Genomic DNA, 55,187 nt, shown 5'->3' with positions numbered 1-55,187 from the left:
AGCACCACCTTGGGATCCTTGGTCTTGAGGCCGACCAGTTGCTTGCGGCCCTTGGCGACCAGGTCAGGCCGCGTCAGGCCGCGAATGCCGACGAAATCGGCCTTCTTCTTGCCGACGGCCCAGTCGAGACCGGCATCATTGGGCGTCACCGTGCCGTCGGTGTCCTGGCCGACGATGATGTAGCCCTTCTCGGCGCGCAGCACGTGCATTGCCTCGGTGCCGTAGGCGGTTGCGCCATGCTTCTGGCCCTCGGCCCACAGCGCTTCCCACACGGCCTGGCCGTAATCGGCCGGCACATTTACCTCGAAGCCGCGCTCGCCGGTGAACGACATGCGGAACAGCCTTGTCGGCACGCCGCATATCTTGCCCTCGCGCACCGACATGTGCGGGAGGGCCTCATCCGACATGTCGATGCCTTCGACCAGCGGCGCGATGATGTCGCGAGACTTCGGCCCCTGTACGGCGATAACAGCCCATTGCTCGGTGATCGAGGTCAGCCAGACATTGAGATGCGGGAACTCGGTCTGGAGATAGTCCTCCATATGGTTCATGACGCGCGGCGCGCCGCCGGTCGTCGTCGTCACATGGAAGCGGTCGGGCGCCAGCCTGCCGACGACGCCGTCATCATAGATGAAGCCGTCCTCGCGCAGCATGATGCCGTAGCGGCAGCGGCCGGGCTCCAGCTTTTCCCACGGATTGGTGTAGAGCAGCTCCATGAACTTGGCCGCATCGGGACCGACCACCTCGATCTTGCCGAGCGTCGAGGCGTCGAATAGGCCAGCCGTGTTTCGAACCGCGACGCACTCGCGGTCGACCGCCGCATGCATGTCCTCGCCACCCCTGGGGAAATACCAGGCGCGCTTCCACTGCCCGACATCCTCGAACACGGCGCCTTGGGCTTCAGCCCAGGGATGGATCGCCGTCTTGCGCGTCGGATCGAACAGCGGACCGCGCGCATGGCTGACGATGGCGCCGAAGGTCACCGGCGTATAAGGGGCGCGGAACGTAGTGAGGCCCACCTCGGGGATTGGCTTGCCAAGCGTCTCGGCGGCAATCGCCAGGCCGTGCATGTTCGAGGTCTTGCCCTGGTCGGTCGCCATGCCGTTGGTGGTGAAGCGCTTGACGTGCTCGATCGAGCGCATGCCCTCATGCACCGCCTGGCGGATGTCCTTGGCGGTGACGTCGTTCTGGAAATCGACGAAGGCCTTCACCATCGTATCCGGACCGGCGCCGGGGGCGGCGCCCAGCATGCCACGCGACCAGCTTTCCGAGGCGTCGACTTTTGGCTTTGTACCCTTGGCAGTCTTTGCGCCGGCGTCCTTTGCCGCCTTGGCCCCTGCCGCATAGGCCTCGTCGAGGGTCGCCGACAGGCCGTCCGTGCCGTTGCAGGCGCCGACAGAGATGCAGTCCTGTGCATAGGTGCCGGGCACGAAGCGCTTGGTTTCGTCGTTGAAGGCGACCTTGCCGCGCGACTGCGAGAACAGGTGCACCGACGGCGTCCAGCCGGCCGACATCAGGATCGCATCGACCGCAATGGTGCGCTCGCCGCCACCATTCTTCGGCTGCACCGTCATCGACGAGACGCGCAGCTTGCCGCCGGCGCGGATCACCGCGCGACCGAAATTGATCTCGATGCCGAGCGTCCTTGCTTCATCGATCACCGGCCCGGTCGGATTGTCGCGCAGATCGACGATAGCCGCGATGTTGACGCCGGCCTTCTTCAGGTCGATCGCCGCCGCGTAAGCGGAATCATTGGCGGTGTAGACGCCGACGTTTTTTCCGACCGCGACGCCATGGTGATTGAGATAGGTGCGCGCGGCCGAGGCCAGCATGATGCCCGGCCGGTCGTTGTTGGCGAACACCATGTGGCGCTCGATGGCCCCGGACGCCAGCACCACGCGCCTGGCGCGCACCTGCCACAGCCGCTCGCGCGGCAGGTCGTGGCCGGGATTTTGCAAATGATCGCTGACCCGCTCGACCAGGCCGACGAAGTTCTGTGCGTAGTAGCCGAAGGCAGTCGTGCGCGACAGCACGCGGACATTGTCCATGCCTTTCAGCCTGGCGATCGCCGCCTGCGCCCAGGCAAAGCCGCCCTGGCCGTCGATTTTCGCGCCGCTCTCGAAGCGCAGGCTGCCGCCGAATTCGGCCTGCTCATCGGCCAGAATGACCCGCACGCCGGTTTCAGCCGCTGCCAATGCAGCCGCGATGCCGGCCGCACCGCCGCCCAGCACCAGCACGTCGCAATGAGCGTAACGCGACGAATAATGGTCGGGGTCCGGCCTGTCGGGGGACACGCCAAGCCCGGCGGCTTCCCGGATCTTGGGTTCGTAGAGGCTCTTCCAGGCCGCCTTCGGCCACATGAAGGTCTTGTAGTAGAAGCCGGCCGAAAACAGCGGCGACGCCAGATCGTTGACCGCGCTGACGTCGAAGGACAGCGACGGCCAGCGGTTCTGCGAGTTGGCGGCGAGTCCGTCATAGAGTTCCTGCACGGTCGCGCGAACATTCGGCGTTTTGCGCGCGTCGTCGCGCACGATCTGCACCAGCGCGTTGGGCTCCTCCGCCCCGGCCGACAGCACGCCCCGCGGCCGGTGATATTTGAACGAGCGGCCGACCAGGTGCACGCCGTTGGCCAGCAGCGCCGAAGCCAGCGTATCGCCTTCGATGCCGATGAAGGACTGACCGTCGAAGCTGAAGCGGGCGGTCTTGGCCTGGCTCAGGCGGCCGGCGCTCGGTATGCGGAACGCGCCGCTCATTTGGCAACCACTTCGCTGGAGTTCTTGGGCAGCTTGGAAGGCTTCGGCTCGCCGGCCTTGTAGGTCATGACGAACTTGTCGGTGACGGTGTCGCGCACGGCGTTGAAGAAGCGCGCACAGCCATGCATGTGTCGCCAGCGCTCATAGATGATGCCTTTGGGATTCGAGCGGATGAAGAAGAATTTTTCGAAATCCTCGTCGCTCTCGCCTGACAGGTTGGCCGAGCGCGCGATATGCGCCTCGCCGGCGTTGCGGAACTCAAGTTCCGGACGCTCTTCCTCGCAATAGGGGCAGCGGATGAGAAGCATGTTTTCGTTCCTACAGCTCAGTCATCGTCAATGCGCCACCGCCGCCGCCGCCGCCTCGTCGATCAACCGGCCGGTGCGGAACCGCTCGATGGTGAAGGGCGCGTTGATCGGATGCGGATCGTCCCTGGCGATGGTGTGGGCAAAGACATGGCCGGAGCCGGGTGTCGCCTTGAAGCCGCCCGTGCCCCAGCCGCAATTGACGTAGAGGCCGGGCACCGGCGTCTTGGCCAGCATCGGCGAGCGGTCGGGCGTGACGTCGACGATGCCGCCCCAGGAGCGCAGCATCTTCATGCGCGTGAAGATCGGGAACATCTCGCAGATTGCGTCCAGCGTATGCTGTAATATGTGCAGGCCGCCGGTCTGCGAGTAGGAGACGTACTGGTCGGTGCCGGCGCCGATCACCAGTTCGCCCTTGTCGGACTGCGAGATATAGGCATGCACCGTGTTCGACATCACCACGCAGGGGACGACAGGCTTGACCGGCTCCGACACCAGCGCCTGCAGCGGATAGCTTTCCAGCGGCATTCGCACGCCGGCCATGTTCATAATGACCGAGGAATGGCCGGCCGCGACCACGCCGACCTTCTTGGCGCCGATGAAGCCGCGCGTCGTCTCGACACCGGTGACCGCGCCATTGGCCGCCCGCTTGACGCCGGTGACCTCGCAATTCTGGATGATGTGCACGCCCCGCGCCGAGGCGCCGCGCGCATACCCCCAGGCGACCGCGTCATGGCGCGCCGTGCCGCCGCGCCGCTGCAAGGCGGCACCGACGACCGGGTAGCGCGCATCCCTGGAAATATTGAGCGGCGGGCAGAATTCCTTCGCCTGCTCGGGTGTGAGCCATTCATTGTCGATGCCGTTCAGCCGGTTGGCGTGGACATGGCGCTTCAGCACCTGGATGTCGTGCACATTGTGCGCCAGCATCATGACGCCGCGCGCCGAATACATGACGTTGTAATTGAGCTCCTGGCTGAGCCCGTCCCACAATTTCAGCGCATGGTCGTAGATGCCGGCGCTCTCGTCATAGAGGTAGTTGGAGCGGATGATGGTGGTGTTGCGGCCGGTATTGCCGCCACCGAGCCAGCCCTTCTCCAGCACCGCGACATTGGTGATGCCGTGCACGGTGGCGAGATAATAGGCGGTAGCCAGGCCATGGCCGCCGGCGCCCACGATGACGACGTCGTATTCCTTCTTCGGCTCCGGCGAGGACCATTGCTCCTCCCAGCCCTTGTGGCCGCGCATGGCCTCACGCGCGATGGCGAATACAGAGTATTTCTTCACGTTCCAGCCTCGCGCCAAAGTCTCGCGGATTTGCGGCCGGGCTAGCAATTTCTCCCGGCGCGCGAGGTGTATCACTAGCGAAACAGCGCTGCCACCCTTGCGCTGTTTGCGACGGCTCTTGCCGTTTTGCGCCGCAACCGGCCGCGGCGTGCGAGGCCAGGGAAAATCGGCGGGTTCGCAGCTTTCGGGTGGCTGCGGCCATGCTCATTTGCGACGACGCATCCGACCGCCGGCAAGCCGGCTTAGCGGAAGGATGACAGAAACATGCTCGCACTCGCCAACAAGATCGCCATCGTCACTGGCGCCAGTTCCGGCATCGGCCGCGCCACTGCAAAGCTCTTTGCCGAGGAAGGAGCCAAGGTCGTCGCCGCCGCGCGCCGCCAGGCCGAGCTCGATAGGCTTGTCGAGGAGATCGTGGAAACCGGCGGCACTGCGATCGCTCTTGCCGGCGACGTCAGGGACGAAGCCTATGCGAAGGCGCTGGTCGATCTCGCGACCGGTAGCTTCGGTGGTCTCGACATTGCATTCAACAATGCCGGCGCTGTCGGCATGATGGCGCCGCTGCCGGACCTGCCGCCGGCGTCGTGGCATGACACGATGGATACCAATCTGACCAGCGCCTATCTGGCCGCCAGGCATCAGATACCGGCGATGCTGGAGCGTGGCGGCGGATCGCTGGTCTTCACCTCCAGCTTCGTCGGCTATACCGCCGGCATGCCAGGCATGGCGGCCTACGCCGCGGCCAAGGCCGGCCTGATCGGCCTGACGCAAGTGCTGGCCGCCGAGTACGGGCCGAAGGGGTTGCGCGTCAACGCACTGCTGCCAGGCGGCACAGACACGCCCGGCGCGACCACAACCACGCCCGAGGCCCGCACGTTCGTCGAAGGCATCCATGCCTTGAAGCGGATGGCCCGGCCGGAAGAGATCGCCCGCTCGGCGCTTTATCTTGCCTCCGAGGCGTCGAGCTTCACCACCGGAACCGCACTGTTCGCCGACGGCGGCGTGTCGATCAACCGGACGTGAGCGGTTTCGGCGCCGGCATGCGGATCAACGCGGGCCGCGATGTCGCAATCCGGGCTTGCATTTGGGCTCGAATTGACGATTCCGTTCTCTCCTTGGAAACGGGCCGGAACCATGCTGCTGATCAAAACCTATGTCGCCCAAAGCGCAATCGAGGGCGTCGGCGTGTTCGCCGCCGAGCCGATCAGGAAAGGCGCCTCGATCTGGCGGCTCGACCCGGATTTCGACCGGCTGATCCCGCTGGAAAAATACCAGGCGGCACCCTCGCATCTCAGGGAACTGCTCGACCGCTACGCCTATCCCAGCCCCGACCGGCCCGGCTTCATGGTCTATGAGGTCGACAATGGCCGCTTCATGAACCATTCGGCGACGCCGAACACGGACTTTTCGCAATATGGCGGGGCAACCGCGACCCGCGACATAGCGGCCGGCGAAGAGATAACCTGCGACTATGGCGAATTCTTCGAGGATTTTGAGCGGTTGCATCTGGCCACCGCGTAGTTGGCTGCCTACCTTGCGAGCGCCCGCTGGGCGATTTGGCCGCCTCCCTTCATTTCGGCTGTGGACAGCGCGGCGTGATTCTGCTATCAGCCGCCACAATTCGTGGTGTAAATCGCCGCGGAGGCTAGTGGCTATGGCCGCTTGCCTGTTGATATCAAACCCGAAAGACAGGATTGCCCGTGCAGGTACTCGTCCGCGACAACAATGTTGATCAGGCGCTTCGCGCTCTCAAGAAGAAGATGCAGCGCGAAGGCATCTTCCGCGAAATGAAGATGCGCGGTCACTACGAGAAGCCTTCCGAGAAGCGCGCCCGTGAAAAGGCCGAAGCCGTGCGCCGAGCCCGCAAGCTGGCCCGCAAGCGTGCACAGCGCGAAGGTCTGCTGCCGATGACGCCGCGTCCGGTGGCTGCTGGCGGTGCCGCCGGCGCAGCGCGTCCGCCGCGCTGATTAACGCCAATATTTCGTCCTTTTCGAAGGATACCAGGGGTGGCGCGATGCGGAATCGCCGCCACCTTTTTATTTTGATGTGACCCGGCCCGGAGGGGGGATCCGGACCTGAATGACGCGGCAAGTGAGGACAGGGCAGACATGAACGCAATCAGCGTGGAGAGCAAAACCACATTTCGTGGCTTTGCCCTGGCGACAGCCCTGCTTTCCGGATTGATGCTTGCCGGCTGCCAGACCTCAGGCCCGACCGGCGAGTTCAACAACATCGACAAGGCGCAAGGGTCGAGCGAGAATATCTCCTCGCTGTCGGCGGTGATTCAGCGCAATCCGCAGGATCCTGAAGGCTACAATGTGCGCGGCTCGGCCTATGGCCGGGGCGGCCAATACCAGGCGGCGCTCAAGGATTTCAACCAGGCCATCCAGCTTAACCCGAATTTCTACCAGGCCTATTCGAACCGTGCGCTCATCCAGCGCTTCCTCGGCAATCAGGAAGCAGCGCTGGCGGACTACAACCGCTCGATCCAGATCAATGGCAACTACGATGCCGCCTATATCGGCCGTGGCAATCTCTACCGCAAGGCCGGCCGCACCCAGGAAGCCTTCAACGACTTCCAGAAGGCGATCCAGCTCGACACGACCGATGCCCGCGCCTATCACAATCGGGGCCTGATCTATCAGAGCCAGGGCCAGCACAAATTCGCCATCGAGGATTTCTCGACCGCCATCTCGCTGGCCCCGGACGCCGCCGAGCCGTATAATGGCCGCGGCCTTTCCTATCTCGCCACCAATGACGAGGACAATGCCTTCTCCGATTTCAACATGGCCATCAAGCTCGACGGCAAAAACGCCGAAGCCTGGTCCAACCAGGCGCTGATCTACGAGCGGCGCGGCGACAAGGCCAAGGCGGCCAAGTCCTACCGGGAAGCCGTTCGGCTCGATCCCACCTACCAGCCTGCCAAGGATGGCCTCGCCCGCGTCAGCTGACATCAGGCAAGGCCGGCCAAGCCCACGCGTCGGATGCGTGTCCGAAAGGACACGTATCGCCGTAGATCGCCATCAATCCGGCAACCGCGCGCTGACCCCGCTGCAAGCCGTGATCGCCTGCCTTGTTCGCGCCAAGGTTTCAGCGGAACGGTCTGGTCACCCAGCCGTTACTTTGAAGCGTTTTGCGAAAGGACCTCCCATGATCAAGAAACTCGTCTGCGCCGCTGCGCTCGCCACGACCATGTTCGCTGTTGCACCGGCAAGCGCCGGCAGATTGCAGCTCGGCACGCTCGACTGCACCATCGACGGCGGCACCGGCTACATCGTGACATCCAACAAGGGCGTGTCCTGTGTCTTCCGCCCCTATCATCACGGTCCGGCCGAGATTTACACCGGCGTCATCTCCAAGCTCGGCGTCGATGTTGGCAAGACGCACCAGGGCCAACTCGCCTGGGCCGTGTTTGCCGCGACCCGTGACCGCGACGCGGGCGACCTTGCCGGCAGCTATTACGGCGTCAATGCCGAGGCGAGCGTCGTGACCGGCGGCGGCGCCAATCTGCTGGTCGGCGGCTTCGACAGCGCCTTCATGCTGGAGCCGCTCAGCGTCCAGGCGCAGACCGGCGTCAACCTGACCGTTGCCGTGACCTCGCTTGAGCTGATCCACTCGCTCAAATGAAGTCATGGAGCCACTGAAGTCATGGAGCCATGCGCTCCATGACCCCCTCACGCCACGGCGCGGAACCGGATAGAATGGCTCCGCGCCGTTTGTTTGGGGGGACCGCCATGCCGAGGACAGCCATCGCCGCTGCCGTGATCGCAATTATGCTTGTCGGCGCGGCACGGGCACAGGACCAGGGCATCGAGCTCGGCACGCTTGAATGCGCCATATCGGGCGGCACCGGCTTCATCTTCGGCTCGAGCAAGGATCTGAGCTGCACCTTCACCCCTGCCGACAAGACTTTCGCGCCGGAAGCCTATTTCGGCGCGGTCAACAAATACGGCCTCGACATCGGCACGACCAAGCAGGCGGTGATGCGATGGCTGGTGCTGACGCCGCTGAAGAACATCTACGCGCCGGGCGCATTGGCCGGCGACTATGTCGGCGCCAGCGCCGAGGTGACGGCAACCGTCGGCGCCGGGGCCAATCTGCTGGTTGGCGGCTCCTCGCAGTCCTTCACCTTGCAGCCGCTCAGCCTGCAGACCCAGACCGGCATCAATTTCGCCATCGGTGTCAGCCAGTTCCAGCTGCGCAGCACGGAGAACTGATTGGCCGGCGATGCCGGCCGGCCAGGGATGCGGGCATCCACGAACATGTCCAAAAAATCGCTTGAGCTCAAGCTTGGTTGAGGTTCTACAAACCCATCCGACCATGGTCCTGCCGGACCCCCGAGCCGGCTCCTGGCGCCATGCGTTTGCATCGGGATATGAAATTCGAGGGACCGAAGTGACCGACATCAGCACAAACAGGGTCGACTGGCGCGCATTGTGGGCGAGCGGCGACCTCGCGCGCTTCTGCTTCATCAGCCTCGGCATCCTGCTGCACGCCACCAACGAGACGATGGTGGCGACCGTCATGCCCGCCATGATCGGCGAACTGGCGGGCGTGCAGCTCGTCGGCTGGTCGCTGGCGATCTATGAACTGGGCGCCATCGTCGCCGGTGCCGCGGCCGGACGGCTGGTCAGCTATGTGGCGCTGCGCACCAACATGGTGGTCGCGGCGCTGCTTTACGCGGCCGGCGCGCTGATCTGCGCCACCGCGCCCTCGATGCAATTGTTCCTGGCCGGGCGCCTGATCGAGGGCCTGGGCGGCGGCGCGCTGGTGTCGCTGGCTTTCGTCTCGGTGGAGCGCCTGTTTCCGCGGGCCATCTGGCCGCAGCTTTTCGGTATCATGTCGGCGATCTGGGGCGTCGCCGCCTTCAGCGGGCCGATGCTTGGCGCGATCATGACAGAGCTTCTGTCATGGCGCTGGGCGTTCGGCATCTTCGTGTTCGGCGGTGCGGCGATGGCGCTGGCGAGCTTCGTCGTGCTCGACACGCCGGAAGCGACGAGGCCGAGTGCCGGCGCGGGCAAGGCACCACCCTTCCCGCTCATAGCGCTTGGCTGCCTTGCCGTCGCCGTCGTGCTGATCGCCTCGGCGGGGGTCGATATCGCCCTTCTGCGCTCGTCGCTGCTGATGGTGCTCGGCCTGGTCGGCCTTGTGCTGTTCTTCCGTATCGATGCGCTGAAGCCGAAATCGCGGCTTTTCCCCTCGCGGCTGTTCTCGTGGCGCACGCCGGTCGGCAGCGGCATGACCATGGTCGCCGCCTTCTCGGTGGCGACCTGTTCCTTTGCCATTTACGGCCCGCTGCTTCTGACCACGCTGCACCACGTTCCGCTCCTGACCACCGGCTACATCATCGCCGCCGAATCGATTGCCTGGTCGATCCTGTCGATCCTTGTCGCCAACGCGCCACAGGAGCGTGAGAGATCGATCATCGTCATCGGCGCCCTGATGATCGCCACCGGCCTAGCTGGTTTCGCCTACACCATCCCGGCAGGCTCGATCCCGCTGATCCTGGTATGCGCCCTTTTGCAGGGTGGCGGCTTCGGCGTTGCCTGGCCGTTCCTGACGCGCGTCATCGTGGCCTCCGCGCCGGGTGATGAGCAGACCATCGCCTCGGCCGCGGTGCCGACCATGCAACGCATCGGCTATGCGGTGGGTGCCGCCCTTGCCGGCATCGTCGCCAATGCCAGCGGCTTTTCGCAAGGCCTGAACCGGGACGCGGCGGCTGATGTGGCGACCTGGCTGTTCCTCGCCTTCGTGCCGCTCGGCATCATTGGCTGCCTCGCCGCCTTGCGCACATCGACGGCCGCGAACCGGCTGCCGGAAGCTGTCGGCTAGTCAGGCCAGGCAACGCTTATTCGACCTCGCGCAGGCGGTAGCCGACGCCGGTCTCGGTGGTGATGTAGCGCGGCTGGTCCGGCGTCTTCTCGATCTTCTGCCGCAACTGCCGGACATAGACCCGCAGATACTGCACGTCGGTCGAATCGTTCCACACCTGCTTCAGCAGGAACTGGTGCGTGAGAACCTTGCCCGCATACTGCACGAGAATGCGCAGAATGTCGTATTCCTTGGGCGACAGCTTTACCTCCTTGCCCCCGACCTTGACGATGCGCTTGACCAGGTCGACGGAAAGATCACCGGTTTGGAACACCGGCCTCTCGCCCTGCTGCTGGAACTTGTGCCGCAGTGCCACGCGGATGCGCGCCACCAGCTCGTTCATTCCGAACGGCTTGGTGATGTAGTCGTCGGCGCCGAGTTCGAGCGCGTCGACGATGCCGGCCTCGTCGGCGCGGCTGGAGAGAATGACCACCGGCATGTCGAGGCCGTCGTCGCGCCATTTGCGCAGCAGTTCATGGCCGCTCATGCCGGGCAGGCCAAGGTCGAGCAGCACGAGATCCGGTTTTTCCTGCACCATCAGCTCGATAGCCGCCTTGGCGTTCGGCGCCTCGCTGACCGCGTAGCCCTGGCTGGCGAGGCCGACCCGGAGCAACTTGCGGATCGGCGGCTCGTCATCGACGACCAGTATCCTGACGTTCGAATTGGTCATCGAGGCTGATCCGCGCTGGAGCCGATGCGATTGCCGGACAGTTCCGCCGGCACCGGCATCCTGATGGTGAAGGCAGCACCCGAACGGTCGGTCCGGTTGGCGGCCGAGATCGTGCCGCCCATCGCCTCGATGAAGCCGCGGCAGATCGACAGGCCGAGCCCGGTACCGGCGCGCACCTGGTCGCCCTTGCGGACCCGGTAGAAAGTATCGAACACGCGCTCAAGATCCTGCGGAGGGATGCCCAATCCCTCATCCATGATCTGAAGCACGACGGAGCCGATGTCGGTCCAGCCCTGCAGGCGGATCGTCGAGCCGGGCGGCGAATATTTCGATGCATTGTCGACCAGGTTGAACAGGACCTGCTCGAACAGCACCGGGTCGAGCTTCAGCATCGGCAGGTCGGGCGGAATGTCGACCTCGATCTTGTGCTCGCTGGTGATCTTGCGGGCGCGATCGAGCGCGGTGCCGACGACGTCGCCGACATAGTGCAGCGCATAGTTCGGCTCCATCGCACCGGATTCGATCTTGGTCATGTCGAGCAGATTGGCGATGAAGCGGTTCAGCCGTTCCGCTTCGTCGACCACCGTCGACAACAGCTCCGTCCGGTCCTGCTCGGGTAGATCAGGCGCGAACTCCCTGAGAGTGCCGGCCGCGCCCATGATGGCGGCGAGCGGCGTCTTCAGATCATGGGAGATGGAGGTCAGCAACGCCGAGCGCAGCCTGTCGGCTTCGGCCGCGAGCTTGGCACGATCGACGTCGGCGACGAGCTGGATGCGCTCGATGGCGACCGCTGCCTGGTCGGCCAGCGCGTCGAGCAGCCGCTGCTGCTCGGGCGTCAGCAGCGGACCCTGCTTGTCGTTGTCGAGGCCGACCACGCCGACCGCCGTGCGTCCGGTGCGTAGCGGCAGATACAGCCGCTTCGCACCGGGCAGCGTATCGGCGCCGCGGCCGGCGGCGCGGTCGTGCTCCCAGGCCCAGCGGGCCGCGGCGATATCGGCCTCGGCCAGCGTATCGTCGGGCGGATAGCCCGCCTTGACGGTGATGGCGCCGTTTTCGGGCAAAAGCAGCACGACCCGCAGTTTCAGCATGGAGGCGATCTGGAAGGCCGTGACCCACAGGACGTCGTCGAGCGTACCGGCGCCAGCCAGTTTCTTGGAAAACAGGTAGATGTCCTCCGTGGCCCGCGCGCGTGAGCGGGCGGCGACGGCCTGGCGCTGCACGCGCGCCGTCAGGTTGCTGGCGATGACGGCAACGACGAGGAAGACGGCAAACGCAACGATGCTCTCGGGATCCCTGATCGTCAGCGTGTAGCGCGGCTCGAGGAAGAAGTAGTTGAAGGCAAGGGCGCTCAGGAAACAGGCGTACAAGGCCGGCCACAGTCCGAACGTCACCGCCGATGTCAGCACCGCCAGCAGCAGCACGATCGCCAGATTGCGCACGTCGAGGAACTGATCGAGAACCGTGCCGACGGCCAGCGAGCCCGCGACATAGGCCGTGGCGAACAGATACGGCCATATCTGGAACGGCCGCTGCTCGGCCGCCGTCCTGAGCTTTCTCGATGCTGCGTCGGTATCGCGCTCGGTTCCCGAGATGACATGGACGCTGATGTCGCCGGCATTGCGGATCAGATCATAGGTGAGCGAGCCCTCGATCAATTCCCGCCAGCGCGACCGGGTCGGCCTGCCGACCACGATATGGGTGAAATTGTTCGCCGTCGCATGGCGCACGATGTCCTGCGCGACGTTCTGGCCCGGAATGGTCGTCACCTCGGCGCCGAGTTGCTCGGCGAGGCGCAGATGGTTCGCCAGCCTGTCCTTCTCTTCTTCCGACATGGCGGCCGAACGAGGCGTGTCGACATGAAGCGCCGTCCATGGCGCGCGGAGCCGGTCGGCCAGCCTGCGCGCATAGCGCACGCGCGCCGCCCCGCCCGGACGCGCGTCGAGGCAAACGAGCACCCTTTCCCCCGCCGCCCATGGGCCCTGGATGGCATGGGACTGCATGTGGTTGAGCAGTTGGTCGTCGACACGCTGGGCGGTGCGGCGCAGCGCCAGTTCGCGCAGCGCCGTCAGATTGCCCGGCGAGAAATAGTTCTCGATGGCGCGCTGGGCGGTGTTGGGGAAATAGACCTTGCCTTCCTCCAGCCGTTTGATCAGGTCGTCGGGCGTCAGATCGATGATTTCGACATCGTCGGCCTGGTCGATGATGGAATCGGGAACCGTTTCGCGCACCCTGACCCGCGTGATCTGGGCGACGACGTCGTTCAGGCTTTCGACATGCTGGATGTTGAGCGTCGTGTAGACGTCGATACCGCGCGCCAGGATTTCCTGCACGTCGAGATAGCGCTTGGGGTGACGGCTGCCGGGCGCGTTTGTATGGGCGAGTTCGTCGACCAGGACCAGTGCCGGGCGGCGTGCGAGGATGGCGTCTATGTCCATCTCGTCGAGGGTGCGTCCCTTGTATTCGACCGGGCGGCGCGGAATGACCTCGTAGCCCTCTACGAGGGCCAGGGTTTCCTTGCGGCCGTGCGTCTCGACCACGCCGATCACCACGTCGATGCCGTCGGCCAGCCTGGCGCGTCCCGACATCAGCATTTCATAGGTTTTGCCGACGCCCGGTGCCGCGCCCAGAAAGATGCGCAGACGCCCGCGGCCCTCGCGCTCGGCATGCTCGAGCAGCGCGTCGGGGGAAGGTCTGTTTTCGACGTTGCTTCTGTCGTCCGGCATCGGCATCCAGTTTGAACGGCGCCGGGGACGGTGTCGATCCCCGGCGCTGTTCTTCATTGCTTGGCTGTGTCGTCCAATGCGAGGTTGAGGGCCAGCACATTGACCACCGGCTCGCCCAGGACGCTGAGCTCCCGGTCCTCGACATGGCTGTCGACGAGCGCCTTGACCTTGGCTTCATCCATACCCCTGGCCTTGGCGACACGCGGAACCTGGAAAGAAGCGTCCTCGGGGCTGATGTCGGGATCGAGCCCGCTGCCCGATGTCGTGACGAGGCCCATCGGAACCGGCGCATTGGGGTTTTCGGCCTTCAACTTCGCCGCGTCGCCCTTGATGCGCTCGATCAGCTTGGGGTTGGTCGGACCCAGATTCGAGCCGCTGGAGGCGCCGCCGTCATAGCCATTGCCGGCCGCCGAGGGCCGGCCGTGGAAATAGCGGTCGCTGGCGAAGGCCTGGCCGATCAGTTCCGAACCCACCACCTTGCCGTCCTTCTCGATCAGGCTGCCATTGGCCTGTTTCGGGAACAGCGCCTGGGCGATGCCGGTCATGCCGATGGGATAGATGAGCCCGGTCAGCACGGTGAAGAAGACGATCATGACGATCGCGGGTCTGATTTGCTTGAGCATCGGAATGATCCCTTATGCAAGGCCGAGGGCCGTGACGGCCATGTCGATAATCTTGATGCCGGCGAACGGCACGATGATGCCGCCGAGGCCGTAGACGAGCAGGTTGCGGCTGAGCAGCGCCCCGGCGCCGATTGCCCGGTATTTGACGCCGCGCAGCGACAGCGGGATCAGCGCGATGATGATCAGCGCATTGAAGATGATGGCCGACAGGATGGCGCTCTGCGGCGTCGCCAGATGCATGATGTTGAGCGCCTGCAGCGGACCTGTGGTGTGGCCGGGTGCGACGTAGAACACGGCGAACATGGCCGGGATGATGGCGAAGTACTTGGCCACGTCATTGGCGATGGAAAAGGTGGTCAGCGAACCGCGCGTCATCAGCAGCGCCTTGCCGATCTCGACGATCTCGATCAGCTTGGTCGGATCGCTGTCGAGGTCGACCATGTTGCCGGCCTCGCGCGCCGCGACCGTGCCGGTGTTCATGGCGACGCCGACGTCGGCCTGGGCAAGGGCCGGCGCGTCGTTGGTGCCGTCGCCGCACATGGCGACCAGCTTGCCCTTGGCCTGCTCGTCGCGGATCAGCTTCAGCTTGTCCTCCGGCGTCGCCTGGGCAAGGAAGTCGTCGACGCCGGCTTCGGCCGCGATGGCCGCCGCCGTCATCGGATTGTCCCCTGTGATCATCACCGTGCGTATGCCCATGCTGCGCAGCTCGGCGAAGCGTTCGCGGATGCCGCCCTTGACGATGTCCTTGAGGTGCACGATGCCGAGCAGGCGTCCGTCGCGCTCGACCGCAAGCGGCGTGCCGCCCGATTTGGCGACCTCGTCGGCGATCGCCTGGAGATCCCTGATCGTATCGCTGTTCGGGCGCGTTGCGTGGCTGGCGACGGTCGACTGGTTGACATGGGCGAGCACGGAATCGATCGCGCCCTTGCGCACGGAGGAGCCGTCTATGTCGACGCCGCTCATCCGGGTCTGCGCGGTGAAGGGCACGAAGGTGGCGTGCAGTGTCGCCATGTCGCGGGCGCGGATGGCGTATTTCTCCTTGGCCAGCACGACGATCGAGCGGCCTTCCGGCGTTTCGTCGGCGAGCGAGGCAAGCTGTGCCGCATCGGCCAGTTCCTGCTCGGTGACGCCCTTCACCGGCCGGAATTCGGTCGCCTGGCGGTTGCCGAGCGTGATCGTGCCGGTCTTGTCGAGCAAAAGCGTGTCGACGTCGCCGGCCGCCTCCACGGCGCGGCCGGACATGGCGAGCACATTGAAGCGCACCAGACGGTCCATGCCGGCGATGCCGATGGCCGACAAGAGCGCGCCGATAGTGGTCGGGATCAAGGTCACGAACAAAGCGACGAGCACCGTGACCTGGATATAGCCGCCCGAATAGGAAGCGAAGCTCGGGATGGTAGCGGTGGCCAGCACGAAGATCAGCGTCATGCCGACCAGCAGGATGTTGAGCGCGATCTCGTTCGGCGTCTTCTGGCGCTCGGCGCCCTCGACCAGCGAGATCATGCGGTCGAGGAAGGTGTGGCCGGCGGCAGCTGTGATGCGCACGCGGATCCAGTCGGAGAGCACCTGCGTGCCGCCGGTGACAGCGGAGCGGTCGCCGCCGGATTCGCGAATGACGGGCGCCGATTCGCCCGTGATCGCCGCCTCGTTGACCGAAGCCACGCCTTCGATCACCTCGCCGTCGGAGGGGATGATGTCGCCGGCCTCGACCAGCACGGCGTCGCCCACCTTCAGGCTGGTGCCCGGCACCAGCCTGAATTTCGTCCGGTCCTCGCCGGTCAGCAGCTTGGCCTGGGTCTCGGTGCGCGCCTTGCGCAGCGAATCGGCCTGCGCCTTGCCGCGGCCTTCGGCGACGGCTTCGGCGAAGTTGGCGAACAGCACGGTGAACCACAGCCAGATGATGATCTGGATGGTGAAGCCGAGATTGCCGCCGCCGCTGGCGAGGTCCTTGACGAAAAGCACTGATGTCAGCGCCGAGACGACGGCAACGACGAACATTACCGGGTTCCTGGCCAATGTGCGTGGGTTTAGCTTTTTGAAGGCGCCGCCGATGGCGGGCCACAGGATGCCGGCATCCATGATGCTGGCTGATTTCGACTGGCTCATTTTGAAGCTCCAGCTTCGGTGTTGGTGGGCGGCACCGAGCGGTCGGATGCCGAAAGAAGATGCGGAAGCCCGTAGGCCAGCAACCACAGAACGATCATGACGGCGGCGATGCCGAGGAATGTCGACATGGTGGGGAAAGGAGGAGGCTGCTCCTCCTTTCCGTTCTCGGCGGGATGGCGATCGCTGCGATGCCTGTTGTTGAACCAGGACATCTCCGTTTCAGCCAGGACACTTCCGTCTCAGAATGTCTGCCCGTGGATGGCGGCCAGATGCTCGACGATCGGCCCGACGGCGAGCGCAGGGAAAAAGGTCAGGCCGCCGACGATGACGATGACACCGACCAGCAGTCCGGCGAACAGCGGGCCGTCGGTCGGGAAGGTGCCGGCCGAGGCGGGCACGGTCTTCTTCGCCGCCAGCGAGCCGGCGATGGCGAGCGCCGGGATGATGACCAGGAAGCGGCCCATGAGCATGCCGAGACCCAGCGTGATGTTGTACCAGGGCGTGTTGCCGGTGAGGCCGCCGAAGGCCGAGCCGTTGTTCGCCGCCGCCGACGTATAGGCGTAGAGGATCTCGGAGAAGCCGTGCGGACCGCCATTGGCGATCGACGCCACGGCGCTCGGCAGGACCACCGCGATGGCCGTGAAGGTCAGCATCGCCAGCGGCAGGCACAGGATCGCTAGCATCGCCATCTTGACCTCCTTGGCCTCGATCTTCTTGCCGAGATATTCGGGCGTGCGCCCGACCATCAGGCCGGCGACGAAGACGGCGATCAGGATGAACATCAGCATTCCGTAGAAGCCGGCGCCGAGGCCGCCGACGATGACTTCGCCGAGCTGCATGTTGATGAGCGGGATCATGCCGCCGAGCGCGGTGAAACTGTCATGCATGGCATTGACCGCGCCGCAGGAAGCCGCCGTGGTGATGACCGCGAACAGCGCCGAAAGCGCGATGCCGAAGCGGGTTTCCTTGCCTTCCATGTTGCCGCCGTCGATGCCCAGCGCATGGACCAGCGGATTGCCCGCGGCTTCCGCCCAATAGCAGACCGCGACCCCGGCGATGAACAGCGCGCCCATAGCGGCCAGGATCGCCCAGCCCTGGCGCTGGTTGCCGACCATGCGGCCGAAGACGTTGGTGAGCGCCGCGCCGATGGCGAAGATCGACAGCATCTGGATCAGGTTGGAGATGGCGTCCGGATTCTCGAAGGGATGCGCGGCATTGGCGTTGAAGAAGCCGCCGCCATTGGTGCCGAGCATCTTGATGGCGATCTGCGAGGCGACCGGCCCGACGGCGATGGTCTGCTGCGCGCCTTCGAGCGTGGTGGCGCCGACATAGGCTCCCAGCGTCTGCGGCATTCCGAGCCAGACATAGACCAGGGTGAGCACGACGCAGAGCGGCAAAAGCACGTAGAGCGTGGCACGGGTCATATCGACCCAGAAATTCCCGATCGACTTGCCGGAAGCGCGGGCAAAGCCGCGGATCAGCGCCATGGCGATGGCGATGCCGGTGGCCGCCGACAGGAAGTTCTGCACTGTGAGGCCGGCCATCTGCACGAGATAGGACATCGTGCTCTCGCCGCCGTAGTTCTGCCAGTTGGTGTTGGTCATGAAGCTGGCCGCGGTGTTGAAGGCGAGCCCCGGTTCGACCGCGCTCATGCCGGCCGGGTTGTAGGGCAGGCCGCCTTGCAGGCGCTGGAGGAAATAGAGCGCCAGGAAACCGGCAAGGTTGAACAACAGCATGGCGGCGGCATAGCCCGTCCAGTGCTGCTCCTGGTCGCCGGTTCCAGCCAGGCGATAAAGGCCCCGCTCGACGGGGCCGAGCACCGGCGACAGCAAGCTGCGGTCGCCGGTGAAGACGCGATGCATGTAGCCGCCCAGCGGCTTCACGAGCAAAACCAGGATCCCGCAATAGAGGAGGATCTGTATCCATCCGTTGATAGTCATGATTTGGCTTTCCGTGCGCCGGTCAGAAGCGTTCCGGGCGGATCAGTGCGTATGTCAGGTAGGCGAGCAGGAACAACGTCACGCCGCCACCGAGGATGTAATCGACAAGCATGTCCCGATCGCTCAAATTCTGTCGCAGGCTTTGACGTAGGCAAAGGAGAGGGCGAAAAACAAAACCCCGATCCCGAGAACAATGGTGTCCATTGTGCTTGTCCTTGCTTTGATTTTTCCACTTTGCGCCCGCTCGAAGCAGCTTGGCGACTACATGAAACGGCGCGCCAACCTGGATTGGTGACGGCGTCAGACGTTTTTCTCAAAGCGGAATATGGACCCGATCGCCATAAAGGTTCGAGACGGGGCAAAGCGGAAAGAAATAGGAATCTTATAAAGATTTTCGGCGGAATGAGTTTGAAGTGGTGAACGCGTCCTGGCGCTCCAGCGATATCGTCAGTCGTAAGGGGTAACAGGTTGGCCGACGAAACGGCTCGCCGCCGGTAAACGCATTCTACCCTTGCGGCTCGACCGCCTTGAGGGTCACGCCTTCTTTACGAACTCGGTTTTGAGCACCAGGCCCTTCACTTGCCTGGTACTGCATTCGATCTCACCGGGATTACCGTTAAGGCGAATGTTCTTCACCAACGTGCCGCGCTTGATCGTCTCCGAAGTGCCCTTGACCTTGAGGTCCTTGATCAGCGTGACGGAATCGCCGTCATTCAACTGAGCGCCGTTGCTGTCGCGCACCATTACATCGTCCGGCATGCCATCTCCTGTGATCGGGATTACCACTACCAGATCACCAGGAATTCCAAAACCGGGTCGTGTGCGGCGTTTTCATGGAACGACCAAGGATCACTCGGTGCTATGCCGCGATTTCGGTCCAAGACGCTCGAAACAGCCAGCTGCTTTTTTCAGTGCTGCAAGCCGGTCGGCAAGGTTGATGACCCTGCCCTCCTACGCTGAAGCTTCCGAGGGCATCCTGCTTCGCGCCGTCGATTGGGCAGTCCTGCGAAGCTCGAAGAGCGAAGCAGGATGGCGGAGAGAGCGGGATTCGAACCCGCGTTACGGTTTCCCGTAAACACACTTTCCAGGCGTGCGCCTTCAACCACTCGGCCACCTCTCCGTCCTTGCCTTTCGCGCCGGCCGGTTTCGCCGCGCGGGTTGGGGAGATGCTCTCCCTTTGGGCTGCGGAACTTCCGCACCGGGCGCCGCCAACCAGCGGACTCCCTGCCCGCACCTGAGCCGTCAAAGCAACAGGCGCGGGGCTCATCTAGTCGATCCGGCGCCGAATGCCAAGCCATAACGGCGGTCAATTCGCTTTGCCGGCCACACGGCGTTCATGGGGGCCGCCGGCACATCCGTTTGGAGTCCCGCCACTTCAATCGCTGCTTGATGATGTGCACGGGCAAGGCTGCGAGGCCAGCCGCGCTTGACTTCGTCCCGAGCGGCCTGTCGAGTGTCCGAAAGGCTTTGCGGGGGGCATCGTCGCAACATGGTGTCGAGCAGCGGAATTCCGGGCGGTACGCCGGACAACGGACAGCCACCGGCCGAGGGAAAGGTCCCGGCCCGACATCCGGACAGCGGACTTTCCTATGTCCCAGTGGGTTGGCTGGTTATCGTCATGGCCCTGTCGGTCTATTGGCTGGCGTCGGCCTTGTGGCTGGTGGGGAGTTCAGGCCTGCCGGACGCCGTTTTCTATTTCCTCTTCAGCGGGCTCGTCGCCGACGTCATCACCGTCCTGTGGGGACTTTACCTGCTCGGCCTCGCCTTCGGCCGTTCGGCGCGCTTCCCCAGCCATTTCACCATCTGGCAGGCCACCACCATCATCTGGCTGCTGGCAAGTCACGCTTACGCACTTGCCGTGCCGGGCTTCGTCTTCTCCGCCAGAAACCTGGCCATCACCGCCGCCGAGATCGCCATCGGCCTGCTTTGCATCTACCTGTTGCGCCGCGGCTCCGGCGCCGAGACCGTTTATGCCAGGCCCCGAGCCGAAGCGCCGTCGGTCTTCGTTTCCATTGTCGCCGCGCTGCTCGGCATCATCCTCGGCGCGGTCGTCGGCGCGGTGGGTGGCTTCCTGGCCGGTTCGCTCATCGCCGATATCACCGACGTGAGTTGCTTCGAGGGTGCGTGCGGCTACTTCGCCGCCTTCATCGGCCTGGCCGGGCTGGTGGTCGGCGCCATTGCCGGCGGCATTCTCGCCGTCTGGCTCGCCAACCGGCGCAAGCGCAGGCCGGCCGGGTAGACTGCGTCGGCCGCGATTCAATTCGCGTGCCGTGATTGCGAATAGGGTCTACGCGCTCTATTTCTCGTTCGGAACACCGCCGGAGACCTCGGGAGGATATTGAGGATCGGCCAGGGGAAAGGTCTTTGATGCTTCGATTTGTCTTTCGTCTCGCGGCCATGGTCGCGCTGTCGATTTCGGTCATCATGGCGGTGCTTGACACGACACGCACGGTGGCCGCCTCGGCACTGGTGCTGACCCCGCTCAATGCAAGCTGGCTGGCCGTGTCGCCCGACACGCGCGCCGCCTTTGAAAGCTTCGTTCGCGCCAAGGCCGGCCCGCTGCTATGGGACGGCGCCATCGCCTGGGTGCTCAACCAGCCGGGCTTTGCCGTGTTCGCGGTGCTTGCCTTGCTGCTCTACGCCATCGGCTACAGGCGGCAGCGGCGCACGAGGCAATTCGCCTGAAGGGCACGGGCATCGCACCCCGCCATGCTTTTCCAAAAGGTCAAAATTCCACGTGAATTTTGTTTCGGGCCGTGCCAGATTGCCGCTGAGCGGGAGGGGAATATACACTCCTGGCTGACGTCGCGCGCATGCCGGAGAACCGGGCAGGCGGGCGGGGCGTAACGGAAAAAAATAACCGACAGGGTGTGGATCAAATGAAACGTATCGTTCTCGGCCTTCTGGCCGCAACTGCAATGGTTCTTCCGGCTTTCGCCGCGGATGTGCAGCCGGCCATCCTTTATGATCTCGGCGGCAAGTTCGACAAATCCTTCAACGAGGCGGCCTACCATGGCGCCGAAAAGTTCAAGACAGAGACCGGCGTCCCCTATGTCGAGTTCGAGGTCTCCAACGCTTCGCAACGCGAGCAGGCGTTGCGCCGCTTCGCCGAGGACGGCCACAACCCGATCGTCATGGCCGGCTTCGCCTGGGAGGATGCGCTGAAGAAGGTCGCGACCGAATATCCCGATCTCAACTTCGCCATCATCGACGATGCCGTCGACCTGCCCAATGTCCGCTCGCTCGTATTCAAGGAGAATGAAGGCTCCTATCTCGTCGGCATCATGGCGGCGATGGCCTCCAAGACGAAGAAGGTGAGCTTCGTCGGCGGCATGGACATTCCGTTGATCCGCAAGTTCGAATGCGGCTATGTCGGCGGCGCCAAATCGGCAGGCGCGACCGACGTCATCCAGAACATGACCGGCGACACGCCGGCCGCCTGGAACGACCCGGCCAAGGGCGGCGAGATCGCCAAGACGCAGATCGACCAGGGTTCCGACGTGGTCTATGCGGCCGCCGGCGGCACCGGCGTCGGTGTGCTGCAGGCGGCGGCTGATGCCGGCAAGCTCGGCATCGGCGTCGATTCCAACCAGAACGGCCTCCAGCCCGGCAAGGTTCTGACCTCGATGCTGAAGCGCGTGGATGTTGCCGTCTACACCGCCTTCATGGACGGCAAGAACGGCACCTTCAAGGGCGGCGTCGAAAATCTCGGCCTCAAGGAAGGCGGCGTCGACTACGCCATGGACGACAACAACAAGGCGCTGGTGACCGACGAGATGAAGGCGGCGGTCGAGAAGGCCAAGGCCGACATCATCGCCGGCAAGGTCGAGGTGCACGACTACACCGCCGACAACGCCTGCCCGTATTGATCTGCCAAACCGACTGCAAACCGCCGGGCATCGTCCCGGCGGTTTTGTTTTGGAAGTCGCTGCCGGGTAGACGCAGACGTCTCGCAAGAAACACGACCCCAGGCCAATGGTGCAGTTGACAGTCGAACCCATGAACGAACGTGACATTGCAGCGGTGGCGCGATTGCGCGTTGCCGCCTTTTTCACGGGCACCGGACGAACGCCGGACGACGACGTGGCCGGACTTCGTAAACTGCTGCACGGCGACGGCTTCGAAACGGCGTTCGTGGCCCGGATCGGCGACGTGCCGGTCGGGACCTGCCTGCTGGTCCGCGACGAACTCGAACCGGCGCATGATCTGACACCATGGCTGGCCGGCCTGGCCATCGCTCCCGAGCACCAGAACCGAGGGATCGGCACTGCGCTGGTCAGGGCAATTGAAGCTCATGCCACATCGCTCGGCGTGGAGGCGCTTTATCTCTACACGTGGGAGGCGCGCGATTTCTACATGAGGCTTGGTTGGAGGGTCGTCGAGCCGTTCAGGCAGAACGGGGAACCGATGGCGCTGATGTCGCGCCAATGTGGGCTATAGCTTTCCCGCCAGATAACCCAGCGCGAAAGCCACGACCAGTCCAATGGCGACCGCAAGTCCGCGCCGGCCGCCGAGAGAAAAAAAGCCGAAATCATGCGGCTTGGCGGGGCCCCGGATCACCGGTTTAGCGTCCTCAAGGCCGACAGCGCGCATCTGCGGCAAGTCGCCGATGCGCTGCGTGATCTGCCGCCAGCGCTCCGCGCCACCGGCGGATTCGGCGCGGTCGAAAATATGCATGCGCTCGGCAAGCTGGACCACCGCATCGCGAAAGGCGGGGTCGACCTCCAGATCGCGCTCGGCCCGTTCGCGCTCTGCATCGTTCATCAGGCCAAGCACGTAGTCGCCGGCTCTTGCGATGCGATCGCTGGCCATCGCTCGGCTTCCCTCCCCTACCAGTGCGGCGGCTTGGTCACCGGCACGTCGGGTGCCGCCTGTTCCTCCAGCGCCAGGAAGCGGTCGGTCAGCGCGTCGAGCTTGCGCTGCATGCGCTCGATCACCTTCCACTGCTCGGCGATCTGGCCGGACAGCTCCTCGATGGTCTTCTCCTGCTCGGCGGAGCGGATCTCCAGCGTCGTCAGCCGGTCGGCGGGCATGGTCATGCAAAGTCCTCAGGTGTCGCGCGCAGTGTCAAATCGGCTTGCCATATTAGCGAATATGAGAGCTTCGGCCACGTTCGAAATTGACAAGCGCGCCGGGATTTGTCGAGAGTGGACGCTGCTCCGGCCAATTGGCACGGGCGGAGCGTCATGCTAGGCATTTTGACCAAGCGATAAAAAAATAAGAGTGGGACAGGCTGCATGGCGCATGCCGCGATTGAACTGGCCGCAATCGAACTGATTGGCATCAACAAGAGCTTTGGCGCCGTGCGCGCCAACCGCGACATCAACCTGGAAATCGCGCGCGGCACCATCCACGGCATCGTCGGCGAGAACGGCGCCGGCAAGTCGACGCTGATGTCGATTCTGTATGGCTTCTACCAGGCCGACAGCGGCGAGATCCGCGTCGGCGGCAAGCCGGCATCGATAAGCACGCCCAACGATGCGATCGCGCTCGGCATCGGCATGGTGCACCAGCATTTCATGCTGGTCGACAATTTCTCGGTCCTGGAGAACGTCATCCTGGGCGCCGAAAGCGACGCCTTGCTGAAGAAAAGCATCGCCAAGGCGCGTTCCGAACTGGAGCGGCTGGAGCGTGAATACGGCCTCGAGGTCGATCCCGACGCCATCGTCGAGGAATTGCCGGTCGGCCTGCAGCAGCGCGTCGAGATCCTCAAGGCGCTCTATCGCGGCGCCGAGATCCTGATCCTCGACGAGCCGACGGGTGTGCTGACGCCGGCCGAGGCCGACCACCTCTTCCGCATCCTCAAGCAATTGAAGGAGCAGGGAAAGACGGTGGTGCTGATCACCCACAAATTGCGCGAGATCATGGCCATCACCGACACGGTTTCGGTGATGCGCCAGGGCACGATGGTGGCAACCAGGGAAACGAAGAAGACCACCGTCGCGGAACTGGCCGAGCTGATGGTCGGGCGCCGCGTGCTCTTGCGGGTGGAGAAGGGCGAAGCGGAAGCCGGCGCGGTAAAACTCGCGGTCAAGAACCTGACGGTCAAGGATTCCCGCGGCGTCACCATGGTCGACGACATCTCCTTCGACCTGCGCGCCGGCGAGATCGTCGGCATCGCCGGTGTCGCCGGCAACGGCCAGTCCGAACTGCTCGAGGCGATCTCCGGCATCAGGCACGCCGTTTCCGGTTCGGTGATGCTCGAGGGCAAGCCGATCGATCTCACCGGCAAGGCCGATCCCGGCGAACTGCGCGACCGCGGCCTCGCCCATGTGCCTGAGGATCGCCATCATGTCGGGCTGGTGCTGGCCTTCGAGGAGAACGAGAATTCCATCCTCGGCTACCATGACGATCCCCGCTACCTCAGAGGCCCCTTCCTCAACATCGATGCCATCGTTGCCGATGCCAAGGACAAGATCGAGAAATACGACATCCGCCCCGGCAATCCACGGCTGAAGACCGCCAACTTCTCCGGCGGCAACCAGCAGAAGATCGTGCTCGCGCGCGAAATCGAACAGGACCCCGGCGTTCTCATCGTCGGCCAGCCGACGCGCGGCGTCGACGTCGGCGCCATCGAGTTCATCCACAAGCGCCTGATCGCCATGCGCGACCAGGGCAAGGCCGTGCTGGTCGTGTCGGTCGAGCTCGATGAGATCCGCTCGCTCTCCGACCGCATCCTGGTCATGTTTGCCGGCCGCATCGTCGGCGAACGCGGGCCGGAGGCGAGCGAGGGCGAGCTCGGCCTGCTGATGGCGGGTGTTGAGCGCCAGGAGGCGGCGCAATGAGCACGCCCTATGCCAAATTGCCGGCCTGGGCCGACTATGGGCTGATCCCGCTGATCAATCTGTCTGTGGCCTTCATCGTCGCGGGCTTCGTCGTGCTTCTGGTCGGCGAGAACCCGTTCCGTGCCGCCGTCATCCTGGTCGAGGGCGCCTTCGGCAAGGGAACAGGTATCGCCTTTACCCTCTTCTATGCCACCACCTTCATCTTCACCGGACTTTCGGTGGCGGTAGCAGCGCATTGCGGCCTGTTCAACATCGGCACCGAGGGGCAGGCCTACATCGCCGGCCTTGGCATCGCCATCGTCTGTCTCTCCTTCGACAGCGTGCTGCCATGGTGGCTGACATTTCCGCTGGCCATCGTGGCTTCGGCGGCCGTGGGCGCCTTGTGGGCGCTGATCCCCGCCTATCTGCAGGCCAGGCGCGGCTCGCACATCGTCATCACCACCATCATGTTCAACTTCATCGCTGCTTCGATCATGGTCTACCTGCTGGTCGGCCCGTTGAAACCGGCAGCCTCGCAGGCGCCGCAGACGCGCAACTTCCTGGCGGGCGCGGAATTGCCGAAACTCAACTGGATCATCGAACTGTTCGGCGCCAAGATCCGCTCGGCACCGCTCAACATCTCCTTCCTGCTCGCGCTGCTCATGGCCTTCCTGGTCTGGCTGCTGATCTGGCGCACCAAGCTCGGCTATGAGATGCGCACCTACGGCCACAGCCCAAAGGCGGCGCGCTATGCCGGCATTTCCGAAACCCGCATCATCATCACCGCCATGATGATCTCGGGTGCGCTCGCCGGCATGATGGCGCTCAACCCGGTGATGGGCGACCAGCACAATGTCGCGATCGACTTCGTCAGCGGCGCCGGTTTCGTCGGCATCGCCGTGGCGCTGATGGGTCGCCTGCACCCTGTCGGCATCGTGCTGGCGGCCATCCTGTTCGGAATGCTCTACCAGGGCGGCGCCGAACTCGCCTTCGAGATGCCTGCGATCAGCCGTGACATGATCGTGATCATTCAAGGATTGGTCATTCTGTTCGCCGGTGCTCTCGAACACATGTTCAGGCCTTACATCCAGGCGCTGTTCGCCTCGCTCAGCCCGAGGTCGGTCGGCATGGAAGCGGTCAAGGGAAAAGGCGCCTGAGATGGACACCTTCAACGCCATCGTCCAGACGCTGGACTCCACCATCCGCCTCTCGGTGCCGCTGCTGCTCGCCTGTCTCGCGGGCCTCTATTCGGAACGCGCCGGCATCTTCGACATCGGCCTCGAAGGCAAGATGCTGGTCGGCGCCTTCGCCGGTGCGGCGGCCGCGTCGGTCTTCCATTCCGCCTTTCTCGGACTGGGCATGGCGATCCTGATCTCGGTCGCGTTCGCGATGATCCACGGCTTTGCCTCGATCACCCATCGCGGCAACCAGATCGTTTCCGGCGTGGCGATCAACTTCATCGCCGCCGGCTCGACCATTATCCTCGGCCAGGCCTGGTTCCAGCAAGGCGGGCGCACGCCGGCGCTGCAACCAGCCGAGCGGTTCGAAGCCATTATCTGGCCCGGCGCCGAGGCCGTCCGAGGCGTGCCGGTCCTCGGGCCGATCTACGCGGAACTGATCTCCGGCCACTCGATACTGGTCTATCTCGCCTTCGCGATGGTGCCTTTCACCTGGTGGGTGCTGTTTCGCACGCGCTTTGGGCTGCGGCTGCGCGCGGTCGGCGAAAACCCGGCCGCCGTGGACACCGCCGGCATCTCGGTCGCCTGGCTGCGCTACAGGGCGCTGATCTGCACCGGCATCCTGACCGGCGTCGCCGGCGCCTATCTGTCGATGGTGCAGAATGGCGGCTTCGTGAAGGACATGACCGCCGGCAAGGGCTACATCGCGCTGGCCGCATTGATCTTTGCCAAGTGGAAGCCGGTCAACGCCATGCTCGCCTGCCTGCTGTTCGGCTTCCTCGACGCCCTGTCGATCCGCCTGCAAGGCTCGCCGCTGCCGCTCATCGGCAAGGTGCCGGTGCAGTTCATGCAGGCCCTGCCCTATATTCTCACCGTCATCCTGCTCGCCGGTTTCATCGGCAAGGCGATCCCGCCGCGCGCCGGCGGCGTGCCTTATGTCAAGGAACGCTGAGGATCGAGGGCGCGACGCAAAAGGCGCGCCGGCTTATGGACAAGATCATCGGAGAGAACACTGAAATGTCGCATGAATTGTTCGAAGCGGCGAAGGCTGCCATGGCCAAGGCTTATGCCCCCTATTCGAAATTTCCGGTCGGTGCCGCACTTCGCACCGAGGACGGGCGCGTCTTCACGGGCGCCAATATCGAGGTCGCTTCCTATCCGGAAGGCTGGTGCGCCGAGACGACGGCGCTCGGCCATTACATCATGGGCGGCGGCGGCAAGATCATGGAAATCGCCGTCCTTGCCGAGCGCATGGCCAAATGCTCGCCTTGCGGCGGCTGCCGGCAGCGGCTGGCCGAATTCTGCCGTCCGGAAACGAAACTCTATCTCTGCGACAATGCGGGCGTCGCCGAAACCGTGACCATGGGCGACATGCTGCCTTACGGCTTTCGCGGCGACATGCTGAAATGAAGGAAGCGCTCGACCATCTGATCGAACGGCTGGACGGCCTGGCGCCGACCACGGCGCTGGTGCTGGGTTCTGGCCTGGGAGGGCTGGTCAGCCAGGTCGAGAACCCGATCCGTGTCTCCTATGCCGATCTGCCCGGCTTTCCCAGAAGCGGCGTTTCCGGGCATGCCGGAGAGGTGGTGGTCGGGCTGTTTGCCGGCACGCCGGTGCTGATGCTGTCGGGCCGCGCCCACTATTACGAGCACGGCAACGCGGCGGCGATGCGGCCGGTGCTGGAGGTGCTTGCCGGCACCGGCATCACCAAGCTGATCCTCACCAATGCCGCCGGCTCGGTCGATCCGGAGATGGGGCCGGGTTCGGTGATGCTGATATCGGACCACATCAATTTCTCCGGCACCAACCCGCTGATCGGCGAGCCGAGCGACCGCCGTTTCGTCGGCCTGACCGAAGCCTACGATGCCGGCATCCGCAAGGCGATCGAACAGGCGGCAAAGGCGACCGGCACGGCGCTGCACAAGGGCGTCTACATGTGGTTCTCCGGCCCGTGCTTCGAAACGCCGGCCGAGATCCGCATGGCGCGCATCATGGGTGCCAACGCGGTCGGCATGTCGACCGTGCCGGAAGTCATCCTTGCCCGCTTCCTTGGCCTGCGTGTCGCCGCCTGCTCGATCATCACCAATCTTGCCGCCGGCATGACCGGAGCCGAGCTTTCGCACCAGGAGACCAAGGATATGGCCCCGGTCGGCGGCGCGCGGCTGGCGACGATCCTGAAGCGTGTGTTCCGCGACGGACTGTTGGAGAACTGATGCTTCCGCAGGAAATCATCCGCCACAAGCGCGACGGCCACAGACTGCCGGCGCGCGAAATCGCCGACTTCATCGCCGGCGTAACCGATGGCGCCGTCACCGATGGCCAGGTCGCGGCTTTCGCCATGGCGGTGTTCTTCAACGGCATGGGCCGCGACGAGGCCGTGGCGTTGACATTGGCCATGCGCGATTCCGGCGACGTGCTCGACTGGTCGGACCTGCCCGGCCCGGTCACGGACAAACATTCGACAGGCGGCGTTGGCGACAACGTCTCGCTGATGCTGGCGCCGATCGTCGCTGCCTGCGGCGCTTATGTGCCGATGATATCCGGCCGCGGCCTCGGCCACACCGGCGGCACGCTGGATAAAATGGATTCCATCCCCGGCTACGCCAGCCAGCCCGACATCACGCTGTTTCGCAAGGCGGTGCTAGAGGCGGGTTGCGCCATCATCGGCCAGACTGCGGACCTCGCGCCGGCCGACCGCCGGCTCTATGCCATCCGTGACGTGACCGGAACCGTGGAGTCGGTGCCGCTAATCACCGCCTCGATCCTGTCGAAGAAACTGGCGGCAGGCCTGGGGTCGCTGGTGCTCGACGTCAAGGTCGGCAATGGCGCCTTCATGGAGAAGTCGCGCGACGCGACGGCGCTCGCCAACAGCCTGGTCGAAGTCGCAAGCGGCGCCGGATTAAAAGTTTCGGCGTTGATCACCGGCATGAACGAACCGCTGGCGTCGGCCGCCGGCAATGCGGTCGAGGTGCGCAACGCCGTCGATTTCCTGACCGGCCGCCTTCGCGACCGGCGCCTGGAGGATGTGACGCTGGCGCTCGCCGCCGAAATGCTGCAGGCGGCGGGTCTGGTGCCGTCCAACCAGGACGGCATGCGGCGGGCCACCGAAACGCTTGCCAGCGGCCGCGCCGCCGCCACCTTCGCGCGCATGGTGACGGTGCTCGGCGGCCCCGCCGATTTCATCGACAAGCCGGAACGATATTTGCCCGTTGCGCCAACGGAACACGCGGTGAGAGCGATCGCGGACGGCTTCGTCACCGGCATTGCCACGCGCGATATCGGCCTTGCCGTGGTCGGGCTGGGCGGCGGCCGCACCCGACCAGACGACAAGGTCGACCCGGCGGTCGGCATCACCAGGCTGTTGCCGGTCGGCGCCGAGGTTCGAGCTGGCGAGCCGCTGGCGCTGGTCCATGCCCGCTCGGTGTCCGACGCCGAAGCCGCGGCGGCAACGGTGCTTTCGGCCTATGCGATCGGCGCTTCTAAGCCGCCTGCCGACAAGTCGGTCATCCGGCGCATCCTGCCGCGTGGCTGATATGACCCAGCCCCGAACGGCCGTGCCCGCTCACTGGACAAGAAGCAGCGTGCCGTTTTCGGCCTGATATTTGCCCAGCCGATTGAGAAAGCTCATGCCGATCAAATTGGTGTGCAGCGCCTTGTCGTCGAGCACGATGGCCTGCACGTCGTTGACGGTGATGCTGCCGATCTGCAAGCGGTCGATCATCACCACCGCCGCCTTGATCGTGCCGTTGGCCGTGTTGACCTCATGACTGAAATCCGACGGGTTCAGCGACAATCCGATCCTGCGCGCCGTCGAGGTGTTGACGGCGACCAGTGTCGCTCCTGTATCGATCATGCCATCGATCTGGCGTCCGTTCAGTTTGAAGGCCGACGAGAAATGCCCTCGCGCGTCGGCCGTGACGACAACCTTGCGGCCCATCGGCAACGGCGCCACCGGCTTGTCGGGAGCCGCTGCCAAGGCGACCTCCGGACGGGCGTCGGCCGCTGGCTTGGCCGTCACCGCCGTTTTCAGCAGGCTTTCGAACATCTGCGGATTCGACTGATAGACAATCGGGATGGATGCCGATGTACCGGCAAAGACGCTGAGGATAAGTAGCTTGCGCAGCATGGATCGGCCCCGGCGCATGACCCCGAAAATCGGGATCGATTTCGGAAAGGATCACGCGCAAATCAAAGTGCCGCAGCGTCCGACAGGACGCACGGCGCTGTCGTGAAGGCCGATCCTTAACGCCGGGATGGTGTTTGCCGTTTTAACGCCGCTCGAAACCGCGCCGTTGCGTAAACTTTCGGTAAATCACTTTGTCCCGTACATGCGGTCGCCGGCGTCGCCGAGGCCGGGCATGATGTAGCCCTTCTCGTTGAGCTGGCGATCGATGGAAGCCGTGAAGACGGGAACGTCGGGATGTGCCTTGGTGAAGCGCTCGATGCCTTCGGGCGCCGCCAGCAGGCATAGAAAGCGGATATTGGTGGCGCCGCGCCCCTTCAGCTTGTCGATCGCCGCGATGGCGGAATTGGCGGTGGCCAGCATCGGATCGACGACGATGACCAGCCGGTCGGCAAGGTCGCTCGGCGCCTTGAAGAAATATTCGACCGCCTCCAGCGTCTCATGGTCGCGATAGAGGCCGATATGGGCGACGCGGGCCGCCGGAACCAGGTCGAGCAGGCCTTCGAGCAAGCCATTGCCGGCGCGCAGCACCGAGGCGAAGACCAGCTTCTTGCCTTCCAGCGTCGGCGCCTCCATCGTTTCGATCGGCGTTTCGATGGTCGTCGTCGTGAGTTCGAGATTGCGTGTCACCTCATAGCCGAGCAGCAGCGAGATCTCGCGCAGCAGCCGCCGGAAACCGGCCGTCGATGTCTCCTTCTTGCGCATGATGCTCAGCTTGTGCTGGACAAGCGGGTGGTCGACGACGGTGACGCCCTTCATGATGTGCTCCGACGTGGTTCGTGGTGAGTAGCCAATAGTGAGTAGTGAATAGTGAGCCGATTTGCGAGTCCCGATGCGCGCTCCGCCAAACTGCTCACTGCTGGCCACTCCCTGTCCACCCAGCCTTCATTCACCTGGCCTTCGCATCCAGCCGGCTGAGCAGCGTTGCCTTGGTCTTCCTGTCGACGAAAGCGGCCTCGATGGCCGTTCGGGTAACGGCCGCCAGCGCCTTCTCGTTCATCGAGAAATACTCGGCCGCAATGTCGTATTCGCGTTTCAGCGAGGTCCAGAAATAGGGCGGATCATCCGAGTTGAGCGTCACCTTGCAGCCGGCCGCTAGCAGGGCGGGGAACGGGTGGGCGGCGAAACTGTCGAACACTTTCAACGCAATGTTGGAGCCGGGACAGCATTCCAGCACCACGCCCTCATCGGCGATGCGCCGGACAAGATCGGGGTTTTCGATGGCGCGCACGCCATGGCCGATGCGCGACGGGCGGATGTGATCGAGCGCCGCCTGGACCGTCTCCCACCCCGTCAGTTCGCCTGCATGGACGGTAATGCCGAGCCCGGCCTCGCGGGCGATTTCGAATGCCCTGACGTAGTCCTCCATCTCGCCGACCCTCTCGTCGCCGGCGACACCGAAGCCGGTTACCAGCGGATGTCCGCAGCGCGCGGCAAAGCGCGCTGCCTGCTCGATGGACTCGACGCCGGCATGGCGCACGCCGGTGACGATCATGCGGCCCTCGATGCCGGTCTTGGCCTTGGCGCGGGCCATGCCTTCGCCGAGCGCGTCAGTATAGGCCTTGGGCGACAGGCCCGCCTTCACGGCATGATCCGGCGAGGTGAAGACCTCTGAGTAGATGGCGCCGTCACGAGCCAGGCTGGTCAGATAATGGTCAGCCAGCCGCGCATAGTCTTCCTCGGTCCGGAACAGGTCGGAGGCGAAATCATAGGCGGCGAGAAAAGAGGTGAAATCGTGCCAGACGAAAGAGCCGTTCTGGATATAGGGCGAGATGTCCTTGCCGTATTTCTGCGCCTGTCGGATGACGAGTTCCGGTGCCGCTGCCCCTTCGATGTGGCAGTGCAGTTCCGCTTTCAAAGGCATTCAAACATCCCGTCGGTCAGTCCAGGTCTCGAAACCCGCCACCTGGAAGCGCGGCCGAACACCGCGCCTTAAACAATAGCGCCCGCACCATCGATCGGCTATGGTCCCGCCGGTTTTATGACGGATCAAAAAAATGTCAGTTGAGAGAACCACGGCCGCCGGCGGCATGGAAACCTCCTATGGTTTCAAGCGTGTAGGGGCAGGCGACAAGCAGCCCCTGGTCAACGATGTTTTCCACAAGGTCGCCAACCGCTACGATCTGATGAACGACCTGATGTCGGGCGGCCTGCACCGGCTGTGGAAGGACGCCATGGTAGCCTGGCTCAATCCGCCGAAGCGGCCGGGCTGGTGCGTGCTCGATGTCGCCGGCGGCACCGGCGACATCGCCTTTCGCATCGTCGATGCCAGCCATGGGCATGCTCATGCCACCGTGCTCGACATCAACGGCTCGATGCTCGCCGTCGGTCGCGACAGGGCGCAAAAGAAAGGCATGTCCGGCAACACCGATTTCGTCGAAGCCAATGCCGAGGAACTGCCGTTCGCGGACGCCACCTTCGACGCCTACACCATCGCTTTCGGCATCCGCAACGTTCCCAGGATCGACGTCGCTCTCAGCGAAGCGTTGCGCGTGCTGAAGCCGGGCGGGCGGTTCCTGTGCCTGGAATTTTCCGAGGTCGAGATGCCGTTGCTCGACAGGGTCTATGAGGCCTGGTCGTTCAAGGCCATTCCGAAGATCGGCAAGGCCGTCACCGGCGACGGCGAGCCTTATTCCTATCTGGTCGAGTCGATCGCGAAATTCCCCAACCAGGCGAATTTTGCTTCCATGATAACCCGCGCGGGCTTCGATCGGGTCTCGTTCCGCAACTATTCCGGCGGCATCGCCGCGCTTCATTCGGGCTGGAAACTTTGAGGCAGGCCCGGGCATGAGCACCGTCAGCGCTGGATTTCGGCTCATGCGGGCCGGCTGGGTGCTTGTGCGCGAGGGCGTCGTCGCCGCTTTGCCCGGCGAGGAACTGTCCGGCCTGCCGAAATTGGGCTGGCGGCTGGCGCGGCTGTTTACCCGCCGCCGCGCGCTCGCCTATGAGCGCAGCGATCGGCTGGCCAAGGCGGTGGTCCGGCTCGGGCCGTCCTATGTCAAGCTTGGCCAGTTTCTGGCGACACGACCCGATGTCGTCGGCAACGACATGGCGCTCGATCTCGCCATGCTGCAGGACAAGATGCACACCTTCCCGACGGCCGAGGCGGTGGCGGCCATCGAGGGCTCGCTCGGGCGCAAGCTCGGCGACCTCTACACGCGGTTCGGCGACCCGGTCGCCGCGGCCTCCATCGCCCAGGTCCATGCCGCTGAAACCGTCGATGGCGGCGTCGCCAGGAAGGTAGCGGTCAAGGTGATCCGGCCGGGCGTGCGCCGCCGCTTCTTCCAGGATCTCGAAAGCTATTTCCTCGCCGCCCGCCTGCAGGAGAAATACATCCCCTCCTCACGCCGGCTGCGGCCCGTGGAGGTGACCGAGACGCTGGCGCAGACCACCAAGATCGAGATGGACCTGCGCCTCGAGGCGGCCGCGCTTTCGGAACTTGGTCAAAGCACCAGGGAGGATCCGGGCTTTCGCGTCCCTTCCGTCGACTGGGAGCGCACTGGCCGCGACGTGCTGACCATGGAATGGGTCGACGGCATCAAGATGAACGACATCGCCGGACTCGCCGCCGCTGGACACGATCTGAGGGCAATCGCGGCCAACCTCATCCAGTCGTTCTTGCGCCATACGCTGCGCGACGGCTTCTTTCACGCCGACATGCATCCGGGCAACCTGTTCGTCGAGGCTGATGGCACGATCGTCGCGGTCGATCTCGGCATTGCCGGCAGGCTCGGCAAGAAGGAGCGCCGGTTCCTCGCCGAAATCCTCTACGGCTTCATCACGCGCGACTATCTGCGCGTCGCCGAGGTTCATTTCGAGGCCGGCTACGTGCCGCGCCAGCACAATGTCGCGGCCTTCGCCCAGGCGATCCGCGCCATCGGCGAGCCGATCCATGGCCAGCCGGCCGAGACCATTTCCATGGCCAAGCTTCTGACGCTGCTGTTCGAGGTGACCGAACTCTTCGACATGGCGACGCGGCCCGAACTGATCCTCCTGCAGAAAACCATGGTGGTGGTCGAGGGCGTGGCGCGCACGCTCGATCCGGCCTTCAACATGTGGAAGACCGCCGAACCCGTGGTCAGCGGCTGGATATCAGGAAATCTCGGGCCAAGCGGCCTGCTGGCCGACGCCCGCGACGGCGGCAAGGCGATGCTGACGCTGATCCGCCAAGCCCCCGAGTTGGCAGCGCGCACCGAGCGGCTGTCGCGCGAGATCGACCTGATGGCCGAGCATGGCCTGCGCTTCGACGAGGCGACGGCCCGCGCCATCGGAAAGGCCGAAGCGCGCTACAACCGCTCCGGCCGCGTGGCGCTGTGGGTGATAGCCCTGACGCTGGTCTATATAGCCTGGAAGCTGCTCTGAGTGACTGCAATGACAGCAATGCGGTCATTGCAGTCGAAAGACGGGATAGCTATATTGTGCGCAGGAGTGCGACTATGGCCAGGATTACTGTCCGGAATCTGGAAGATCATGTCATGCAGCGATTGCGTGAACGCGGTGCCGCGCGCGGCGTTTCCATGGAGCAGGAGGCGCGGGATGTGCTCGCGGCATCAGTGGGGCTTCCGACCACGAAAGGCTTCGATGGTGGACGCCTGACATTTAAGGACGAGGCCAAGGTTCAACCAATGGCAGGGAGGCAAAGTTAGCCATGGGTACCCTGACCATTCGCAATCTCGACGAGGATTTGAAACAAAGACTGCGCGAGCGGGCTGCCCGTCATGGTGTGTCGATGGAGCAGGAGGCAAGAAGTCTGCTGCTCAAGGAAGTGGCGCCCACCTTCAAAGGTGCCGAGGATTTCGTTACGGCGGAGGAGATCCTCGAATTCGGCCGGGAGCTGCAAAAAGCAGATTTTGATCAGAAGAAAGTCGCTGATGATCTCTGGTCCTTCATGAGCCTCTCCGGCAAGCGCATCCTGCTCATCATCGGCGGCGGCATCGCCGCCTACAAGGCACTCGACCTGATCCGCCGTCTGCGTGAAAGGGGTGCGGCGGTGCGCGTGGTCATGACGTCGGCTGCGCGGGAATTCGTCACCACGCTGTCGGCCGGTGCGCTCTCGGCAGACCATGTCTTTACCGATCTCTTCGATCGCAATGACGAGCACGATGTCGGCCATATCAGGCTATCGCGCGAGGCCGATCTGCTAGTGGTGGCGCCCGCCACCGCCGACCTGATGGCCAAGCTCGCCAACGGCCACGCCAATGATCTTGCCTCCACCGTGCTCCTGGCCACCGACAAGCCGGTGCTGATGGCGCCGGCCATGAACCCCAGAATGTGGGCGCATCCGGCGACGCGGCGCAATCGTGCGGCGCTGCACAAGGATGGCATCACCTTCGTTGGCCCCGCCAAAGGCGAGATGGCCGAGAGCAACGAGGCTGGCGAAGGTCGCATGGCCGAGCCGCTGGAGATCGTCGCCGCCATCGAGGCGCTGCTCGATACCGGATCCAAGCCGCTGGCCGGCAAGAAGATCATCGTCACGTCAGGCCCGACGCACGAGCCGATCGACCCCGTTCGCTACATCGCCAACCGATCGTCGGGAAAGCAGGGCCATGCCATTGCGGCGGCATTGGCCAGGCTCGGCGCCGACGTGAGGCTGGTCTCCGGTCCCGTCAGCATCGCCGATCCGGCTGGTGTGAAGACCATCCATATCGAGCGGGCGCAGGAGATGCGCGATGCCGTGGAACAGCTTCTACCGGCCGATGCGGCGGTATTCGTCGCCGCCGTCGCCGATTGGCGCGCCGACAGCCCGGCCGGCGAGAAGATCAAGAAAGCGCCGGGCGAAGGCCCGCCGGTGCTGCGCATGATCGAGAACCCCGACATCCTTGCGGGCGTCGGGCATCACAAGCAGCGGCCGGCGCTGGTGGTCGGCTTCGCCGCCGAGACGCAGGACCTTTTGCGCAACGCCGAAGCCAAGCTGAGGAAGAAGGGCGCCGACTTCATTGTCGCCAACGACGTGTCGCAGACCAGCGGCGGCGGCCCATCCGGTGTGATGGGCGGCGACCGCAACCGTGTTCGCATCGTCTCGAAGACCGGCGTCGAGGAATGGCCCGAGATGAGCAAGGACGAAGTGGCGACCCGGCTCGCCACCCTGATCGCGGAACGGCTGAAAACGATCGTGGTTTGACGAGCTGGATCGTCGGAATTCCGCAAAAACAAAGGTTTAGCGCGGGCTGGCGATTCTATCGAACGCTGAACGTGTTAGTCGGCAAGAAGCTCCGCGGTCCGTGCAAGCGCACTGCCGAAGCCATTGAGCGGAATGGAGAAGCTAACCGCTTGCCCCGTATCCGCCGCGAAGGCATCGACCTTCAAGGTGGTGCCCGCCTTGAGCACGGGGACGACATTGGCATCGAACGCCACCGGCACCAGGCAGCCGACAGCCTGGCAAGTGTTGAACTGCAGGCTGCCGTCCAGCTTCTGGTCGTCGATCGTCAGGCTGACGCCCTTGGCGAGCGCCAGGCCGAACGGCAAAGCGAGCGTGCCGGTCGCGTCTTCGCCCGTCTTGCTCGACAACTCTATCGCCAGCAGACGCTGGTTGCTTTGCTTGTTGAACTGCTGGTGTGACAGGCTGCATGCCTTGGCCGCGCCCGATATCTGGCAGTTGACCGCCCAGTCGCCGTGGGTTTCGGACAAGGCCGATGCGCCGCCGGGCAGCTGTGGCTGGTTGGCGGCGGGCGCGGCCGCCGCTTTGTCGCCTTTTGTCTGCGCCGCCGTGGCCGGAAGACCGGCGATGCAGGCAGCCGCCAGCATCGCCAGCAGATACGCATGCTTCCTCATAAGGACCCCTTTTGCCCGGCTCCATCCCTGAGCCAGCTGGATGCTGACCCTGAGGACGCACTGTCGGCGTTCTGTTTGACCGTTTCCTCGAAGGCGCCGTTGCATCCGACGGACATGCCGACGCCGTTGACGCCATGGAATTCGAGGCCAGCGTCAACCCGATAGAGCGGTGAATCGACCGCTTCCGTCAAGTGCGATGCGGGCGGCGGGGCAGATTCTCCTCCGCCGCGAAGGGGGCGCGATCACGCGATTTCCTGTTAATCGGCACTCTGGCGTGGCACGAGGGGATAAACGCACTACATGTAGAGTGAATTTTGTTTGTGCGGGAATGAGCAGATGTTGGCGCTTCGGCCATCAACGGTTTTCATGACGGCGGCATTGGCAGCCTCGACGCTGGCGGGCATCTGCCTGCCTGCTTCCGCGCAGGTGCTCATTCCCTCCGTCGACAACAACGCGTTGATCCAGCAGAACGATCTGCAGGCCTTGCAAAACCGTGTCCAGCGGCAGCAGTTTCAGCAACAGCAGCAACAGAATCGGGCTCAGGACCGGGTGATCGTGCAACAGCCGCCGCCCATCGTGCCGCGGGTCAGGCCGAACTGCCAGACCCAGATAATCGGCAACACCGCCGTAAGCACCTGCCGCTGAGGCGGGCTTCCCTTTTATTTAGCCGACTTACATGGTAGGGGCGTTCCGGTGCCCTTGCGGCAGTTTGGGTTTTGCAACGACACCGCGTCACGGTATGGGCACTGCACCGACTGGATTTTACGAATGGCAGCCACCAAGAAAAAGGCCGTGCGCAAGGCCAAGAAGGGCGAGACGATCCGCCAGGTCGCGGCTATCCCTTTTCGGCTGGACCAGCGCGGCGACATCGAGGTGATGCTGGTCACCTCGCGCACCACCAGGCGCTTCATCGTACCCAAGGGCTGGCCGATGAAAGGCAAGAGCGGACGCAAGGCGGCCACCATCGAGGCGCAGGAAGAAGCGGGCGTGCTCGGCAAGACCCTGAAGCAGCCAGCGGGCACCTATTCCTATTGGAAGCGGCTGGCCAACCGGTTCGTGCGCGTCGATGTCATCGTCTATCTGTTGGAAGTAACGCAAGAGCTCGCCGACTGGCAGGAAGCCAAACGGCGGCAACGGGCCTGGCTGGCGCCGGCCGATGCGGCCATGCTCATCGACGAACCCGAACTTTCGACGCTGGTAAGGACCTTGAAGCTTCCCCAGCCGGCACAAATCGGCCCTACGTAAAGGCCTCACGCCCCGGCGCCGTCCTCTTCGGGGAGCGGTCGCACTGGCGTCCCGGCATAGGCCCACAGCCATTCGCGTGGCAGCGGACCTTTGTTCCGCTCGGCTTGCTGGGATTGTTCCCAGGCATGCGCCAGGATGCCGACCGAGCGCGACAGCACGAAAAGCCCCCGCGTTAGCGGTGGCGGAAAGCCGAGCTCGCCGTAAATGACGGCGGTCGCGCCATCGATGTTGAGCGGTATCTTTTTGCCCTTGCGTCGCGCGACCTCCGCCTCGATCGCCTCGGCGATATCGGCGAAGCGGCCATGGATCACGCCGCGCGCGGCAAACTCCCGAGTCAGTTCCATCAGGCGCGGCGCGCGCGGGTCGACCGGATGGAAGCGATGGCCCAGCCCCGGCACGTAGCCCTTTTCCCCGGCAAAGAATCGATCAAGCCGCCCCGAGACAGCCTCTTTCAGCGTCGTGCCGCCATCGAGCGCCGCGGCAATGTCGCCATAGAAGGCAAGCGCCTGCTCGCCGGCGCCGCCATGGACGTCGCCAAGCACGTTGATGGCCGAAGCCATGGCGCTGTTGATGCCGACACCGCAGGTCGCCGCCATGCGGGCGATAGCGATCGACGGCGCCTGCGGCCCGTGGTCGACTGCGGCGCCCAGCGCAATGCCGAGCAGCGCGGCCTGTTCCTCGCTGGGCAATTCGCCGCGCAGCATCAGCCAGATGACAGCCGGGAAGCTGACGCGGCCGATCAGGTCCTGGATTTCATAGCCGCGCAGCCGGATGACGCCCGGCCGCATTTCAATAATGCCGGTCTGCCACCACTCCTCTGCACGCTCGCGGCCCGTCTTTTGCTCACTCATATCGTCTTTTGCTCGTTCATGTGAGTGCCTTTGTCTTCGCTCGCGGCGACAGGCCGGCGAAAACCTCGTCCATGTGCTCGCCCAGGGCCGGTGGCGGGGAGGCCGGCAATGGAGCCGTGCCATCGACCATGAAGCCGCCGCGCAGAACCGTCAGCGGTCTCTCCATGTCAGCCACGCCGTCGAAAGCCCTGGTCATCTGGCGCTCCAGCACCTGCGGTTCGGCCAGCACTTGCGGGATCGTCAGCACCCTGCCCGCCGGCACCCCGGCGCGGTTCAGTTTTTCTTCCCACGCAGCCGCCGGGCCATTCGCCAGGGCCCCCTCGATCTCGATCTTCAGCGCCGCACGGTTCCGCTTGCGCGTCTCGCGCTCGGCAAAGCGTGGATCCGACGCCAGCTCCGGCCGTTCGATAAGCCGGCAAAGCGTTACGAACTGCTCCTGCTTGTTGGCGGCGATGTTGAGCAGACCGTCGCCGGTGCGAAAGGCGCCCGACGGTGCCGCCGTCATGTTCTCATTGCCCATCGGCTTGGGATCGACCCCGGCCGTCAGATAGTTGGAAACCGGCCAGCCAAGCGCCGACAATGTGCATTCAAGCATCGACACGTCGAGAAAAGCACCCTCGCCGCTCGTCTTCTGCCTTACCAGCGCCGAGACGATGGCGAAGGCCCCGACCAGTCCGCCCAGCGTGTCGGCGACGGGATAGCCGACCCGCAAGGGTGCCGTCTCCGGCGTGCCGGTGATGCTCATAATGCCCGAAAGGCCCTGGATGATCTGGTCATAGGCCGGATTGTCGCGCATCGGCCCGGTCTGGCCAAAGCCCGATATCGCGCAGTAGACAAGGCTGGGGCGAACCGCCTTCAGCGCCTCGTAACCGAGGCCAAGCCGGTCCATGACGCCGGGGCGGAAGTTTTCCACCAGCGCATCGGCGCTGGCGACCAGGTCGAGGAAGCGTTCGCGCTCGGCTTCCTTCTTGAGGTCGAGCACGACGGAGCGTTTGCCGGCATTCTGAGCCAGGAACGAAGCTCCCATGCCGGCCTGGTTGAGTTCCGGCGAACCGCCGAGCTGTCGCGCCAGGTCGCCGCCTTGCGGCGCCTCGACCTTGATGACGTCGGCGCCGAGCAGCGCCAACTGGTAGGCGCAGTAGGGCCCGGCCAGGACGTTGGTCAGGTCGAGCACGCGAATGCCGGAAAGCAGGTCTGTCATGTCACTTCAAATCGATCAGGCATCGCCCGGCACATGCTCCGGCCCCCGCAATCGGCGGCGTTCGATGTAGGCCCAGATATGCGGCCCGACCAGGCCGATGAAGGCCAGCGTCAGCAGGGTCAGCGACAGCGGGTGCTTGTAGAACACCGACCAGTCGCCGTTCGAGATCGTCATGGCGCGGCGGAATTGAGTTTCGGCGAGCGGTCCCAGGATCATGCCGATGATGACGGGCGCGGTCGGGAAATCGAAGCGCCGCATCAGGAAGCCGGCAGCACCCAGGAGATAGAGGATGGCGAGGTCGATCGGCGACTGCGAAATGCCGTAGGTGCCGACGGTGGCGAAAACCAGGATGCCGGCATAGAGCTGCGGCGCCGGGATCTTCAGCAGCCGCACCCAAAGCCCGATCAGCGGCAGATTGAGGATGACGAGAATGACGTTGGCGATGAACAGGCTGGCGATCAGTCCCCAGACCAGGTTGCCTTGTGTCGTCAGAAGCAGCGGGCCTGGATTGATGCCGTAGCTCTGGAAGGCCGAAAGCATGATTGCCGCCGTCGCCGAGGTCGGCAGCCCGAGCGTCAGCATCGGCACCAGCACGCCGGCGGCCGAGGCATTGTTGGCGGCCTCCGGACCGGCTACCCCCTCGATGGCGCCAACCGTGCCGAATTCCTGCTTGTGCTTCGAAAGCTTCTTTTCGATGGCATAGGACAGGAAGGTCGGGATCTCGGCGCCGCCGGCCGGCATGGCGCCGATCGGGAAGCCGATCGCGGCGCCGCGCAACCAGGGCTTCCACGAGCGCCTCCATTCGGCCGCCGTCATATAGAGCGAGCCCTTCAGCGGCACGATCTCGTCCTTGCCAGCATAACGGCGCGAGGCCATGTAGAGCGTCTCACCGACGGCGAACAGGCCGACGGCGGCGATGATGACGTCGACGCCGTCGAGCAGTTCGGTCATGCCGAAGGTGAAGCGCGGCTGGCCGGTCTGCAGGTCGACCCCGATCATGCCGATAACAAAGCCGGCGAACAGGCTGGTCAAGCCGCGCACCGAGGACGAGCCCAGCACCGCCGAAACCGTGATGAAGGCCAGCACCATCAGCGAGAAATATTCGGCCGGGCCGAAGGCCAGCGCGAACCTGACCACGATAGGCGCCAGGAAGGCGACGCCCAGCGTGCCGAGAGTGCCGGCGACGAAGGAGCCGATCGCCGAGGTGGCAAGTGCGGCGCCGCCGCGCCCGGACCGGGCCATCTTGTTGCCTTCCAGCGCGGTGACGATGGTAGCGCTTTCGCCTGGCGTGTTGAGCAGGATCGAGGTCGTCGAGCCGCCATACATGGCCCCGTAATAGATGCCGGCAAACAGGATGAAGGAGGCCTCCGGCGCAACCTGGTAGGTGATCGGCAGAAGCAGCGCGATGGTCAGCGCCGGTCCGAGGCCGGGCAGCACGCCGATGGCGGTGCCAAGCGTGGTGCCGAGCAGGCACCACAGAAGGTTGACCGGAGTGAAGGCGACGGCGAAACCGTGTGCCAGATGGCCTAGCGTTTCCATGGCGTCAGCCCCTCAGCGTGCTGGTGAACGCATCGATCACCGTATTCAGCTGGTTCTCGATGAAACCGGCGCCGATATTGACGCCGAGCGCCCTGGCGAAGCCGAAATAGGCGGCCAGCGCCAGCACGAGGCCAGTGAGCGCATCGCGCAGCGTATGCCGGCTGCCGAAGCCGTAGCAGACCAGAACGAACATGATGACGGATGCCGCGGTAAAGCCGAGCGGCTGGATCAGGAGCAGGTTGGTGACAAGGCCGATGACGACGAAGCCCATCGCCTTCCAGTCGGTCGGCGTCTCCTTTTCCTCTTCCGGCTGCCAGCCGCCGCGCAGTGCGGCGACGATGAGCAAGAGCGAAAGAACCACCAGGCCGAACATGGTGAGGTAGGGAAAGACGGTCGGGCCGACCTTGGAGTAGAGCGGCGACACCGGGATCGCCAAGGTCTGCCAGGCGACCGCCCCGGCACAGGCCAGAAGCCCGATGCCGATCAGCAGTTCGGGTACGGCAAGGCGCGAGGACGCAGCCTGCTGGTCGCTGGTGCTCATGAATGTCCTCCCAAGACAGCCGGCGTCTCACAGCCGGCTTTTATCCTATCTTCATCCCCGGTGGATCGCATGTCCATGCGAACGGCGGGAGGAAAAAGGGCGGACCATGGACCCGCCCCCTTCAGGGAAATCAGGCGAGCCCGAGATCCTTGAGGATGGCTTCGATGCGAGCCGTATCCTCGGCAAGGAACTTCGCATAGTCGTCGCCGGTGAGCAGGATGGGCGTCCAGTTGCGGTTCTTGCATTCCGTGGCCCAGGCATCGCTCTTGGCCATGGTCTCGACCAGCGTGATCATCGCCGCCTTATCGGTATCGGAGACGCCGGGGGGTGCGAAGACGCCGCGCCAGTTGAACAGTTCGACGTCGATGCCGGCTTCCTTCAGCGTTGGCGCATCGATGCCCTCCTGCCGCTTGTCGGCGGAAATGGCGAGCAGCCTGAGCGCCCCGGCCTTGACCTGTTCGGAGAACTCGCCAAAGCCGGAAATGCCCGCCGCCACCTGGTTGCCGAGCAGCGCTGACAGCGCCTCGCCGCCGCCCGCGAACGGCACGTAGGACAGGTTTGTCGCCGGCACGCCCGCCGTCTTGGCGATCAGGCCGAACAGGATATGGTCCGAACCGCCGGCCGAGCCGCCGGCGACGGGAACCTTCGTCGGATCCTCTTTAAGCGCGGCGACGAAGTCGGCGGCCGTCTTGAACGGCGAGGCCGCCGGCACCACCAGCGCTTCGAACTCGCCGGTGAGCCGGGCGATCGGCGTGACCTGCGTCAAATTATTGGCAGCCTTGTTGGCGATGATGGCGCCGACCATGACCATGCCGCCAACCATCAGCGAATTGCCCTTGCCGTTCCATTGACTGATGAATTGCGGCAGCCCGACCGTGCCGCCGGCGCCGCCGACATTGGTGATCTGCGAGCCGGAGATCAGCTTCTCGCTGCGCAGCACCTGGTCCATCGTGCGCGCGGTCTGGTCCCAGCCGCCACCGGGCGCCGCCGGCACGAAAATCTGTATCTGCGGCGTGCCTTGGGCAAGAGCGGGAGAAAGACGCGACGCCACCAGCCCGGCGGCCCCCGCGGCAGCGGTGCTCATCAAAAATTTGCGTCTGTTCAGCATGGGATTCCTCCAAATCACGACACCTCCTCCGGTGCCCGCCAAAAACGCGCCTGAAACCAGACCCGTGCTTGAGTTCAAGCAGACTTTACCGCGTTCCGTCAACAGGAACGATATTCTGCTGGACAGAATGCTTGAGCTGCGCGACACAATCGCGCCGCTCGACCTTTGTTCGACTGGGAACCAATGAATTCGGCAGGCAAACCAGCTGGCATCGAAATCCGGAGCGCGTCAGCCGACGGTGTTGCCGCGCTTGACCGGGCCATTGCCATCCTCGATGCATTCACCACGGCGGACCGCTCGCTCAGCCTTTCCGAGATCGCGGCCCGAACCGGCCTCTATAAGAGCACCATTCTGCGCCTGGCCAATTCGCTTTTGCGCGGACAATTGCTCGAACGCCTGGACGACGGACGCTACCGCATCGGGCCGGCCAGCTTCCGGCTCGGCGCGCTCTATCAGCGGTCGGTCGTGGCGGTCGACATCCTGCTGCCGATCATGCGCGATCTCTGCGAGCTAAGCTGGGAAAGCGTTGCGTTCTATGTCCGGTCGGGAGACGTGCGCACCTGTCTCTATCGCGTCGAGTCCAAGCATCCTATCCGCTATACGATCCGCGAGGGTGACGTCCTGCCGTTGCTGGTGGGCTCCGGCGGGCGTGTGCTGGCGGCGTTTTCCGGACAGCCGGGCGAACCGTACGAAACCATCCGCAAGACCTGCAACTGCCTCGCCATCGGCGACCGCGACCCGCAGACGGCGGGCGTCTCGGCGCCGGTGTTCGGGCCTGGGCGGGTTCTGCTCGGCGCCTTGACCCTGGCCGGCCCGAGCACACGCGTCGACGCGGCCTTCCTGCGGCGCATGCGGCGGCCGCTGCTCGAGGCGGCGGCCCGTGCCACCCGCGCCTTCGGCGAGGATGCCTCGATGCTCGATGAAGCGGCTCGCGAAGCCGCGGTGCAAACGGATAATGCCAGTCCCGGCGCGGTTATCAGGAGCAGACGGCGTTCTCGGATCATTTCGACGCCCTTGCGGAACGACCGCTAATGCATGCCGCCCAAAGGGACCTCGGCTTTGGGAGAACGACGTAAAACAAGAAAGCTAAGCGCAGCGCATGAATCCGTTTCGACGCCGCGCGCTTTAGGCACTTGGCGAGTGCTCAGGCCAACCGCTCCAGCAGGATGGTCGGGGTTTCGTGATAGATGGTCCGCGCCACCTCCCGGTAGCCGCACTTCGTCGCCACGTTCAAGGAAGCGGTGTTTTCGGGGTCGATGATGCAGACGGTTTTGCCACGTCCGAAGGTCTCGTCGCCCCAGCCAAGCACGCGGCTGACGATCTCGGTGGCGAGGCCGGCGCCGTGGGCGGCCGGAGCGAGCGCCCACCCGGCCTCCGGAATGCCCTCTATCGGCGGCTCCATATCGCGCTTGAGGTCGTGAAACCCGGCCTCACCGACGAAACGGCCCGTCGCCTTGTCCTCGATCGCCCAGAAACCGTAGCCGAGCAGCGACCAGAGCCCGGCGTGACGCAGGAAGCGCATCCAGCTCTCTTCCCGCGTGCGCGGCCTGCCGCCGATGAAGCGGGTGACGACCGGATCGGCCCACATGGCGACATAGGCGTCGAAATCCTCCAGCCGGTGCGCTCGCAGGATGGCGCGCGTCGTTTCGATAATCGGAACGCCGCTTGTGTCGTGATGGTTCATGGGTCGCCCTCGCTCAAACCTGCAAAGCACCTAGCAAATCACCGGCCGCGAGCAAGGGCCAGGCCGGCGCGGATCATCTTCCAGACAGACGGCGCGCGCTTGGCGTGTCTCGATCCAGCCGGGACAGTCGTTCCTCCGATGGTCCGGCCGCGCCTCATGGGCCGCCAGCCAGAACGGTTGCGGATATCAGCACTTTGCCATTTGAGTACGATTGCAATCTGTTAGCCTGCCCTAGTTGTATCCGTGCAGCCGGTGTCGAGGAGAACTCCGCGCGGCGGTTGAAGATTTAAGCTCTGGGAGGAAATCACGATGAGAAGATTTGTCGCCGCTCTGGCTGCCGCCGTGGCGGTCATGCTTTATCCCGTCGCCGCAGGCGCGCAAACCTATCCCGAACGCACCATCACCGTCGTGGTGCCGTTTGCGGCCGGCGGCCCGACCGACACGGTCACGCGTCTTGTCGCGGAAGCCATGTCCAAGGATCTCGGCCAGCAGGTCATCGTCGAGAATGTCGGCGGCGCCGGTGGCACGCTGGGCGCTGGCCGCGTCGCGAAGGCCGAGCCGGACGGTTACACCCTGCTCCTCCATCACATCGGCATGGCCACCAGTGCCACACTCTACCGAAAGCTCGCCTACGACACGCTGAACGCCTTCGAATATGTCGGCCTCGTCACCGAGGTGCCAATGACCATCGTTGGCCGAAAGGACCTCGAGCCGGCCGATTTGAAGGGATTGGTCGAGTACGCCAAGGCCAACAAGGATAGCGTCACCGTAGCCAATGCCGGCATAGGTGCTGCCTCGCATCTCTGCGGCATGCTGTTCATGAGCGCTATCAAGACGCCGCTGGTCACCGTCCCCTACAAGGGCACCGGCCCGGCCATGACCGATCTCCTCGGCGGCCAGGTCGACATCATGTGCGACCAGACGACCAACACCACCAAGCAGATCCAGGGCGGCACGATCAAGGCTTACGCCGTCACCTCGCCGGAGCGCCTCGATGTGCTGCCCGATGTCCCGACGACGACGGAAGCCGGCCTTCCCGACGTGCAGGTCAGCATCTGGCACGGTCTTTATGCCCCCAAGGGCACTCCGGCGGAGATCACCGAACGGCTGTCGAAATCCCTGCAGGTCGCGCTGAAGGACGAGAACGTCGCCGCCCGCTTCGCCGAGCTCGGCACCAGGCCGTCGCCGCAGGCCGACGCGACGCCGGCCGCGCTGAAGGCCAAGCTGGAAAACGAGATCGCGCGCTGGAAGCCGATCATCGAAGCCGCCGGCCAATACGCCGACTGAGTTTTGAACGGGGCGCCGCCGGCGCCCCGTTTTCGCTTCGGTATCGTCGCGCGCCCGCAGCTTGGGAGGAATGTCATGAAGGCTTTCGCAATCGACAGGACGAACGGCATATGCGCTGCGCTGTTCATCGTTTTCGGCGCATTTTTCGCGTTGCAGTCGCTCGGCCTGGAAATCGGCACCGCCTTCCGCATGGGGCCGGGCTATTTCCCGCTGGTGCTGGCGATCGTGCTGATCCTGCTTGGCCTCGTCATCCTCTTCCAGGCGGTGCGATTCGAGGGCGATCCGATCGGCTACATTGCGTGGCGTGGCTCGCTGTTCATCCTTCCCGCTCCGATCTTCTTCGGCCTGACGGTGCGCGGCCTTGGCTTCATTCCGTCAATCTTCCTGACGGCGCTGATCGCATCGTTCGCCAGCGGCCGCATGAAACCGCTGACCGCGTTCGTGCTGTCGGCTGGCCTGACCCTGTTTGCATTTTTCGTCTTCAGCTACGCACTCGGCCTTCCGTTCCGACGCTTTGGCCCATGGCTGCCATTGTGAGGAGATGAGCATGGAGCTCCTCGACAATCTGGCGCTCGGCTTTTCGACCGCTTCATCGCTGACGAACCTTGGTTTCTGCCTGATCGGCGTCCTTCTTGGCACGCTGATCGGCGTCCTGCCTGGAATTGGCGCCACCGCGACCATCGCCATGCTCTTGCCGATCACCTTTCAGATCGGCGACCCGGTTTCCTCCCTCATCATGCTCGCCGGCATCTATTACGGTGCGCAATATGGCGGCTCGACCACGGCCATTCTCATCAACATGCCCGGCGAATCGTCCTCGGCCGTCACGGCGATCGACGGCTATCAGATGGCCAGGAACGGCCGCGCCGGCGCGGCACTCGCGATCGCGGCGATCGGTTCGTTCTTCGCCGGCACGGTGTCGACCTTCCTCGTCGCCATCTTCGCCCCGCCGCTGACCTCGATCGCGCTGGAGTTCGGCGCGGCCGAATATTTTTCGCTGATGGTCGTCGGCCTCGTCTCGTCGGTCGCGCTTGCGCACGGTTCGATCGTCAAGGCGCTGGCGATGGTCGTGCTCGGTCTGTTGCTCGGCATTGTCGGCACCGATATCTACACCGGCACGCCGCGCTTCACGCTCGGCATCCCCGAATATGCCGACGGGCTGAATTTCGTCGCCGTGGCGGTCGGCGTCTTCGGCATTGCCGAGATCCTGCGCAACCTCGAGAACGAGCATGAGCGCTCGGTGATGATCCGAAAGGTTTCAGGGCTCATGCCCACCCGCGACGACTTCAGGCGCATGGCGGCGCCCATCGTGCGCGGAACGATCATTGGTTCAGCGCTCGGCATCCTGCCGGGAGGCGGCGCGATCCTTGCGGCCTTTGCCTCCTACACGGTCGAGAAGCGCGTATCGAAAAACCCGGAAGAATTCGGCAAGGGCGCGATCGCAGGCGTCGCCGGGCCGGAATCGGCCAACAATGCCGGCGCGCAGACCTCCTTCATCCCCATGCTGACGCTCGGCATTCCAGCCAATCCGGTCATGGCGCTGATGATCGGCGCGATGATCATCCAGGGCATCGTGCCCGGCCCGAATGTCGCGACCGAACAGCCGGCGCTTTTCTGGGGCATTATCGCCTCCATGTGGATCGGCAACCTGATGCTGATCGTCCTGAACCTGCCGCTGATCGGGCTCTGGGTGAAGCTGCTCACCATCCCCTATTACGTGCTTTTCCCGATCATCATGGCGTTCTGCTCGATCGGCGTTTACAGCGTCAACACCAATGTCTACGACCTCTACGCCGTCGCCTTTTTCGGCTTCCTCGGCTATCTCCTGACCAAACTGCGCTGCGAACCCGCGCCCCTGCTGCTCGGCTTTGTGCTTGGCCCCCTGCTTGAGGAAAATCTCCGCCGGGCCATGATTCTGTCGCGTGGCGATCCCAGCGCCTTCGTGACGAGACCGATCAGCGCCGGCCTGCTCCTCATCGCGCTCGCCGTGCTCGTCATCGTCTTCCTGCCCGCGGTCAAGAAGAAGCGCGAAGAGGTGTTTGTGGAGGAGAGTTAACTTATTGAATTCCGCTCGCTTCCTCGAGCGGAGCGATCTCGACCAGCGGCGCCGGCACGCTGGTCGTCTTTTCCTGCGCCTTGCAGAGGTCGGCGATGACGCAGGCCGGGCAATCCGGCTTGCGCGCCTTGCAGACGTAGCGGCCATGCAGGATCAGCCAGTGATGCGCGTGGCGCATATATTCGTCGGGAATGATCTTCAACAGCCCCTGCTCGACCTGGTCGGGCGTCTTGCCGGGCGCCAGTCCTATGCGGTTGCCGATGCGGAAGATGTGCGTGTCGACGGCCATCGTGTGCTGGCCGAAGGCCATGTTGAGCACGACATTGGCGGTCTTGCGCCCGACCCCCGGCAATTTGACCAGTTCGTCCCGGCTGTCCGGCACCTCGCCACCATGATCGCGAATCAATGCCTGCGACAGCGCGATGACGTTCTTGGCCTTGTTGCGCCACAGACCGATGGTCCTGATATAGTCGCCGACCCTGGCCTCACCCAGATCCAGCATTTTGCGCGGCGTATCGGCGATCTTGAACAGCGCCCGCGTCGCCTTGTTGACGCCGGCGTCGGTCGCCTGCGCCGACAGCACGACGGCCACCAGCAGGGTGAAGGGATTTACATGTTGGAGCTCGCCCTTCGGCTCCGGCCGCTGGACGGCAAAGCGCCGGAAAATCTCGTGCACCTCCGCCGGACTGTAGAGCGTTCTGGATCGGGCCGGCCTGGGGCTCGGCTTGGCGTTCGAGCCGTCGCGCCGTCCAGGCAGTGGCTTCTTTTCGGATTGTGCGGGTACTTTGGACTTGGGGCTTGCCATTTCCTTCCTATAATATCCAGATATGAACGACACAAACGCCTCGTTCCAGGCAGACGAACCCTTCTTCAGCGCCTTGCTGACCCCGCACCGGTCGCTGGGCAAGACCGGCTTCGCCGTGCTGATGGGCGCGCTGCTGTTCGGCTGGCTGGTGACCGGGGCTTTTTTCCTGTCGCGCGGCGCCTGGCCGGTTTTCGGCTTCTTCGGTCTGGACGTTGTCGCCGTCTACATTGCCTTCCGCATGAACTACCGTGCCGGCCGCGCCCGCGAGGAGGTGTCGATCTCGCGCACCAGCCTCGATATCCGCAAGACCGCGCCGTCGGGAAAATCGGAAGCGCACCGCTTCAACCCGTTCTGGGCGCGCTTTTCGGTCGCCCGTCACGCCGAAATCGGCATCACCCGGATGGCGGTCGAGGCGCAGGGACAAAACGTGGCGATCGGCGGCTTTCTCGACCCCGATTCCCGCGAAAGCTTCGCCACCGCCTTTTCACGTGCGCTCGCCACCGCCAAGGCGCGCTAGCCGAACAGCTGCGTCCGGACCGCGTCGAACAAGGGTACGACGTTTCAGAAGCGATAGCGCAAAAGCCTGCCGATCTTGCGCAGTGCAGGAATGTATTTCCAAAGCCGAACGAACAGCTGCGCGGACCAGCCCATGCGGGCGGCGTGTTCAGGTCCATAGGCCGGAATGTCTTCGATGAATCGCAGCTTCGGGACAGCCAGTTCCAGTTCGCGCGGATCCTCGATCGCCCAGTGGACCTCGGCGCCTGTCGCCCTGATCGCCGGATTGAGGCGCAGCAGCTTCAGGCCGAAACCGCTGTAAGCGTCGAAGATCAGGTCGCCGCCGGCAAGATGTATGACCAGGCGCGAGAACAGGCGGAACCCTTCCTCGGCCGGAAGATAGGGCGTCAGCCCCTCCGCCACCACGATGGCCGGTCGGTTGCGGGGCACTTCAGCCAGCCAGTCCGGCTCTGTTACCGACGAAGCGATGAGGCGATAGCGGTCGCGCGGCGGGTAAAGCTTGCGCCTGAGTTCAATGACTTCCGGATAGTCGACATCGAACCAGTCGACGCCTGGTAGCGGATTGACCCGGAAGATGCGCGTGTCGAGCCCGCACCCCAGATGCAGCACGATGGCATCAGGATTTCTGGCCAGAAACTCCTCGACGCGGACGTCCAGCGTCTTTGCCCTGATCGCCAGGCCGATGCCGAGATTGCTGTCGACCTTGAGTCTTGAGAAATCATAGTCGATCTTACGCACCGCCTCGTCGGCGAAACGATCCCCAAGCAGCGAATGGGGCATCCGGCTTTCCAGCGCCTTGCCGTAGAGCGTCATCAGCAAGGTTTCTTTCGCGCCGGCGAGATTTACCTTTTCACCCGCCATGGCGACTCCTGGGCTCGAAACCAGAGTTTATCTGGGTATGCGCCGCAAGAAGGCAAGTTTCGGGTGGCGATCGGCGCCCCAAGGGCTGATATTCCGGCTCAAGGAGAATTCCCATGAGCACCCAGACAGCAGTCCTCAAGAAGGACATCACGCCCGAAGGCAACGACTACGAAATCGTGCGCCGCGCCATCGAGAAGATCAGCCTCGACTATCGCGATCAGCCTTCCCTCGAGGAGCTTGCAGAGGAGGTCGGCGAGACGCCGACCGGCCTGCAGAAGCTGTTCACACGCTGGGCCGGCCTTTCGCCCAAGGCTTTCCTGCAGGCGGTGACGCTGGACCATGCCCGCAGGCTGCTCGATTCCGGCATGCCGCTGCTTGAAACATCGTTCGAGCTCGGCATGTCCGGCCCCGGCCGGCTGCACGACCTGTTCGTCACCCATGAGGCGATGTCGCCGGGCGACTACAAGACGCGCGGCGCCGGGCTCACCATCCGCTATGGCTATCATACCTCGCCATTCGGCACCGCCCTGATCATGGCCACCGACCGAGGGCTTGCAGGCCTCGCCTTCAGCGATCCGGGCGAGGAGCGCGCTGCTTTCGCGGATATGTCCAGCCGCTGGCCGAATGCCGTCTATGTCGAGGACATGGCCGCGACCGGTCCCTACGCCGCGCGCATCTTCGACCCGACGCTGTGGCGCCCGGACCAGCCGCTGCATGTCGTGATGATCGGCACCGACTTCCAGGTTCGCGTCTGGGAGGCCTTGCTCCAGATTCCGATGGGCAAGGCTCGCACCTATTCCTCGATCGCCGCCAGCATCGGCGCGCCGAGCGCCAGCCGCGCCGTCGGCGCCGCCAACGGCGCCAACCCGCTCTCCTTCGTGGTGCCTTGCCACCGCGCCATCGGTAAATCCGGCGACCTCACCGGCTACCACTGGGGCCTGACCCGCAAGCGCGCCATTCTGGGCTGGGAGGCGGGACAGGTCACCTCTTGAAATCGGGAACGCCGGCGACCTGCCGCCGGCATTGTCACGTGGAAAACGACGACGCCCCGATGACTCGCATGACGCGGCACCGCGGCGCTTGCCATATCGGCATGCACTGGAAAGCAACGATCTTACAGGATAGCTTCCCGCTCATTCATGAGGAGGCATTCCTTGATCATCGTCGTCGGCTCGATCAATCTCGACCTTATCGCCAATGTCGACCGCTTGCCGAGCCCTGGCGAGACGGTGAGCGGCTCCGGTTTCGCCACCGCGCCCGGCGGCAAGGGCGCCAACCAGGCGTTGGCCGCCGCGCGCGCCGGCGAAAAGGTGCGCATGGTGGGAGCCGTCGGCAAGGATAGTTTCGCCGGCGAGGCCCTGGCGCTGCTGCGCCAGGCCAAGGTGGATCTGTCTGGCGTGGCCGAAACTTTTGCCTCGACGGGCACCGCGCTGATCATGGTCGGCGACGATGGCAAGAACATTATCGCCGTGGTGCCGGGTGCAAACGCCTCGGTGCTGCCCGGCGACCTGTCCAAGGCCTTCCCCGGAAAAGGCGATGTCGTGCTCCTGCAACACGAGATCCCGCTTGCGACCGTCGAAGCCGCGCTCGATCAGGCAAGCGCGGCCGGTGCCGTCACCGTGCTCAACACCGCACCCTTCCATCGCGACGCGGCCGGTTTGCTCGACAAGGCCGACTACGTCGTCGCCAACGAGACCGAGTTCGACCTCTATGGCGAGGTGCTGTCGCTGAGCGGGCGCGACCGCGCGGCACGGATGCGCGACTTTGCCGGGAAAACCGGCCGCACCATCGTCGTCACGCTCGGCGGCGACGGCGTGATGGCGGCGACGCCGACCGATTCCCTGACGGTTCCCGCATTGAAGATCACCCCGGTCGATACGGTTGGTGCAGGCGACACCTTTTGCGGCTATTTCGCCGCCGGCCTGTCGTCGGGCCTGCCCCTCGAACAGGCGCTCGCCCGGGCCGGCGCGGCCGGCTCGCTGGCATGCCTGAAGCCGGGCGCCCAGCCGGCCATCCCGTTGGCCGCCGATGTCGACCAGGCACTCCTGAAATCCCGCTGAGACGACCAGAATGCGCCCCCAGACAAAGCATGCCGCGCCACCGACCGGCGACATCTGCCGCCTGTCCGCCGTCGAGCTGGCCGACGCGATCCGGCAAAGGAAACTTTCGGTACGTGAGGTCGTGACGGCATTCCTCGACCGCGTCGAAGCCGTCAACCCGCTCGTCAACGCCATCGTTTCCTTGCGCGATCGTAGCGATATCCTGCGCGAGGCCGACGCAGCCGATGCCCGTCCGGACCGGGCCGGTGCGCTCTTCGGCCTGCCGATCGCGGTCAAGGATCTCGCAATGACCCGCGGCCTGCGCACCTCCTTCGGCTCGCCGATCTTCGCCGATTTCGTGCCGCAGGAGGACGATTTCTTCGTCGAGCGCATGCGCAAGGCCGGCGCCATCATCATCGGCAAGACCAACGTTCCCGAATTCGGCCTCGGCTCCAACACCTACAATCCCGTGTTCGGCCCGACGCTGAACGCCTTTGATCCAGATTTGAGCGCCGGCGGCTCGAGCGGCGGCGCCGCGGTGGCGCTGGCGCTGGACATGGTGCCCGTCGCCGACGGCAGCGACTTCGGCGGCTCGTTGCGCAATCCAGCCGCCTGGAACAATGTCTATGGTTTCCGGCCATCGCAGGGGCTCGTCCCCGGCGGCCCGGACGTCGAGGTCTTTCATGCCCAGATGGGCGTCGATGGGCCGATGGGTCGCAATGTCGGCGACATGGCGCTGCTGCTCGACGTGCAGGCGGGCCATCATCCGCGCGCACCCTTGTCCTATGAGAAACAAGGCTCCTTCCTCGAAGGCCTGCATATGCCCGCCAAAGGCGGCCGTGTCGCCTGGCTCGGCGATCTGGGCGGGCATTTGCCCATGGAGCCCGGCATCCTCGAGCTCTGCCAGGCCGCGCTCGACCGCTTCGGGGAGGCCTCGTTCAAGGCCGAGGCACTGGTGCCGGATTTTGATTTCGAGGCCTTGTGGCAGGCCTTCGTGACGTTGCGCCAGGCAAGCAGCGGCTGCGCGCTGAAAGTGCATTATGACGATCCTGCCAGGCGCGCCCTGTTGAAGCCCGAAGCCGTCTGGGAGGTGGAGAACGCGCAACTCCTGACGGCGCCTCGGATTCGCGCCGCCTCGGTCGTCCGGACGTCCTGGTACCGGACGCTGCTGTCGCTGTTCGACCGCTTCGACCTGATTGCATTGCCGACCGCGCAAGTCTTTCCGTTCGACGTCGGCACCCATTGGCCGCGCGAGATCGCCGGCCGGCCGATGGACAGCTATCACCGCTGGATGCAGGTTTCGGCGCCCGCCACCATGGGCGGCTGCCCGGCCGTCAGCGTGCCGGTCGGCTTCGACGCCAGAGGCCGGCCGATGGGCATGCAACTGATCGGCCGGCCGCGTGGCGACATGGCTGTGCTGAAGGCGGCGGCGGCCTATGAGACGACACTGCCGTGGCCGTCCGGCGCCTGAATCCGGTGCATCTGCGTATCGCGCGGCTCCATGTGCCGGCTTGCACCGGCATCGCCGCCATGCATTGATTGTGGCGCCGCACAGGCGGCATTCTGCCCGAGGGAAAAATCATGTCGCTGGAACTCTATGCCGCCTATGTCCTTGCGTGCGTCGTCATCATCCTGGTGCCAGGGCCGACGGTCACGCTGATCATCGCCAACAGCATCCGTCATGGCGCCCGCGCCGGCTTGGCCAATGTCGCCGGCACGCAGGCCGGCCTGGCGGTCATGATCGCCATCGTCGGCATCGGCCTTAACACGCTGATATCGGGCATGGGGCACTGGTTCGAATGGGTGCGGCTGATCGGTGCCGCCTATCTGATCTGGATGGGCGTGCAGATGTTCCGGTCCAAGGGCAAGCTGAACGCCGACGGAACGGTGCGGAAGCCGCGCGGCGGCTTTTTCCTGCAGGGCCTGCTGGTGGCGCTCAGCAACCCGAAGACGCTGATTTTCTTCGGCGCCTTCTTTCCGCAATTCATCGCGCCGCAAGGCAATTATTCGCTGCAGATCGTCGTCATGGGCCTCACCGCCATGATCTTCGCCGCCATGTCGGATTCGACTTATGCGCTGGCCGCCGGCCGCGCCGGTCGCATCCTGTCCGCTCGCCGCGTCAAGCTCCTGTCCAGGATCAGCGGCAGCTTCATGGTCGGCGGCGGCCTGTGGCTGGCGTTTTCGCGGTCGAAGTAAGCACCGCCGCCTTTCCTTCCCACTTGTGGGGGAGGGTGGATCGGCGCGCAGCGCCGAGACGGTTGTGGGGGCGTGACGGAGTGAGGC

The 55,187-nt window shown here is 64.5% G+C and carries 57 protein-coding genes and 1 tRNA gene (1 of these 58 running past the window's edge); 32 read left to right on the top strand and 26 right to left on the bottom strand.

Annotation, left to right across the window (positions count from 1 at the left end):
- The 3 genes in view from LB545_RS26540 to LB545_RS26530 are tightly spaced (at most 27 nt apart) and all read right to left on the bottom strand, a layout consistent with a single transcriptional unit that may run on beyond the window.
- Window positions 1–2,753: the 5' portion of a sarcosine oxidase subunit alpha gene (locus LB545_RS26540; RefSeq protein WP_140624372.1), read on the bottom strand. The gene continues 241 nt to the left of window position 1, outside the view; 2,753 of the gene's 2,994 nt are visible here — the first part of the coding sequence; its start codon is at window positions 2,751–2,753; its stop codon lies beyond the left edge, outside the window.
- Window positions 2,750–3,061 (bottom strand): sarcosine oxidase subunit delta, encoded by a 312-nt coding sequence (locus tag LB545_RS26535; RefSeq protein ID WP_140624374.1) that lies wholly within the window; start codon window positions 3,059–3,061, stop codon window positions 2,750–2,752. The genes LB545_RS26540 and LB545_RS26535 overlap by 4 nt, the downstream gene beginning before the upstream one ends.
- A gap of 27 nt (window positions 3,062–3,088) precedes the next feature.
- Window positions 3,089–4,342 carry a sarcosine oxidase subunit beta gene (locus tag LB545_RS26530; RefSeq protein ID WP_224706073.1) on the bottom strand — a complete coding sequence of 418 codons (1,254 nt, stop codon included), beginning with the start codon at window positions 4,340–4,342 and terminating at the stop codon, window positions 3,089–3,091.
- A gap of 264 nt (window positions 4,343–4,606) precedes the next feature.
- Between LB545_RS26530 and LB545_RS26525 the strand changes: the two genes are divergently transcribed.
- The 7 genes from LB545_RS26525 to LB545_RS26495 all read left to right on the top strand — a co-directional run bounded on the left by LB545_RS26525 (window position 4,607) and on the right by LB545_RS26495 (window position 10,174).
- Window positions 4,607–5,365 (top strand): SDR family oxidoreductase, encoded by a 759-nt coding sequence (locus tag LB545_RS26525; protein WP_140566153.1) that lies wholly within the window; start codon window positions 4,607–4,609, stop codon window positions 5,363–5,365.
- Window positions 5,366–5,476: 111 nt separating this feature from the next.
- The gene (locus tag LB545_RS26520) at window positions 5,477–5,863 is read left to right on the top strand and encodes an SET domain-containing protein (RefSeq protein ID WP_140513719.1); all 387 of its coding nucleotides are present in this window, start codon (window positions 5,477–5,479) and stop codon (window positions 5,861–5,863) included.
- 179 nt (window positions 5,864–6,042) lie between these two features.
- Entirely contained in the window at window positions 6,043–6,309 is a 267-nt protein-coding gene (rpsU, locus tag LB545_RS26515) for a 30S ribosomal protein S21 (protein WP_010911429.1), read from the top strand.
- A 141-nt stretch (window positions 6,310–6,450) separates the two neighbouring features.
- Window positions 6,451–7,293: a tetratricopeptide repeat protein gene (locus LB545_RS26510; RefSeq protein WP_140496334.1), complete on the top strand. Its 843-nt coding sequence runs from the start codon at window positions 6,451–6,453 to the stop codon at window positions 7,291–7,293.
- 199 nt (window positions 7,294–7,492) lie between these two features.
- Window positions 7,493–7,969 carry a DUF992 domain-containing protein gene (locus tag LB545_RS26505; protein ID WP_224706072.1) on the top strand — a complete coding sequence of 159 codons (477 nt, stop codon included), beginning with the start codon at window positions 7,493–7,495 and terminating at the stop codon, window positions 7,967–7,969.
- 107 nt (window positions 7,970–8,076) lie between these two features.
- Entirely contained in the window at window positions 8,077–8,559 is a 483-nt protein-coding gene (locus LB545_RS26500) for a DUF992 domain-containing protein (protein ID WP_224706071.1), read from the top strand.
- 178 nt (window positions 8,560–8,737) lie between these two features.
- Window positions 8,738–10,174 (top strand): MFS transporter, encoded by a 1,437-nt coding sequence (locus LB545_RS26495; RefSeq protein ID WP_224706070.1) that lies wholly within the window; start codon window positions 8,738–8,740, stop codon window positions 10,172–10,174.
- A gap of 16 nt (window positions 10,175–10,190) precedes the next feature.
- Here the strand turns inward: LB545_RS26495 and LB545_RS26490 are convergent, their stop codons facing one another.
- The 9 genes from LB545_RS26490 to LB545_RS26450 all read right to left on the bottom strand — a co-directional run bounded on the left by LB545_RS26490 (window position 10,191) and on the right by LB545_RS26450 (window position 19,395).
- Window positions 10,191–10,883, bottom strand: a complete 693-nt coding sequence (locus LB545_RS26490; protein ID WP_140632424.1) for a response regulator transcription factor — start codon at window positions 10,881–10,883, stop codon at window positions 10,191–10,193.
- Complete coding sequence (locus LB545_RS26485) at window positions 10,880–13,606, bottom strand: sensor histidine kinase (protein WP_224706069.1); 2,727 nt, start codon at window positions 13,604–13,606, stop codon at window positions 10,880–10,882. The genes LB545_RS26490 and LB545_RS26485 overlap by 4 nt, the downstream gene beginning before the upstream one ends.
- Window positions 13,607–13,659: 53 nt before the next feature.
- Window positions 13,660–14,229: a potassium-transporting ATPase subunit KdpC gene (gene kdpC, locus LB545_RS26480; RefSeq protein ID WP_224706068.1), complete on the bottom strand. Its 570-nt coding sequence runs from the start codon at window positions 14,227–14,229 to the stop codon at window positions 13,660–13,662.
- Between the two features lie 12 nt (window positions 14,230–14,241).
- Window positions 14,242–16,335 (bottom strand): potassium-transporting ATPase subunit KdpB, encoded by a 2,094-nt coding sequence (gene kdpB / locus LB545_RS26475; RefSeq protein WP_224706067.1) that lies wholly within the window; start codon window positions 16,333–16,335, stop codon window positions 14,242–14,244.
- On the bottom strand, window positions 16,332–16,547 hold the full coding sequence (locus LB545_RS26470; protein WP_140556495.1) for a hypothetical protein: 216 nt from the start codon (window positions 16,545–16,547) through the stop codon (window positions 16,332–16,334). Before LB545_RS26470 ends, kdpB begins: the two co-directional genes overlap by 4 nt.
- Before the next feature lie 27 nt (window positions 16,548–16,574).
- Window positions 16,575–18,275, bottom strand: a complete 1,701-nt coding sequence (kdpA, locus tag LB545_RS26465; RefSeq protein WP_224706066.1) for a potassium-transporting ATPase subunit KdpA — start codon at window positions 18,273–18,275, stop codon at window positions 16,575–16,577.
- A 22-nt stretch (window positions 18,276–18,297) separates the two neighbouring features.
- A complete protein-coding gene (gene kdpF, locus LB545_RS26460; RefSeq protein WP_015315765.1) occupies window positions 18,298–18,387 on the bottom strand; it encodes a K(+)-transporting ATPase subunit F in 90 nt (29 codons plus the stop codon).
- Between the two features lie 422 nt (window positions 18,388–18,809).
- Window positions 18,810–19,034, bottom strand: coding sequence for an alkylphosphonate utilization protein (locus LB545_RS26455; RefSeq protein WP_140624386.1), 225 nt, complete (start codon window positions 19,032–19,034; stop codon window positions 18,810–18,812).
- A 271-nt stretch (window positions 19,035–19,305) separates the two neighbouring features.
- Window positions 19,306–19,395 (bottom strand) — tRNA-Ser (locus tag LB545_RS26450).
- A 498-nt stretch (window positions 19,396–19,893) separates the two neighbouring features.
- Here LB545_RS26450 and LB545_RS26445 point away from each other — a divergent pair.
- The 4 genes from LB545_RS26445 to LB545_RS26430 all read left to right on the top strand — a co-directional run bounded on the left by LB545_RS26445 (window position 19,894) and on the right by LB545_RS26430 (window position 22,715).
- Window positions 19,894–20,514, top strand: coding sequence for a hypothetical protein (locus LB545_RS26445; RefSeq protein ID WP_224706065.1), 621 nt, complete (start codon window positions 19,894–19,896; stop codon window positions 20,512–20,514).
- A 128-nt stretch (window positions 20,515–20,642) separates the two neighbouring features.
- Entirely contained in the window at window positions 20,643–20,960 is a 318-nt protein-coding gene (locus LB545_RS26440; protein WP_140816770.1) for a hypothetical protein, read from the top strand.
- Window positions 20,961–21,154: 194 nt separating this feature from the next.
- Complete coding sequence (locus tag LB545_RS26435; protein ID WP_140496350.1) at window positions 21,155–22,144, top strand: BMP family protein; 990 nt, start codon at window positions 21,155–21,157, stop codon at window positions 22,142–22,144.
- Window positions 22,145–22,274: 130 nt separating this feature from the next.
- A complete protein-coding gene (locus tag LB545_RS26430) occupies window positions 22,275–22,715 on the top strand; it encodes a GNAT family N-acetyltransferase (protein WP_224706064.1) in 441 nt (146 codons plus the stop codon).
- Here LB545_RS26430 and LB545_RS26425 read toward each other — a convergent pair.
- Both LB545_RS26425 and LB545_RS26420 read right to left on the bottom strand, forming a co-directional pair.
- Window positions 22,710–23,087, bottom strand: coding sequence for a hypothetical protein (locus LB545_RS26425; RefSeq protein WP_140686060.1), 378 nt, complete (start codon window positions 23,085–23,087; stop codon window positions 22,710–22,712). The two genes, LB545_RS26430 and LB545_RS26425, sit on opposite strands and share 6 nt — an antisense overlap.
- Before the next feature lie 17 nt (window positions 23,088–23,104).
- Window positions 23,105–23,314 (bottom strand): SlyX family protein, encoded by a 210-nt coding sequence (locus LB545_RS26420; protein WP_140513732.1) that lies wholly within the window; start codon window positions 23,312–23,314, stop codon window positions 23,105–23,107.
- 213 nt (window positions 23,315–23,527) lie between these two features.
- Here LB545_RS26420 and LB545_RS26415 point away from each other — a divergent pair, with 213 nt between their 5' ends.
- The 6 genes from LB545_RS26415 (at window position 23,528) to deoA (ending at window position 29,749) form a co-directional block, all read left to right on the top strand.
- On the top strand, window positions 23,528–25,060 hold the full coding sequence (locus LB545_RS26415) for an ABC transporter ATP-binding protein (RefSeq protein ID WP_140513932.1): 1,533 nt from the start codon (window positions 23,528–23,530) through the stop codon (window positions 25,058–25,060).
- Window positions 25,057–26,196: an ABC transporter permease gene (locus LB545_RS26410; protein ID WP_140549540.1), complete on the top strand. Its 1,140-nt coding sequence runs from the start codon at window positions 25,057–25,059 to the stop codon at window positions 26,194–26,196. The genes LB545_RS26415 and LB545_RS26410 overlap by 4 nt, the downstream gene beginning before the upstream one ends.
- A gap of 1 nt (window position 26,197) precedes the next feature.
- The gene (locus LB545_RS26405; RefSeq protein WP_140513734.1) at window positions 26,198–27,169 is read left to right on the top strand and encodes an ABC transporter permease; all 972 of its coding nucleotides are present in this window, start codon (window positions 26,198–26,200) and stop codon (window positions 27,167–27,169) included.
- 65 nt (window positions 27,170–27,234) lie between these two features.
- A complete protein-coding gene (gene cdd, locus LB545_RS26400; RefSeq protein ID WP_140522725.1) occupies window positions 27,235–27,627 on the top strand; it encodes a cytidine deaminase in 393 nt (130 codons plus the stop codon).
- The gene (locus LB545_RS26395) at window positions 27,624–28,430 is read left to right on the top strand and encodes a purine-nucleoside phosphorylase (RefSeq protein WP_140496360.1); all 807 of its coding nucleotides are present in this window, start codon (window positions 27,624–27,626) and stop codon (window positions 28,428–28,430) included. The genes cdd and LB545_RS26395 overlap by 4 nt, the downstream gene beginning before the upstream one ends.
- Window positions 28,430–29,749, top strand: a complete 1,320-nt coding sequence (deoA, locus tag LB545_RS26390; protein ID WP_140522474.1) for a thymidine phosphorylase — start codon at window positions 28,430–28,432, stop codon at window positions 29,747–29,749. Before LB545_RS26395 ends, deoA begins: the two co-directional genes overlap by 1 nt.
- Before the next feature lie 30 nt (window positions 29,750–29,779).
- Here deoA and LB545_RS26385 read toward each other — a convergent pair whose 3' ends face one another.
- The 3 genes from LB545_RS26385 to LB545_RS26375 form a co-directional block, all read right to left on the bottom strand.
- A complete protein-coding gene (locus LB545_RS26385) occupies window positions 29,780–30,343 on the bottom strand; it encodes a TIGR02281 family clan AA aspartic protease (protein ID WP_140496364.1) in 564 nt (187 codons plus the stop codon).
- A 186-nt stretch (window positions 30,344–30,529) separates the two neighbouring features.
- Window positions 30,530–31,159, bottom strand: coding sequence for a uracil phosphoribosyltransferase (upp, locus tag LB545_RS26380; RefSeq protein ID WP_140496366.1), 630 nt, complete (start codon window positions 31,157–31,159; stop codon window positions 30,530–30,532).
- A gap of 130 nt (window positions 31,160–31,289) precedes the next feature.
- Window positions 31,290–32,264: an adenosine deaminase gene (locus LB545_RS26375; protein ID WP_224706063.1), complete on the bottom strand. Its 975-nt coding sequence runs from the start codon at window positions 32,262–32,264 to the stop codon at window positions 31,290–31,292.
- 133 nt (window positions 32,265–32,397) lie between these two features.
- On the opposite strand from LB545_RS26375, the gene ubiE reads away from it, so the two are divergent.
- The 4 genes from ubiE to coaBC all read left to right on the top strand — a co-directional run bounded on the left by ubiE (window position 32,398) and on the right by coaBC (window position 36,521).
- A complete protein-coding gene (gene ubiE / locus LB545_RS26370) occupies window positions 32,398–33,174 on the top strand; it encodes a bifunctional demethylmenaquinone methyltransferase/2-methoxy-6-polyprenyl-1,4-benzoquinol methylase UbiE (RefSeq protein ID WP_140522478.1) in 777 nt (258 codons plus the stop codon).
- Between the two features lie 13 nt (window positions 33,175–33,187).
- Window positions 33,188–34,762, top strand: coding sequence for a 2-polyprenylphenol 6-hydroxylase (gene ubiB, locus LB545_RS26365; protein WP_140496372.1), 1,575 nt, complete (start codon window positions 33,188–33,190; stop codon window positions 34,760–34,762).
- A gap of 74 nt (window positions 34,763–34,836) precedes the next feature.
- Window positions 34,837–35,046, top strand: coding sequence for a FitA-like ribbon-helix-helix domain-containing protein (locus tag LB545_RS26360; protein ID WP_140496375.1), 210 nt, complete (start codon window positions 34,837–34,839; stop codon window positions 35,044–35,046).
- Window positions 35,047–35,048: 2 nt separating this feature from the next.
- Window positions 35,049–36,521: a bifunctional phosphopantothenoylcysteine decarboxylase/phosphopantothenate--cysteine ligase CoaBC gene (gene coaBC, locus LB545_RS26355; RefSeq protein WP_224706062.1), complete on the top strand. Its 1,473-nt coding sequence runs from the start codon at window positions 35,049–35,051 to the stop codon at window positions 36,519–36,521.
- A 74-nt stretch (window positions 36,522–36,595) separates the two neighbouring features.
- Here coaBC and LB545_RS26350 read toward each other — a convergent pair whose 3' ends face one another.
- The gene (locus LB545_RS26350) at window positions 36,596–37,171 is read right to left on the bottom strand and encodes an invasion associated locus B family protein (protein WP_140513739.1); all 576 of its coding nucleotides are present in this window, start codon (window positions 37,169–37,171) and stop codon (window positions 36,596–36,598) included.
- Window positions 37,172–37,507: 336 nt separating this feature from the next.
- On the opposite strand from LB545_RS26350, the gene LB545_RS26345 reads away from it, so the two are divergent.
- On the top strand, window positions 37,508–37,816 hold the full coding sequence (locus LB545_RS26345; RefSeq protein ID WP_140513740.1) for a hypothetical protein: 309 nt from the start codon (window positions 37,508–37,510) through the stop codon (window positions 37,814–37,816).
- Window positions 37,817–37,939: 123 nt separating this feature from the next.
- Window positions 37,940–38,416, top strand: coding sequence for an NUDIX hydrolase (locus LB545_RS26340; RefSeq protein WP_140496381.1), 477 nt, complete (start codon window positions 37,940–37,942; stop codon window positions 38,414–38,416).
- Between the two features lie 5 nt (window positions 38,417–38,421).
- Here the strand turns inward: LB545_RS26340 and LB545_RS26335 are convergent, their stop codons facing one another.
- The 5 genes from LB545_RS26335 to LB545_RS26315 form a co-directional block, all read right to left on the bottom strand.
- On the bottom strand, window positions 38,422–39,267 hold the full coding sequence (locus LB545_RS26335) for a citryl-CoA lyase (protein ID WP_140560259.1): 846 nt from the start codon (window positions 39,265–39,267) through the stop codon (window positions 38,422–38,424).
- Between the two features lie 16 nt (window positions 39,268–39,283).
- Entirely contained in the window at window positions 39,284–40,468 is a 1,185-nt protein-coding gene (locus tag LB545_RS26330) for a CaiB/BaiF CoA transferase family protein (RefSeq protein WP_140522488.1), read from the bottom strand.
- A gap of 15 nt (window positions 40,469–40,483) precedes the next feature.
- Window positions 40,484–42,007 (bottom strand): tripartite tricarboxylate transporter permease, encoded by a 1,524-nt coding sequence (locus tag LB545_RS26325; protein WP_140556474.1) that lies wholly within the window; start codon window positions 42,005–42,007, stop codon window positions 40,484–40,486.
- Between the two features lie 4 nt (window positions 42,008–42,011).
- Complete coding sequence (locus tag LB545_RS26320) at window positions 42,012–42,548, bottom strand: tripartite tricarboxylate transporter TctB family protein (protein ID WP_140522492.1); 537 nt, start codon at window positions 42,546–42,548, stop codon at window positions 42,012–42,014.
- Window positions 42,549–42,678: 130 nt separating this feature from the next.
- A complete protein-coding gene (locus LB545_RS26315) occupies window positions 42,679–43,656 on the bottom strand; it encodes a Bug family tripartite tricarboxylate transporter substrate binding protein (RefSeq protein ID WP_140496391.1) in 978 nt (325 codons plus the stop codon).
- Between the two features lie 183 nt (window positions 43,657–43,839).
- On the opposite strand from LB545_RS26315, the gene LB545_RS26310 reads away from it, so the two are divergent.
- The gene (locus LB545_RS26310; protein WP_224680568.1) at window positions 43,840–44,688 is read left to right on the top strand and encodes an IclR family transcriptional regulator; all 849 of its coding nucleotides are present in this window, start codon (window positions 43,840–43,842) and stop codon (window positions 44,686–44,688) included.
- A 112-nt stretch (window positions 44,689–44,800) separates the two neighbouring features.
- On the opposite strand, the gene LB545_RS26305 is transcribed toward LB545_RS26310, so the two are convergent.
- Entirely contained in the window at window positions 44,801–45,340 is a 540-nt protein-coding gene (locus tag LB545_RS26305) for a GNAT family N-acetyltransferase (RefSeq protein ID WP_140560257.1), read from the bottom strand.
- 309 nt (window positions 45,341–45,649) lie between these two features.
- Here LB545_RS26305 and LB545_RS26300 point away from each other — a divergent pair, with 309 nt between their 5' ends.
- The 3 genes from LB545_RS26300 to LB545_RS26290 all read left to right on the top strand — a co-directional run bounded on the left by LB545_RS26300 (window position 45,650) and on the right by LB545_RS26290 (window position 48,683).
- Complete coding sequence (locus tag LB545_RS26300; protein WP_140513748.1) at window positions 45,650–46,627, top strand: tripartite tricarboxylate transporter substrate-binding protein; 978 nt, start codon at window positions 45,650–45,652, stop codon at window positions 46,625–46,627.
- 75 nt (window positions 46,628–46,702) lie between these two features.
- On the top strand, window positions 46,703–47,164 hold the full coding sequence (locus LB545_RS26295) for a tripartite tricarboxylate transporter TctB family protein (protein WP_140513749.1): 462 nt from the start codon (window positions 46,703–46,705) through the stop codon (window positions 47,162–47,164).
- 10 nt (window positions 47,165–47,174) lie between these two features.
- Complete coding sequence (locus LB545_RS26290) at window positions 47,175–48,683, top strand: tripartite tricarboxylate transporter permease (protein WP_140513750.1); 1,509 nt, start codon at window positions 47,175–47,177, stop codon at window positions 48,681–48,683.
- A gap of 1 nt (window position 48,684) precedes the next feature.
- On the opposite strand, the gene nth is transcribed toward LB545_RS26290, so the two are convergent.
- On the bottom strand, window positions 48,685–49,488 hold the full coding sequence (gene nth, locus LB545_RS26285; protein ID WP_224681356.1) for an endonuclease III: 804 nt from the start codon (window positions 49,486–49,488) through the stop codon (window positions 48,685–48,687).
- Between the two features lie 22 nt (window positions 49,489–49,510).
- Between nth and LB545_RS26280 the strand changes: the two genes are divergently transcribed.
- Window positions 49,511–50,005 carry a DUF2244 domain-containing protein gene (locus LB545_RS26280; RefSeq protein ID WP_140897262.1) on the top strand — a complete coding sequence of 165 codons (495 nt, stop codon included), beginning with the start codon at window positions 49,511–49,513 and terminating at the stop codon, window positions 50,003–50,005.
- 44 nt (window positions 50,006–50,049) lie between these two features.
- Here LB545_RS26280 and LB545_RS26275 read toward each other — a convergent pair whose 3' ends face one another.
- Entirely contained in the window at window positions 50,050–50,865 is an 816-nt protein-coding gene (locus LB545_RS26275) for a class I SAM-dependent methyltransferase (protein WP_140632955.1), read from the bottom strand.
- Window positions 50,866–50,978: 113 nt separating this feature from the next.
- Here LB545_RS26275 and LB545_RS26270 point away from each other — a divergent pair, with 113 nt between their 5' ends.
- From LB545_RS26270 to LB545_RS26255, 4 genes are all read left to right on the top strand, one after another.
- A complete protein-coding gene (locus tag LB545_RS26270) occupies window positions 50,979–51,857 on the top strand; it encodes a methylated-DNA--[protein]-cysteine S-methyltransferase (protein ID WP_140549513.1) in 879 nt (292 codons plus the stop codon).
- 162 nt (window positions 51,858–52,019) lie between these two features.
- Window positions 52,020–52,925: a ribokinase gene (locus LB545_RS26265; protein WP_224706061.1), complete on the top strand. Its 906-nt coding sequence runs from the start codon at window positions 52,020–52,022 to the stop codon at window positions 52,923–52,925.
- A gap of 10 nt (window positions 52,926–52,935) precedes the next feature.
- Window positions 52,936–54,375: an amidase gene (locus LB545_RS26260; protein WP_140672254.1), complete on the top strand. Its 1,440-nt coding sequence runs from the start codon at window positions 52,936–52,938 to the stop codon at window positions 54,373–54,375.
- 110 nt (window positions 54,376–54,485) lie between these two features.
- Window positions 54,486–55,100, top strand: a complete 615-nt coding sequence (locus LB545_RS26255) for a LysE family translocator (protein WP_140897260.1) — start codon at window positions 54,486–54,488, stop codon at window positions 55,098–55,100.
- The last annotated feature ends 87 nt before the right edge of the window (window positions 55,101–55,187 follow it).

This window comes from Mesorhizobium sp. BR1-1-6 (assembly GCF_020165355.1).
Classification (GTDB): Bacteria; Pseudomonadota; Alphaproteobacteria; order Rhizobiales; family Rhizobiaceae; genus Mesorhizobium.
The sequence above is the reverse complement of the archived record's forward strand: the minus strand, read 5'-3'. Positions and strand labels throughout refer to the sequence as shown.

Bases quoted from the DNA above. Each gene is read 5' to 3' on its own strand.
- nth (WP_224681356.1), bottom strand. From the start codon at position 49,488: ATGGCAAGCCCCAAGTCCAAAGTACCCGCACAATCCGAAAAGAAGCCA.
- LB545_RS26315 (WP_140496391.1), bottom strand. From the start codon at position 43,656: ATGCTGAACAGACGCAAATTTTTGATGAGCACCGCTGCCGCGGGGGCC.
- LB545_RS26345 (WP_140513740.1), top strand. From the start codon at position 37,508: ATGTTGGCGCTTCGGCCATCAACGGTTTTCATGACGGCGGCATTGGCA.
- LB545_RS26375 (WP_224706063.1), bottom strand. From the start codon at position 32,264: ATGCCTTTGAAAGCGGAACTGCACTGCCACATCGAAGGGGCAGCGGCA.
- LB545_RS26500 (WP_224706071.1), top strand. From the start codon at position 8,077: ATGCCGAGGACAGCCATCGCCGCTGCCGTGATCGCAATTATGCTTGTC.
- LB545_RS26440 (WP_140816770.1), top strand. From the start codon at position 20,643: ATGCTTCGATTTGTCTTTCGTCTCGCGGCCATGGTCGCGCTGTCGATT.
- LB545_RS26325 (WP_140556474.1), bottom strand. From the start codon at position 42,007: ATGGAAACGCTAGGCCATCTGGCACACGGTTTCGCCGTCGCCTTCACT.
- LB545_RS26405 (WP_140513734.1), top strand. From the start codon at position 26,198: ATGGACACCTTCAACGCCATCGTCCAGACGCTGGACTCCACCATCCGC.
- ubiE (WP_140522478.1), top strand. From the start codon at position 32,398: ATGTCAGTTGAGAGAACCACGGCCGCCGGCGGCATGGAAACCTCCTAT.
- LB545_RS26525 (WP_140566153.1), top strand. From the start codon at position 4,607: ATGCTCGCACTCGCCAACAAGATCGCCATCGTCACTGGCGCCAGTTCC.
- LB545_RS26430 (WP_224706064.1), top strand. From the start codon at position 22,275: ATGAACGAACGTGACATTGCAGCGGTGGCGCGATTGCGCGTTGCCGCC.
- LB545_RS26360 (WP_140496375.1), top strand. From the start codon at position 34,837: ATGGCCAGGATTACTGTCCGGAATCTGGAAGATCATGTCATGCAGCGA.
- LB545_RS26445 (WP_224706065.1), top strand. From the start codon at position 19,894: ATGGCCCTGTCGGTCTATTGGCTGGCGTCGGCCTTGTGGCTGGTGGGG.
- kdpA (WP_224706066.1), bottom strand. From the start codon at position 18,275: ATGACTATCAACGGATGGATACAGATCCTCCTCTATTGCGGGATCCTG.
- LB545_RS26260 (WP_140672254.1), top strand. From the start codon at position 52,936: ATGCGCCCCCAGACAAAGCATGCCGCGCCACCGACCGGCGACATCTGC.
- LB545_RS26385 (WP_140496364.1), bottom strand. From the start codon at position 30,343: ATGCTGCGCAAGCTACTTATCCTCAGCGTCTTTGCCGGTACATCGGCA.
- kdpF (WP_015315765.1), bottom strand. From the start codon at position 18,387: ATGCTTGTCGATTACATCCTCGGTGGCGGCGTGACGTTGTTCCTGCTC.
- LB545_RS26535 (WP_140624374.1), bottom strand. From the start codon at position 3,061: ATGCTTCTCATCCGCTGCCCCTATTGCGAGGAAGAGCGTCCGGAACTT.
- LB545_RS26280 (WP_140897262.1), top strand. From the start codon at position 49,511: ATGAACGACACAAACGCCTCGTTCCAGGCAGACGAACCCTTCTTCAGC.
- LB545_RS26295 (WP_140513749.1), top strand. From the start codon at position 46,703: ATGAAGGCTTTCGCAATCGACAGGACGAACGGCATATGCGCTGCGCTG.
- deoA (WP_140522474.1), top strand. From the start codon at position 28,430: ATGCTTCCGCAGGAAATCATCCGCCACAAGCGCGACGGCCACAGACTG.
- upp (WP_140496366.1), bottom strand. From the start codon at position 31,159: ATGAAGGGCGTCACCGTCGTCGACCACCCGCTTGTCCAGCACAAGCTG.
- LB545_RS26505 (WP_224706072.1), top strand. From the start codon at position 7,493: ATGATCAAGAAACTCGTCTGCGCCGCTGCGCTCGCCACGACCATGTTC.
- LB545_RS26395 (WP_140496360.1), top strand. From the start codon at position 27,624: ATGAAGGAAGCGCTCGACCATCTGATCGAACGGCTGGACGGCCTGGCG.
- LB545_RS26485 (WP_224706069.1), bottom strand. From the start codon at position 13,606: ATGCCGGACGACAGAAGCAACGTCGAAAACAGACCTTCCCCCGACGCG.
- LB545_RS26270 (WP_140549513.1), top strand. From the start codon at position 50,979: ATGAGCACCCAGACAGCAGTCCTCAAGAAGGACATCACGCCCGAAGGC.
- LB545_RS26300 (WP_140513748.1), top strand. From the start codon at position 45,650: ATGAGAAGATTTGTCGCCGCTCTGGCTGCCGCCGTGGCGGTCATGCTT.
- LB545_RS26335 (WP_140560259.1), bottom strand. From the start codon at position 39,267: ATGAGTGAGCAAAAGACGGGCCGCGAGCGTGCAGAGGAGTGGTGGCAG.
- LB545_RS26290 (WP_140513750.1), top strand. From the start codon at position 47,175: ATGGAGCTCCTCGACAATCTGGCGCTCGGCTTTTCGACCGCTTCATCG.
- LB545_RS26350 (WP_140513739.1), bottom strand. From the start codon at position 37,171: ATGAGGAAGCATGCGTATCTGCTGGCGATGCTGGCGGCTGCCTGCATC.
- kdpC (WP_224706068.1), bottom strand. From the start codon at position 14,229: ATGCTCAAGCAAATCAGACCCGCGATCGTCATGATCGTCTTCTTCACC.
- LB545_RS26510 (WP_140496334.1), top strand. From the start codon at position 6,451: ATGAACGCAATCAGCGTGGAGAGCAAAACCACATTTCGTGGCTTTGCC.
- LB545_RS26330 (WP_140522488.1), bottom strand. From the start codon at position 40,468: ATGACAGACCTGCTTTCCGGCATTCGCGTGCTCGACCTGACCAACGTC.
- LB545_RS26520 (WP_140513719.1), top strand. From the start codon at position 5,477: ATGCTGCTGATCAAAACCTATGTCGCCCAAAGCGCAATCGAGGGCGTC.
- LB545_RS26320 (WP_140522492.1), bottom strand. From the start codon at position 42,548: ATGAGCACCAGCGACCAGCAGGCTGCGTCCTCGCGCCTTGCCGTACCC.
- cdd (WP_140522725.1), top strand. From the start codon at position 27,235: ATGTCGCATGAATTGTTCGAAGCGGCGAAGGCTGCCATGGCCAAGGCT.
- LB545_RS26340 (WP_140496381.1), top strand. From the start codon at position 37,940: ATGGCAGCCACCAAGAAAAAGGCCGTGCGCAAGGCCAAGAAGGGCGAG.
- LB545_RS26455 (WP_140624386.1), bottom strand. From the start codon at position 19,034: ATGCCGGACGATGTAATGGTGCGCGACAGCAACGGCGCTCAGTTGAAT.
- coaBC (WP_224706062.1), top strand. From the start codon at position 35,049: ATGGGTACCCTGACCATTCGCAATCTCGACGAGGATTTGAAACAAAGA.
- LB545_RS26435 (WP_140496350.1), top strand. From the start codon at position 21,155: ATGAAACGTATCGTTCTCGGCCTTCTGGCCGCAACTGCAATGGTTCTT.
- LB545_RS26490 (WP_140632424.1), bottom strand. From the start codon at position 10,883: ATGACCAATTCGAACGTCAGGATACTGGTCGTCGATGACGAGCCGCCG.
- LB545_RS26420 (WP_140513732.1), bottom strand. From the start codon at position 23,314: ATGACCATGCCCGCCGACCGGCTGACGACGCTGGAGATCCGCTCCGCC.
- kdpB (WP_224706067.1), bottom strand. From the start codon at position 16,335: ATGAGCCAGTCGAAATCAGCCAGCATCATGGATGCCGGCATCCTGTGG.
- LB545_RS26470 (WP_140556495.1), bottom strand. From the start codon at position 16,547: ATGTCCTGGTTCAACAACAGGCATCGCAGCGATCGCCATCCCGCCGAG.
- ubiB (WP_140496372.1), top strand. From the start codon at position 33,188: ATGAGCACCGTCAGCGCTGGATTTCGGCTCATGCGGGCCGGCTGGGTG.
- LB545_RS26425 (WP_140686060.1), bottom strand. From the start codon at position 23,087: ATGGCCAGCGATCGCATCGCAAGAGCCGGCGACTACGTGCTTGGCCTG.
- LB545_RS26310 (WP_224680568.1), top strand. From the start codon at position 43,840: ATGAATTCGGCAGGCAAACCAGCTGGCATCGAAATCCGGAGCGCGTCA.
- LB545_RS26275 (WP_140632955.1), bottom strand. From the start codon at position 50,865: ATGGCGGGTGAAAAGGTAAATCTCGCCGGCGCGAAAGAAACCTTGCTG.
- LB545_RS26305 (WP_140560257.1), bottom strand. From the start codon at position 45,340: ATGAACCATCACGACACAAGCGGCGTTCCGATTATCGAAACGACGCGC.
- LB545_RS26255 (WP_140897260.1), top strand. From the start codon at position 54,486: ATGTCGCTGGAACTCTATGCCGCCTATGTCCTTGCGTGCGTCGTCATC.
- LB545_RS26410 (WP_140549540.1), top strand. From the start codon at position 25,057: ATGAGCACGCCCTATGCCAAATTGCCGGCCTGGGCCGACTATGGGCTG.